45 protein-coding genes and 1 pseudogene (1 of these 46 running past the window's edge) are annotated in these 57,671 nt (G+C 49.8%); 21 read left to right on the top strand and 25 right to left on the bottom strand.

Annotated elements, in window-relative coordinates; genetic code table 11:
* The 3 genes in view from KQI79_RS18050 to KQI79_RS18040 are tightly spaced (at most 18 nt apart) and all read right to left on the bottom strand, a layout consistent with a single transcriptional unit that may run on beyond the window.
* On the bottom strand, window positions 1-939 hold the 5' portion of the coding sequence (locus tag KQI79_RS18050; protein WP_216539690.1) for a GNAT family N-acetyltransferase. 15 nt of this gene lie to the left of the window's left edge; only the first 939 of its 954 coding nucleotides appear in the window; its start codon is at window positions 937-939; its stop codon lies off the left edge, out of view.
* Window positions 940-957: 18 nt separating this feature from the next.
* Entirely contained in the window at window positions 958-2,073 is a 1,116-nt protein-coding gene (locus tag KQI79_RS18045; protein WP_216539689.1) for a serine hydrolase domain-containing protein, read from the bottom strand.
* A 16-nt stretch (window positions 2,074-2,089) separates the two neighbouring features.
* Window positions 2,090-3,268: an exo-beta-N-acetylmuramidase NamZ family protein gene (locus KQI79_RS18040; RefSeq protein ID WP_216539688.1), complete on the bottom strand. Its 1,179-nt coding sequence runs from the start codon at window positions 3,266-3,268 to the stop codon at window positions 2,090-2,092.
* Window positions 3,269-3,545: 277 nt separating this feature from the next.
* On the opposite strand from KQI79_RS18040, the gene KQI79_RS18035 reads away from it, so the two are divergent.
* Both KQI79_RS18035 and KQI79_RS18030 read left to right on the top strand, forming a co-directional pair.
* The gene (locus KQI79_RS18035) at window positions 3,546-4,499 is read left to right on the top strand and encodes an N-acetylglucosamine kinase (RefSeq protein WP_216539687.1); all 954 of its coding nucleotides are present in this window, start codon (window positions 3,546-3,548) and stop codon (window positions 4,497-4,499) included.
* 855 nt (window positions 4,500-5,354) lie between these two features.
* On the top strand, window positions 5,355-5,513 hold the full coding sequence (locus tag KQI79_RS18030) for a hypothetical protein (protein WP_216539686.1): 159 nt from the start codon (window positions 5,355-5,357) through the stop codon (window positions 5,511-5,513).
* Window position 5,514: 1 nt separating this feature from the next.
* On the opposite strand, the gene KQI79_RS18025 is transcribed toward KQI79_RS18030, so the two are convergent.
* Window positions 5,515-5,619: an IS66 family transposase gene (locus tag KQI79_RS18025; protein WP_253298242.1), complete on the bottom strand. Its 105-nt coding sequence runs from the start codon at window positions 5,617-5,619 to the stop codon at window positions 5,515-5,517.
* Between the two features lie 70 nt (window positions 5,620-5,689).
* Window positions 5,690-6,043, bottom strand: a complete 354-nt coding sequence (locus KQI79_RS18020; RefSeq protein ID WP_216539685.1) for a DoxX family protein — start codon at window positions 6,041-6,043, stop codon at window positions 5,690-5,692.
* Between the two features lie 145 nt (window positions 6,044-6,188).
* Here KQI79_RS18020 and KQI79_RS18015 point away from each other — a divergent pair, with 145 nt between their 5' ends.
* Both KQI79_RS18015 and KQI79_RS18010 read left to right on the top strand, forming a co-directional pair.
* Window positions 6,189-6,554, top strand: a complete 366-nt coding sequence (locus KQI79_RS18015) for a winged helix-turn-helix transcriptional regulator (protein WP_216539684.1) — start codon at window positions 6,189-6,191, stop codon at window positions 6,552-6,554.
* 81 nt (window positions 6,555-6,635) lie between these two features.
* Window positions 6,636-8,570 (top strand): FAD-dependent oxidoreductase, encoded by a 1,935-nt coding sequence (locus KQI79_RS18010; RefSeq protein ID WP_253298241.1) that lies wholly within the window; start codon window positions 6,636-6,638, stop codon window positions 8,568-8,570.
* Between the two features lie 564 nt (window positions 8,571-9,134).
* Here KQI79_RS18010 and KQI79_RS18005 read toward each other — a convergent pair.
* The 3 genes from KQI79_RS18005 to KQI79_RS17995 form a co-directional block, all read right to left on the bottom strand.
* Window positions 9,135-10,445 carry an ABC transporter substrate-binding protein gene (locus KQI79_RS18005; protein ID WP_216539708.1) on the bottom strand — a complete coding sequence of 437 codons (1,311 nt, stop codon included), beginning with the start codon at window positions 10,443-10,445 and terminating at the stop codon, window positions 9,135-9,137.
* 110 nt (window positions 10,446-10,555) lie between these two features.
* Window positions 10,556-11,392 (bottom strand): carbohydrate ABC transporter permease, encoded by an 837-nt coding sequence (locus tag KQI79_RS18000; RefSeq protein WP_216539683.1) that lies wholly within the window; start codon window positions 11,390-11,392, stop codon window positions 10,556-10,558.
* Window positions 11,392-12,279: a carbohydrate ABC transporter permease gene (locus KQI79_RS17995; protein WP_216539682.1), complete on the bottom strand. Its 888-nt coding sequence runs from the start codon at window positions 12,277-12,279 to the stop codon at window positions 11,392-11,394. The genes KQI79_RS18000 and KQI79_RS17995 overlap by 1 nt, the downstream gene beginning before the upstream one ends.
* A 204-nt stretch (window positions 12,280-12,483) precedes the next feature.
* On the opposite strand from KQI79_RS17995, the gene KQI79_RS17990 reads away from it, so the two are divergent.
* The 5 genes from KQI79_RS17990 to KQI79_RS17970 all read left to right on the top strand — a co-directional run bounded on the left by KQI79_RS17990 (window position 12,484) and on the right by KQI79_RS17970 (window position 20,024).
* Entirely contained in the window at window positions 12,484-14,301 is a 1,818-nt protein-coding gene (locus KQI79_RS17990) for a sensor histidine kinase (protein ID WP_216539681.1), read from the top strand.
* A gap of 3 nt (window positions 14,302-14,304) precedes the next feature.
* Window positions 14,305-15,936, top strand: coding sequence for a response regulator (locus KQI79_RS17985; protein ID WP_216539680.1), 1,632 nt, complete (start codon window positions 14,305-14,307; stop codon window positions 15,934-15,936).
* A 1,052-nt stretch (window positions 15,937-16,988) separates the two neighbouring features.
* Complete coding sequence (locus tag KQI79_RS17980; RefSeq protein ID WP_216539679.1) at window positions 16,989-18,356, top strand: GntP family permease; 1,368 nt, start codon at window positions 16,989-16,991, stop codon at window positions 18,354-18,356.
* 36 nt (window positions 18,357-18,392) lie between these two features.
* Window positions 18,393-19,223: an alpha/beta hydrolase gene (locus KQI79_RS17975; RefSeq protein WP_216539678.1), complete on the top strand. Its 831-nt coding sequence runs from the start codon at window positions 18,393-18,395 to the stop codon at window positions 19,221-19,223.
* Window positions 19,224-19,301: 78 nt separating this feature from the next.
* The gene (locus KQI79_RS17970) at window positions 19,302-20,024 is read left to right on the top strand and encodes a FadR/GntR family transcriptional regulator (RefSeq protein WP_216539677.1); all 723 of its coding nucleotides are present in this window, start codon (window positions 19,302-19,304) and stop codon (window positions 20,022-20,024) included.
* 79 nt (window positions 20,025-20,103) lie between these two features.
* Here the strand turns inward: KQI79_RS17970 and KQI79_RS17965 are convergent, their stop codons facing one another.
* Together KQI79_RS17965 and KQI79_RS17960 are read right to left on the bottom strand one after the other, a co-directional pair.
* Window positions 20,104-20,895, bottom strand: a complete 792-nt coding sequence (locus KQI79_RS17965; RefSeq protein ID WP_216539676.1) for an SDR family oxidoreductase — start codon at window positions 20,893-20,895, stop codon at window positions 20,104-20,106.
* Window positions 20,896-20,987: 92 nt separating this feature from the next.
* Window positions 20,988-21,887, bottom strand: coding sequence for a CPBP family intramembrane glutamic endopeptidase (locus KQI79_RS17960; RefSeq protein ID WP_216539675.1), 900 nt, complete (start codon window positions 21,885-21,887; stop codon window positions 20,988-20,990).
* A gap of 143 nt (window positions 21,888-22,030) precedes the next feature.
* Between KQI79_RS17960 and KQI79_RS17955 the strand changes: the two genes are divergently transcribed.
* Genes KQI79_RS17955 through KQI79_RS17935 form a run of 5 tightly spaced genes read left to right on the top strand, consistent with a single transcriptional unit; the run spans window position 22,031 to window position 27,579 of the window.
* Window positions 22,031-22,684, top strand: a complete 654-nt coding sequence (locus tag KQI79_RS17955; RefSeq protein WP_216539674.1) for a TetR/AcrR family transcriptional regulator — start codon at window positions 22,031-22,033, stop codon at window positions 22,682-22,684.
* Between the two features lie 5 nt (window positions 22,685-22,689).
* Window positions 22,690-23,604, top strand: a complete 915-nt coding sequence (locus KQI79_RS17950; protein WP_216539673.1) for an ABC transporter ATP-binding protein — start codon at window positions 22,690-22,692, stop codon at window positions 23,602-23,604.
* 4 nt (window positions 23,605-23,608) lie between these two features.
* Window positions 23,609-24,445, top strand: coding sequence for an ABC transporter permease (locus KQI79_RS17945; protein WP_216539672.1), 837 nt, complete (start codon window positions 23,609-23,611; stop codon window positions 24,443-24,445).
* A 20-nt stretch (window positions 24,446-24,465) separates the two neighbouring features.
* On the top strand, window positions 24,466-26,799 hold the full coding sequence (locus KQI79_RS17940) for an ABC transporter permease (RefSeq protein ID WP_216539671.1): 2,334 nt from the start codon (window positions 24,466-24,468) through the stop codon (window positions 26,797-26,799).
* A gap of 12 nt (window positions 26,800-26,811) precedes the next feature.
* Window positions 26,812-27,579, top strand: a complete 768-nt coding sequence (locus KQI79_RS17935) for an ABC transporter ATP-binding protein (protein WP_216539670.1) — start codon at window positions 26,812-26,814, stop codon at window positions 27,577-27,579.
* Window positions 27,580-27,675: 96 nt separating this feature from the next.
* Here KQI79_RS17935 and KQI79_RS17930 read toward each other — a convergent pair whose 3' ends face one another.
* The 9 genes and pseudogenes from KQI79_RS17930 to KQI79_RS17895 form a co-directional block, all read right to left on the bottom strand.
* Window positions 27,676-28,860: an aminotransferase class I/II-fold pyridoxal phosphate-dependent enzyme gene (locus tag KQI79_RS17930; RefSeq protein ID WP_216539669.1), complete on the bottom strand. Its 1,185-nt coding sequence runs from the start codon at window positions 28,858-28,860 to the stop codon at window positions 27,676-27,678.
* Window positions 28,853-29,791, bottom strand: a complete 939-nt coding sequence (locus tag KQI79_RS17925) for a D-alanine--D-alanine ligase (RefSeq protein ID WP_216539668.1) — start codon at window positions 29,789-29,791, stop codon at window positions 28,853-28,855. The genes KQI79_RS17930 and KQI79_RS17925 overlap by 8 nt, the downstream gene beginning before the upstream one ends.
* A gap of 61 nt (window positions 29,792-29,852) precedes the next feature.
* Window positions 29,853-31,343 (bottom strand): aminotransferase-like domain-containing protein, encoded by a 1,491-nt coding sequence (locus tag KQI79_RS17920; RefSeq protein ID WP_216539667.1) that lies wholly within the window; start codon window positions 31,341-31,343, stop codon window positions 29,853-29,855.
* 644 nt (window positions 31,344-31,987) lie between these two features.
* Window positions 31,988-32,287: pseudogene (locus tag KQI79_RS27715) on the bottom strand (phosphorylase family protein); the annotation flags it as partial.
* Window positions 32,288-32,302: 15 nt separating this feature from the next.
* On the bottom strand, window positions 32,303-32,746 hold the full coding sequence (locus KQI79_RS27710; RefSeq protein WP_253298240.1) for a nucleoside phosphorylase-I family protein: 444 nt from the start codon (window positions 32,744-32,746) through the stop codon (window positions 32,303-32,305).
* Window positions 32,747-33,018: 272 nt separating this feature from the next.
* On the bottom strand, window positions 33,019-33,999 hold the full coding sequence (locus tag KQI79_RS17910) for a hypothetical protein (protein ID WP_216539666.1): 981 nt from the start codon (window positions 33,997-33,999) through the stop codon (window positions 33,019-33,021).
* Window positions 34,000-34,048: 49 nt separating this feature from the next.
* Entirely contained in the window at window positions 34,049-34,768 is a 720-nt protein-coding gene (locus tag KQI79_RS17905; protein ID WP_216539665.1) for a hypothetical protein, read from the bottom strand.
* A gap of 73 nt (window positions 34,769-34,841) precedes the next feature.
* Complete coding sequence (locus KQI79_RS17900; RefSeq protein WP_216539664.1) at window positions 34,842-36,461, bottom strand: recombinase family protein; 1,620 nt, start codon at window positions 36,459-36,461, stop codon at window positions 34,842-34,844.
* Between the two features lie 222 nt (window positions 36,462-36,683).
* Window positions 36,684-36,920 (bottom strand): hypothetical protein, encoded by a 237-nt coding sequence (locus tag KQI79_RS17895; protein ID WP_216539663.1) that lies wholly within the window; start codon window positions 36,918-36,920, stop codon window positions 36,684-36,686.
* A 204-nt stretch (window positions 36,921-37,124) separates the two neighbouring features.
* Here KQI79_RS17895 and KQI79_RS17890 point away from each other — a divergent pair, with 204 nt between their 5' ends.
* Window positions 37,125-38,078: a DUF6076 domain-containing protein gene (locus KQI79_RS17890; RefSeq protein ID WP_216539662.1), complete on the top strand. Its 954-nt coding sequence runs from the start codon at window positions 37,125-37,127 to the stop codon at window positions 38,076-38,078.
* A 242-nt stretch (window positions 38,079-38,320) separates the two neighbouring features.
* Here KQI79_RS17890 and KQI79_RS17885 read toward each other — a convergent pair whose 3' ends face one another.
* The 3 genes from KQI79_RS17885 to KQI79_RS17875 all read right to left on the bottom strand — a co-directional run bounded on the left by KQI79_RS17885 (window position 38,321) and on the right by KQI79_RS17875 (window position 39,253).
* The gene (locus KQI79_RS17885; protein WP_216539661.1) at window positions 38,321-38,653 is read right to left on the bottom strand and encodes a DUF6061 family protein; all 333 of its coding nucleotides are present in this window, start codon (window positions 38,651-38,653) and stop codon (window positions 38,321-38,323) included.
* Window positions 38,628-38,936, bottom strand: a complete 309-nt coding sequence (locus KQI79_RS17880) for a DUF6809 family protein (protein ID WP_216539660.1) — start codon at window positions 38,934-38,936, stop codon at window positions 38,628-38,630. Before KQI79_RS17880 ends, KQI79_RS17885 begins: the two co-directional genes overlap by 26 nt.
* Window positions 38,937-39,073: 137 nt before the next feature.
* Window positions 39,074-39,253: a ribbon-helix-helix protein, CopG family gene (locus KQI79_RS17875; RefSeq protein WP_216539659.1), complete on the bottom strand. Its 180-nt coding sequence runs from the start codon at window positions 39,251-39,253 to the stop codon at window positions 39,074-39,076.
* A gap of 218 nt (window positions 39,254-39,471) precedes the next feature.
* Here KQI79_RS17875 and KQI79_RS17870 point away from each other — a divergent pair, with 218 nt between their 5' ends.
* From KQI79_RS17870 to KQI79_RS17850, 5 genes are all read left to right on the top strand, one after another.
* Complete coding sequence (locus KQI79_RS17870) at window positions 39,472-40,173, top strand: Fic family protein (RefSeq protein ID WP_216539658.1); 702 nt, start codon at window positions 39,472-39,474, stop codon at window positions 40,171-40,173.
* Between the two features lie 619 nt (window positions 40,174-40,792).
* Complete coding sequence (locus KQI79_RS17865) at window positions 40,793-43,801, top strand: type I restriction endonuclease subunit R (protein ID WP_216539657.1); 3,009 nt, start codon at window positions 40,793-40,795, stop codon at window positions 43,799-43,801.
* The gene (locus KQI79_RS17860) at window positions 43,794-45,062 is read left to right on the top strand and encodes a restriction endonuclease subunit S (protein ID WP_216539656.1); all 1,269 of its coding nucleotides are present in this window, start codon (window positions 43,794-43,796) and stop codon (window positions 45,060-45,062) included. The genes KQI79_RS17865 and KQI79_RS17860 overlap by 8 nt, the downstream gene beginning before the upstream one ends.
* Window positions 45,059-46,171, top strand: a complete 1,113-nt coding sequence (locus KQI79_RS17855; protein ID WP_216539655.1) for an AAA family ATPase — start codon at window positions 45,059-45,061, stop codon at window positions 46,169-46,171. Before KQI79_RS17860 ends, KQI79_RS17855 begins: the two co-directional genes overlap by 4 nt.
* The gene (locus tag KQI79_RS17850; protein ID WP_216539654.1) at window positions 46,164-47,918 is read left to right on the top strand and encodes a type I restriction-modification system subunit M; all 1,755 of its coding nucleotides are present in this window, start codon (window positions 46,164-46,166) and stop codon (window positions 47,916-47,918) included. Before KQI79_RS17855 ends, KQI79_RS17850 begins: the two co-directional genes overlap by 8 nt.
* 148 nt (window positions 47,919-48,066) lie before the next feature.
* On the opposite strand, the gene KQI79_RS28045 is transcribed toward KQI79_RS17850, so the two are convergent.
* Both KQI79_RS28045 and melA read right to left on the bottom strand, forming a co-directional pair.
* Window positions 48,067-54,177: a carbohydrate-binding protein gene (locus KQI79_RS28045; RefSeq protein ID WP_216539653.1), complete on the bottom strand. Its 6,111-nt coding sequence runs from the start codon at window positions 54,175-54,177 to the stop codon at window positions 48,067-48,069.
* Between the two features lie 313 nt (window positions 54,178-54,490).
* Window positions 54,491-55,789: an alpha-glucosidase/alpha-galactosidase gene (melA, locus tag KQI79_RS17840; RefSeq protein ID WP_216539652.1), complete on the bottom strand. Its 1,299-nt coding sequence runs from the start codon at window positions 55,787-55,789 to the stop codon at window positions 54,491-54,493.
* Window positions 55,790-55,995: 206 nt separating this feature from the next.
* Here melA and KQI79_RS17835 point away from each other — a divergent pair, with 206 nt between their 5' ends.
* Complete coding sequence (locus tag KQI79_RS17835; RefSeq protein ID WP_216539651.1) at window positions 55,996-56,871, top strand: AraC family transcriptional regulator; 876 nt, start codon at window positions 55,996-55,998, stop codon at window positions 56,869-56,871.
* Window positions 56,872-56,900: 29 nt separating this feature from the next.
* On the opposite strand, the gene KQI79_RS17830 is transcribed toward KQI79_RS17835, so the two are convergent.
* A complete protein-coding gene (locus tag KQI79_RS17830; protein WP_216539650.1) occupies window positions 56,901-57,464 on the bottom strand; it encodes a DoxX family membrane protein in 564 nt (187 codons plus the stop codon).
* Window positions 57,465-57,671: the final 207 nt, after the last annotated feature.

Genomic DNA, 57,671 nt, shown 5'->3' with positions numbered 1-57,671 from the left:
TACAATATCGAAGCGACGGGTCGTACGAAAGCCGACCTTCTTGTAAAGGCGGCCGGCGGCGCTTTCTTCGCCGGTCCATAGAAACCAGGCGCCGTGCAAAGCTTGCGCCCGCATATTCGCCAAACAGTCGTACAGCAGAATTTTGCCGAGTCCTTTGCCTTGTTCTTGCGGATCGACGCCGAACGGCCCGAATCGTTCGCGGACCAATTCGTATCCCCCATGCATACAGAAGCCGACAAGCGTTTGTTGCCGCCTTGCGATCAAAATTTGTTCCAACGGCAAACCTTGCAAAATGCCTTCGCGAATCGCTCTCCCCCAATCCGGATTAAAGACGTCCGAGGCGAACCGGATCAATTCGTACAGGTCGCGGTCCTCCGCCTGCCGGAACGTATAGCCTTCCGCTATGCGAGTTCGCTTCAGTTCCGCCGCTTCGTCCGGAATTTCGAAATCCACGAGCGACATATCCATGGCGACGGCGGAATATTGCCGGGCAAATCCGTTCTTTTCCAAAAAAAGCTTGCCTTCGGGATAATGCTCGGCATCGATCCCGGGAACGACGTAATTGGGAGCGTAAGAGGAGAAGAATACTTTGGTTCGGCCGCATTCCCGTAAAAATTCAATAGCCTCCTGCAGCAGCCTGCCGGCAATCCCCTGTCTTTCGCGATGTTTCGCCGTGAAAAAGAACGGGATCCACCCGTGAGCCGGCTCGAGCTCCGTGCCGACCATCGGCAGCAATCGGCGGACGGCATAAAGGCAGCCGACCAGTTCCTCTCCCTCAAATGCAAGCCGCAGCCCTTGCGGATCGAAGTTCGGATCGAGCAGAACAAGGTTGCGGAATCTTCGGCGCGTCATCAAATCTTTCGTCAAACGCCGGTTCCATAAGGCGACAATCGCCGGCTCGTCGCCCGGTTGATACGTTCTAAAGCTTATTGCCTGCATGATGATTCCTCCTCGTAGTTACGCTTCCATCGCGGCTGCGATGGAGGCCGCCGCGTCGTGGAAATTTTGGCGAAGCTCGGCAATGGAGACATGCCTGCCGAAATGAACGCGGTTCGTTAACAATACGGCGGTAAACCGCTTGGCGGGATCGATCCATAGGCTCGTTCCCGTAAATCCGGTATGCCCGTAGCAGCTATCCGACATCGAACCGCCAGAGGCGTCCCACCGGTCGCCTTTGAGCACCCATCCGAGCCCGCGGTTGGCGCCCTCGATCGCTTGCGTCCACGATGCGGTTGCCAGCTTCACGGTTTCGCCCGAGAGAAGGCGCCCGCCTTCGCCTACTCCGCCGTTCAGCCACATGTCGGCATAGCGGCTCAGATCGAACGCCGTGGAGAACAGCCCGGCGTGCCCGCTGACGCCGCCGAGCGCCGCGGCATTGTCGTCGTGCACAACCCCTTGACGGTACGCGCCAGCCCGCTCGTCGAATTCGGTTGCGGCAACGTCTCCCCATCGCTCCGCCGCAGGGCAGTAGCAACTGTCCTTCATGCCGAGCGGTTCGAATATATACCGACTTGCCGCTTCCCGCAGCGGCAAGTCGAATAGGCGGGACGCGATTTCCCCGAGCAGAATGAAGCCGAGATCGCTGTAAATCATTGAGCGGTCAGGCTCTTCGTCCGGCGGCAAACCGCAAATATAAGCGATCGTTTCGTCCCGTGAAAGGCCGAGCGAATGGAGATCGCGGTGCGCTGGCAGTCCGGACGTATGGGTGAGCAGTTGCCGGATCGTAATTCGCCCTTTGCCGTGCGCCGCCAACTCGGGGATATAATCCGCCGCAGGTTGCTCCAGGCGGGCCATCCCCCGCTCGATCGCAATGAGAATAAGCGGCAGCGTCACGACGACTTTCGTTAATGAGGCGCAATCGTACAACGTATGATGCTGTGCGGGCACCGCCCCGGCTCCCGTCCGGGCATATCCGGCCGCGAATTCGACCCGGCCGCCGCGGCAGGATACCGCTGCGGTCGCGCCGGGAATGTGGCCGGATTCGATCGCCAGCTTGAGGACGTTCCATGCTTCCCGCAGCTTGCCAGAGTTCGTCGCTTTCGTCCCGTTTGCTTCGTATGGCGGATTCGTCATAGCATTCGATCCTTCCTTAATAGATAAGGAACGGTTTGCGCAGCTCGCTCCACCCGGCGCAATCCCGCTTCCAGCTTTCGACGATTTGCGCAAGTCCTGCTGCGGTATGCACTGTCGTGCGGACCGCATCGCTGCCTGACAATAAATCGATGAAGTATCGCGCGGCCGAGCGATCCGCCGGTTGGTTCGGCGCAAGCCATTCGAAACGATCTCCATGCAAATTGATCGTATGATGCAATAAGTGCAGCGCGGTAACGGCGGATTCATACGTTCCGGGATCGGTAACGAACGTCATCACTCCGTTGCACAGGTCTCCCTGATGTTTCGAGAACATCGGGGTGAACGTAACCGGGTGGAAACGTACGCCCGGCAACTCGAGCCCGTTCATCGTGCGGCATAGCTGCACGCTGTCCAGCCATGGCGCGCCGATCATCTCGAACGGCTTCGTCGTTCCGCGCCCTTCCGACAAATTCGTGCCTTCGAACAGGCAGTTGCCCGTATAGACCCGAACCGTCTCCATTGTCGGAATGTTGGGGGACGGCATCAGCCACGGAAGCCCCGTATCGGGATATTCCATATCCCGGTTCCAGTTTTGCAGCGGCACGATGTGCAAGTCGCAAGGAGTATCGGATTGACCGTTCACAAGCCGCGCGAATTCGCCAATCGTCAGCCCCGTGCTCGCCGGAATACGCCATGCGCCTACCATGGAACGGTATCCGTCCTCCAACAATCCTCCTTCGATGCGGTTGCCGCCGAGCGGATTGGGACGGTCAAGCACAATGAAGCTTTTGCCGTATTGCGCGCAGGCCTCCATCGTATAGACCAACGTCGAGAGATATGTATAGAAGCGGACGCCCAAGTCCTGTATATCGAATACGATGGCGTCGATATCCGCAAGCATCTCCTCCGTCGGTTTGCGATGTTTGCCGTACAGGCTGTACACCTTGATTCCGGTCTGCGGATCAATTTCGTCCTCGAACAACAAACCGGCCTGCCTCTCGCCGCGGATGCCGTGCTCGCAAGCGAACATCGCGGCAAATTCGGCTTGCTTCAAATGGGAACAAACGTCGATCGTCGACTCGAACCGGGAATTGAAACCCGTCGGACTGGTCAACAGCCCGAACCGCTTGCCTGCAAGCAGTTGTTCCCCGATATCTTGCCACTGATCCGCCCCGGTCAGAACGGTCCTTGTCACGGCGATCCCCTCCAAAATCGTAGTAGTCAAGCTATTTGTTTGCGCTTTCACCAAGATTATAATCGCTATAAAATAATATTTCAATAATTAATTTTGTTTTGAAATTTTATTTAATTATAAATATTTATTTTACAATTACTTATATTAGCGGGAACAGGCTATTATTACACGAAATTTTATTTCATAGATTTATTGAATATATAAAATTTTCATTTTACATCTTGGCGGAGTTTCGCGTATACTCAAGTCAACACATTGCGTTTACGGGGGGAAATCAATGCGGTATGTGATCGGAATCGACGGCGGAGGGACGAAAACGGAAGCCGTCATCATGAATTTGTCCGGAGAAATCGCCGGCAGCTTCGAAGTCGGCGCCACGAATCCGAACGCGGTTTCTTATGACGTTGCCAGAGACAATTTATATCGTCTGCTAGATTGCTGCTTCAACGACGCAGGCATGGCCGCGGCCGACTGTTTGGCGGTAAGTCTCGGCCTTTCCGGCGTCGACCGCGCGGAAGAACGGGAGAAGATAGCGGCAAGCTTGCGCGAATACGGCGATCGGCATGGATGCTCCTGCGACATCCTGATTCATAACGATGCGGAAATCGCGTTAATGGCCGCTTTGGGCCATGCTCGGGGAATTATTGCCATCAGCGGAACCGGCGCGATCGTCTTCGGCGTTGCACCGGACGGCATGCGCTACCGCACGGGCGGCTGGGGTCATATTCTCGGGGACCAGGGGAGCGGTTACGATATCGGCCTTTCCGTGCTGCAGGCGGTGATGCGAAGCTATGACGGCGTATGCCCCGAGACGGCGTTAACCGGACTCGTGCTCGAGAAGCACGGATTCTCCAGTCCGGAACAACTGCGCACCTATATTTACCAACCGCATATTCAAAAAGCGAATATCGCCGAATACGCCCATCTATGCATTCGAGCGGCAGAGACGATGCAGGACGCCGCCGCCCGGCAAATCGTCGAGAAGGCGGCCCGGGAATTGGCGGCGTTAACCAACGCTTTGCGCGGCAAGCATCCGTACTTCGCAGACGCTCCGGTCGCGGCGACGGGTTCGATTTTCAAGCATTCCGAACTGTTCCGCGACACATATCGGCGCTGCTTGAACGAATGGAACGAGCAGCGCCGGCTCGACCGCCGCACCGACGTCGCGATCTCCGAGCGCAAACCCGCGCACGGCGCCGCCTTGCTGGCCTTGCAAGCGGCCGCGCGCTAGGGCTGGCGGCGGTGACGCTTGGCTGGCCCCGCAGGCGGGCGAGCCCTAGGGCGGCAGGCGCCACCGCTTGGACGGCCCCGCAGGCGGGCGAGCCCTAGGGCGGCAGGCGCCACCGCTTGGACGGCCCCGCAGGCGGGCGAGCGCTAGGGCTGGCGGCGCCACCGCTTGGACGGTCCCGCAGGCGGGTGCGCGCTGGGGCGGCCGCTGTCGCTCTGCCGTCTTGCACGTTGGCCGCACGCTAATGCCAGCCAGTGCCGAACGAGGCATGTTGTACGGAATACAACATACTAGAGCGAACGGCGCCGGATCCGCCCTCTATGTTGTATAAAGTGCAGCATAACCACGAATTTTCCGCCATTTTCCCTAAACGAAGCTTATTATGCTGTATTTTGTGCAACATGATCGCCGATCCGTTCGAAAAGAGCAGCTTATGTTGTACAAAGTACAACATAAGCCACCGCAATCGCATAATTCGGCCCTGTTCGATTCGGCATGCAAGTCGTTTGTTTCGGCAAGCACCTATATTTCTATATCATTCCTTCTCCTCCTCGCTTCCATTCTCGCTCCACTTTGGCTTCATTGCTTCATCTTCACACCCTAATCGCCATTTCCCCTCTCCACTTCCGCTACTTTCATCACCCATTTTTTTACACTAACTTCAACTTCGCTTCATCTTCGGTTCTGTTTCGGCCCCTTTTCCGTTCCACTTCCGCTCCATTCCCTTTCTTATATCACTTCTTTTCTACTCCTTATCCACTTATTATCGCGCAAGCGTCAAAGTGCCCCCATCTTGAATTCAAGATGAGAGCTAAAATAAACTTCGACTATGATTTGAACACGCGGCAGGTCTGTGGAATGGAAGGCGACTATGACAAGAACCTCCAGCGCCCCCAGATATTTCAGATCCTCAAGTTGCGTCACCTGCTCGAGCAGGTCGCCAACTATGTTTCGGAAGACTTCCCCGGCTCGCGCAGCACCTGCAGCATCGTCTCGCCAGCATACAGGAAGTCATGATTCAACAGCTATTCAGCGCGTGCGATCGGTTATCGGCGACAGCAAACGTGTTCGTTTCGTACATCATCCAGTTCGCCAATGTTTGACGCGAGATCGCCAGTCCCATGTGGGCGAAATGCTCCTCTTGCCGGTAAAGCGGCTAGATAATCCTAACATAACGTAGATATAATGCCGGCTTAAAAACGACCGATCGCAACGAATACTGTTAACGCGAAGAAGACAAGATTCACGCCGATCTCCCGGTATTCCTTACGTCTAACATGGAACAAGGCGCCGAATAGAACGACTGCGGCAAGTCCGGTTGCGGCAATTGGCGTCAACACAGGCGCGATATTCACCGCTTGGGGCAGAATGATTCCGAGTGCCCCCAACAATTCCGCTAACCCGATAAAGACGACGAACGCTTTTGAAACATCTTTTACCCATCCCCAAGACTCCTTGGCTTTTTCATGCCGAAACGCCTTCATCCAACCTGAGTAGAGAAAACCTAGTGCTACAAGCCCTTGAACGATCCAAATTGCGATATTCATGAACGGTGCCAACCTCCTGACTGTTTTTTCGACATTCCCTAAAGGTATAATAGTCTGTAGCATTTGATTTAAGGAAGTAGGCACTTTATTTAAACCTGGTAAACAAAAAGTTACCTAACAGAGCAATGGGATGCAGGAGGTCTCAATGAAAGAATATTGTAAATTTGAATCGGCACTGGATATTCTAATTGGAAAATGGAAGCCTGTCATTCTGCTTCAGCTTATTTCAAACGGTACAATGAGATTCAACGAGCTTCAAAAGGCAATACCGAATATAAACAAAAGGATGCTCACCCAACAATTAAGAGAACTTGAGCATCACGATATCGTACATCGCGAGGTTTATAAACAAATCCCTCCGAAAGTAGAATATTCGATTTCGGATTACGGCAAAGGTTTAAGCACGGTGTTGCAGGCATTGAACGATTGGGGAGCGGCTCATGCGGAGCATATGAATGCGCTATACGGGGCAGATCGGCCGGCGCTCTCCAAGTCATCCGAGGAAAAATAAACTAATAGTCTAATTTCCTATAGACTGCCATTACAAAGTCGCCTATAATGTGAGTATACTGGTGTGAAGGAGCGTGAACGCTTGAGCAAGCCGATGCGAAAAGCAACGCTGAAAAAGCGGGAATTCGTGACCGAAATCGCTTTGAACCTGTTCATCGAGAAAGGTTATGAAAACGTATCCGTCGACGAAATCATCGCTGCCACGAACACATCAAAAGGTACATTTTACCACTATTTTGACAGCAAAGAAGACATATTGCGGGAGGTATTCCGTAAGCAGAATGCCGTAGTCGAAGCATGGCTGCATGAACCGCCGTCCAAAGTTCAGTCGCTGGAAAGCCATATTAACCGGCTATTCCTCAACTTGGCGCATAACATCGGCCAGTATCCGAAGTTAATTCGCAGCATGACGACGCTGACGTTGCAGCATCCTGAAAGCGATTCCGGCGAGCGGGATCCTTACCGCTACTTGTACAACAGCATTTTGCACTGGCTCCCCGATCCGCGCAAAGCCAATTTGCTCGTTGCCGCCTATGTGGGAACGCTAACGTTATGGTGTACCCGGAACGGCGCCGACTTAACGTCGCTGATCCGCGACAACTTGGCGATCGTTTGGGCAGGGCTAAGGTCGGAAGAACCGGTAGCGCCAATTTACATCGAGGAGAACGCGAAGGGAGATTGTAAAATGAAAGTTGCAATCATCGGCGGAGGATTGGCTGGATTAACGGCTGCCGCTTATTTATCAGACTGCGAGTCTATTGAAGGTGTATTATTCGAGCGCAGCCCTCATCTAGGCGGGCGCGCCTTTACTTACGAAAAATCCGGATTTACGTTAAACTACGGCGCCCATGCCATTTACGGCATCGACCGGCATACGATTTCCGCGCTGGAAAAGGAATTGGGCTTATCCTTCAGCAGCAAGCAAGTCGACAAACGGAAAGTCATGTATGCGAAAATGAACAAAATTACGCCGGCGCCGCTCGATTTCGTCAACATCATGAAGACCGAAATTTTAAATCCGATGGAAAAAATGCGTTTCGTCGGCGAAATTGCGGCGATTATCGGACATATCCATCAATTGAAAAATTACGAGACGCTCGGCGATTACTTGGCGGAATCGAATGCCAGCGAAGAAGTGAAGGAACTGTGGGAACATCTTGTTTGTTCGAATTTTTTCATTGCGCCGGAAGACGCCCGCAAAGTGCCGGGCCCGGTGATTAGCGAATACTACCATAACCTGTTTCTATCGCAGCGTCCCGTCAACTACATTCTCGGAAGCTGGGCCGTCATTACGAACCAGTTAAAGCAAAAAATCGAAAGCTCCGGGCGCTTCGAAATCGCCCTGCAGGAAAGCGTCGACAATATTCGCTACGAGAACAAGCAATATATTTTGAAGACGAAAAACCGGGAGCTTACATTCGATCGCGTCATCTTCGCCATGCCGGTGCAGCAAGTTACGAAATTGTTGAAAAACACGCCGTGGGAACCGTTCCTCGCGCCATACGAGAACAATACGGCAACCGAAGTCATGGTGTACGATATCGGGCTGTCGCGCGTCGTCGCCAAGCCGTTCCATTATATTAGCGACATGAACAACAAAATGTTCATCAGCGACGTGTCGGCTACCGACCATACGCTCGTTCCGGAAAACGGCCAATTGCTGCAAGGCATCGCGTATTTGAACGATAACTTCGAAGATGAGAACGAACGCAAAGCGTATTTGGAAGAAAAAGTCCAGTTGATGGAAAGTTTATTCGACCAGCATTATCCGGGCTGGCGCGAAGCGATCGCCGTCAAACGGATGTCGAAAAAGGCGATGGTTGCCAGCGTCAAAAATATCGCGACAAACCGGCTGCTGCCTACTCGTCTCGAGAGCGTTCCTTTCTACTTCTGCGGCGACGGCTGCAACGGGAAAGGCGAACTGGCCGAACGCGCGTTTTTCACCGCCCGCGAAGTCGGCCGGACGCTCGTCAAGGAAGCCGAGCAGATGAATCAAGAACCTGTACTATCGCGATAAAATGGATTCAAGAAGAGCCTTTCGGGGCTCTTCTTTTGCGTCGTCCGGGCAACAGTCCCACTGACCTTTCGAATCCTCCTTATGCCCCCTTCTGTCGATATCCCGGTCATTCAGAACGAGTCGGACGCGCGTAATCCGACGGCTTCGGCACGCTCCATCGCTGTATCTGCAAGTTCAAAATGAAGGTTTAAAGGTCCGGAGCATCCGTCTTCTGATCAAAGGGGATATCGACAAAAGGGAAGAATGAGAAGAATTTCTCGAAACCGTGGGCCAATCTTGCAAGCCTCGGTAGCCGCTTATTGGAAAACGTACAGTAGAAATTGGAAATCTGTTGCGTAAATCAAGCTTTGGTTGGAAAATATCCAATGAAATTCGCGCAGTTTTCCGATTTTCGCCTTTGTTCTATAGATTTCGTTGGATCATTTCCAATGAAAGGCGAATTCCTCGTCCCAAACGAAGAAAACATTGGATAAATTCCAACACAGGCACTATTTCATGACCGATTGAGATCGCTCAAAGAAACCAAGCGACCCCCTCGTTTTTCCCGAAGGGGCCGCATACCCGTTATTTCAAACTCTCCCAAGTTTTCTGGAATTCGTCCAGCATTTGATCTTTCGTTAGTTGTTTGCCGATATAGCCTTGCATAATATCCCCGAATTTTTTGCTCGACGCTTCGCCGCCCGGGAATTTGAACCAGTTCCAGGTCAACGTTTTATCCTCGGCCACATATTTCATAATATCCGCGGCGAGCGGCCCTACTACGTTCGCATCGACCGGAATCGATTTGAATGCCGGAATAAATTTGAATTCGTCGGTGATGAACTTTTTGCCGGTTTCGGATGTGACCATCCAGTTCAGGAACGCTTTCGCTTCTTCCTTGACCGGCGAATCTTTGTAAATGACCCAGTTGTTCGGCACGCCGACTTGAAGCTTATCGGAAGCCGCCGCATCGTCATTGATCGGCATCGGCAGGAAACCGATGTTAATATCCGGATTCGTGTTGGAGATTTGCACTTGCGTCCAGTTTCCTTGCTGCGTCATCGCCGTTTTGCCTGTGGCGAAATCGGTCACCTGCGTGTTGTAATCCGTTTGCAGCGGGTTTTTATTGCCGAATTTCAACGTCAAATCGAACAGCTTCACCCAATTTTCGAATACCGGATTGCCCGGAATTTTTTCCGTACCGTCATACAAGCCTTGTATAAATTTATCCGGGTCCGGCTGGTTGGAGAACGGAACGTTCACGAAATGGTTCCCGAGCACCCACCACTCGCCGTATCCGTTTTCGAACGGCGTAATTCCATTGTCCTGCAGCTTTTGCGCAACCGCTTCAAGCTCGCTGAACGTCTTCGGAAGCTCTGTAATGCCGGCTTTGGCGAATAAATCTTTATTGTAAATATAGCCGTATCCTTCCAAGCCGACAGGCATGCCGTACAGTTTGCCGTCCTTCGTCATGCCGTCTCCCGAGCCTTGCGCCAAGTCGCCGATCCACGGCTGGTCGGACAAATCTTCCAAATGCTCGAGCCACAAATCGAGATCGGAAAATCCTCCGTTATTGAAAATATCCGGCCGGTCCCCAGAGTTAAACTTCGCTTTCAACGCCGCGCCGTAATCCGCGCCTCCGCCGACCGTTTCGACTTCAATTTTGACGCCGGTTTCTTTCTCGTATTCGGCCACTAAGCGGGATAACTGTTCGGCAATTTCCACCTTGAATTGGAACATTCTAATTTTGACGTCTTTTTTCTCGCCGCCGCCTTCCGTCCCAACGGTTTCAGGTTCCTTGGCACCGCCGCCGGTCTCGGGCGCGCCTCCGTTGCTCGCGCCTTTGCCGCCGCAAGCCGCAAGCAAAGCAACCACCATCGTCAAAACGAGCAGCATCAACGATGTCTTTTTCACTGATGAAAACCTCCCTTTATTCTTGACTATATTATATCGTTAACCCCAAAACGACTGGAGGATTAACCCAAACCTTAATCTTAATCTTAACCTTATCCTTTCACCGAACCGGCCGTAATGCCGGCGATAATATGCTTTTGCAAGGACAGAAAGAACACGATGATCGGTAAAATACCGAGCGTTAACGCCGCCATAGCCAAATCCCATTGCTTCGTATATTGGCCGAAGAATGCGTATGTCGCCAGCGGGATCGTCCGCAGGCTCGGACTATGCATCATCAGCGACGGGAGCAGATAGTCGTTCCAAATCCAAAGCGTGTTCAAAATAATGACCGTAATCGTAATCGGCTTCAGCAGCGGGAAGACGATTTTCCAGTACAAGCCGTATTTGCTGCATCCGTCCACGACGGCCGCCTCCTCGACTTCCAGCGGAATGCTTTTCATAAATCCGTGGTATAGGAACAGATTGAGCGAGACCCCGAATCCAAAATAACAAATGATCAGTCCGTACATGCTATCCATCAGTCCGGCGATGTTTGCCACGCGCACAAGCGGGATCATAATCGATTGAAACGGGATGACCATGGCGGCTACGAACAGCAGAAATGCGATACGGTTGAACCGCGACGGATAGCGCAATATCCGGTAAGCGGCCATCGAGCTAATTACCGCCAGGCCAATGTTGCTAAGTACGGTAATAAGCAAGGAGTTGGTAAATACTTTCGGAAAGTCGATAATGCTCCAAACTCGCGTATAGTTATCCAATGTGAAGTTGGTCGGCAAACTGGCCGTATTGACCTGCAAATCCGCAAACGTCTTAAACGAGTTGACGATCAGAAAGTAGAACGGAACCAAAAAAATGAGAGCCAGCAATACGCCCGCGATTTCTAGAATGAACTTGTTTACCGTATATTTGCCTTCCCCCAGCATTACACCTCAACCTCCTTTTTCTTCGTGTACGCGACTTGGATCAAGCTGATCAGCGCCACGGCGACGAAGAAAATTAAGGATTTGGCGGTGCCCAAACCGTACTTGTCGTTGCGGAACGCTTCCTGGTAAATATTAAGCGCCACCGACTCGGTCGAATTGAACGGGCCGCCTTTCGTGAGCGAGAGGTTCAGGTCGAACATTTTGAACGCCCACGAAATCGTTAGAAACAAGCAAATGGTAAACGCCGGCATAATGAGCGGAATCGTTATGCGCCGCAATACTTGCCAGCGGTTCGCCCCGTCGATCGTGGCCGCTTCCAGCATATCTTTCGGAACGTTGCCGAGCGCCGCGATATAGATGATCATCAAATACCCGGCTCCTTGCCATACGGCTACGATGACAATGCCCCAGAACGCCGTCGGCGCGTCGCCCAACCAAGGCAGTTCGAAGAATCCCCAACCCGTCGCTTCGCCGATCGCCGAGAATCCTTTGACGAAAATAAATTGCCAAATAAATCCGAGCAGCAAGCCGCCGATGACATTCGGCATAAAGAAGACGGTGCGCAGCACATTTTTCGATTTCAACGCTTGCGTCAGCAGCAGCGCCAGGGCGAAGCCGACGACGTTGGTCAGCACGATCTCCGCGACGGAGAACCGGATCGTAAACCAGAAGGCGTTGCGGAAATCGGTATCGTTCATAATGATGTGCTTGTAATTGTCGAATCCGATGAAGTTCATATTCGAGCTGATGCCGTTCCACTCCGTAAACGAATAGTAAATATTCATCAGGAAGGGGATGATGACGATGACCGCAAAAAACAACAACGCCGGACCGACAAACACCCATTGATGCATAAGATTTCCTATTCCAGGCTTCCCTCTATTCATTAGAAGCGCCTCCTTATCGAGAATTGGGAGGTATCGAGTATGTTCATTGTAAAATGTTTCTTGCCGGTAAAACACCTCCTCCTTTGCGCATATGGTGCACTATTTTGTTATAATGTAAGCGATTGCTATACATGGAGGAGCCTGTAGTGTTTAATAGAGGTTGCATTAATAAGAAATAAGGCGAACTTAGACGGAGGGGATCCCATGTTTACGGGTAGTCTGCGCAACAAATTGATGCTCTTGATGCTGATCGCCACCGTAGTGCCGCTTGCCACCTCGATCCTCATTACCCACTTGTTTACGCAGGAGCGACTGTCGGAGAAAGCGGTGAAAGACAACTCCAACTTGCTCTATCAAGGTAAAACGAATCTGGTCAATTATTTGCAAACGATGCAGCTCATGCCCAAATCCATATACAACAACGAGCCTTTAATGGAAATTTTGAAAAACCGCACCAAAAATTTTTTCTCCGAACTGGAATTGTATAATACGGAACGCGAAATCTTGATGGCGCTGCATGCGATCGAGTTTTCGCTTGCGGACGTAAGGCAAATCTATCTCTATTCGGCTCAGGCGGACCGTTCGTATCTATATAACAAGCGATTGATTATTCCCGATGCCAATGGTTCTCCTTACCGGCAGCCCTTTGTGACCGAGCGGCAAAGCGAAGTAATTCCGCCGCATCCGATGCATACGTATGGCAAAAGCTATCTGCAAACGAGCAAGCCGCAAGTCATTACGTTTCATCACGCCTTGTACGATCTGTTTCCGAAGACGGCGCTCGGCACGCTGTCGATCGATATTAGCACCGATACGATCAAACGAATCTCCGAGGAACTGTATACCCGCGGCGAAGAGGAACTGTACATTATCGACGCGGCCGGTTCCGTCATTTACGCCCCCGATGCGGGCATCTTCGGCCGGCAGTTGACCGATCCATGGGTTCGGCGGCTGCAGCAGGAAACGAAAGCGGGCGTCAGCAATTCGTTCCGCATGGAGGACGGCTCTTATGCCGGCATCTATATTTTCGAGAATATCCATCTTCCCTACTTGGATTGGACGATCGTCAAGCGCATACCCGACTCGATACTGTATAAAACGGAGCGGCAGCTCTCCAGCATCAACCTCGTCATCGGCCTGATCTTTCTCATCGTCGCCATGATCGTGACGGTCTTCATTTCGATTAAAATGACGGCTCCGATCGGGCAATTGATCGGCTATATTAATAAAATCAAGCTTGGGAATATGAATGTGGACATTCAGATGAACCGCAACGACGAACTGGGCACGCTCGCCTTGCGCTTCAAATCGATGATGCATACAATCAACGAGTTGGTGCTGAAAGAATATAAATTGGAAGTCGCCAACAAAACAAATGAACTAAAGGCGCTGCAGGCGCAAATTAACCCGCATTTTTTGAACAATGCGCTGCAATCGATCGGCGCGCTCGCTTTACAGCAGCAAAACCGCGAGGTGTATTCCCTCATCTCCTCGCTCGGCAGAATGATGCGGTACAGCATGAATACCGACGAGACGATGGTGCCGCTCAAGAGCGAGATCGATTACGTGAAAGCGTACTTGAAATTGCAAAAGCAAAGGTTCCGCGATCAATTCGCCGAACAGCTCGAGGTCGAACCGGAGACGGAACAGCTTCTTATTCCGAAGATGATTATCCAGCCGCTCGCCGAAAATTATTTTAAACACGGTTTTATGGGCGGCAATGAAGAAAACCGCATAAGAATTCGTTGCTTTATTTCACCCGAGACCGGCAGGCTGCATATTGAAGTTTGCGACAACGGCTTCGGCATCGGCGAAGAGGAATTGAAGGCGATGCGGCGGCGATTGGAGGACTTCAAACGGGAAGCATCCGATCCGTCCGAACATATCGGGCTAGTCAACGTATTGTCGCGGCTCAATCTCTATTACCGTGAATACGCGCAGATGACGGTCGAGCGCGCGGAGCCGCAAGGATTCCGCGTCGTGCTTATCATTCCCGTCTCGCATACGGAAGGAGGAGTCTAACCTATGAAAATTTTGATCATCGACGACGAGCCTCCCGTTCGGGAGTCCATCCGGCTTCTGATACCGTGGGATCGGTATGGAGTGCAGGAAGTCATGGAAGCTTGCAGCGGCATGGAAGCGATTGAAATCATGCAAAGGGAAAAACCGCAAATCGTCTTCACCGATATCCGCATGCCGGGGATGGACGGCATTGAAGTGTTGAAGTGGATTCACGAACACGACGAACGGATGAAAGTCGTCATTATTAGCGGCTACAACGATTTTCATTATGTACGCAGCGCGCTGAAATTCGGCAGTTTCGATTATATTCTGAAACCGATTGACGAAGAGGAGTTAACGGAAGTATTCGAGAAGGCGCTCGCCTGCTGGAACCGGGAAGAGCAGACGAGAACGAAGACCCAGGAGATCCATATGCGGGCGAATCAATATAAGCCCGTATTAGCCGACAATTTGTTCTCGCGGCTCATTCAAGATCCCGACCAGTATAGCGCGGTCTCCCGCACGCTGCAGGAAGAATACAATATCGGGCGCGAGACGCGCCAATGCCGCGCGGCCGTCATTACGCTCGATGTGCTCGATTTCGGGTTGCGCCGCAAATTCGCCTTTGCGCTTGATCTGCTCATCTTTTCGATTGCGAATATTTGCAATGAACTGATGCAGAAAGACAATACGGGGCTCGCTTTTCAAAATTGGAACGACAAAAACGAAATCGTGCTGCTGTTTTTCAAACGTTTACCCGATGTGCCGCAGTTCGTCGCGCAAATTCAGGAAGCGTTGTATACGGCGCTGCGCGGCCGTTTCTATATCGGCATCGGACGAACGTCGCCATTTCCGCAAGGCTTGCCCAGAGCGTATTCCGATGCGCGAACCGCATTGAAACAGCGCAATTTGCTGGAACGGTTCCAGTACGAGCATTATTACAACGACCAGCAGTTCGTTCCGCATCAGGTTCCTTTATCCGATTATGCCGATCGGCTGCTGTTCGCAATCCGGCGCAACGACGCCGATTCCGTCCGGGCATTGCTAATGGAGTGGGCGCGGAAAGCGGGCGAACTGCCTTCGATCACCGTGCGGCAGCTCGAATTGTGGTGGCAGGAGTTCGTATTGCTGCAGTCGAAATGGGCCAAAGAGATCGATACGATGCCGGATCCGACGGACCCGTCGGTCGGGTCGGACCTGCCGATGCTGATTGAGGCCGATCTGTCCTTTGCCCTTCCGTTAAACGAATGGGAGGAGCTGTCGCTGGAAGTATGGGTCGACAAAATGGCAGAGATGTTAAGCGAAACGGGCCGTCTCTTCGAACGGCGCCAGCAGGCGAATACGATCCACGAAATTAAACAATATATTCGCGCGCACTACTGCGAGGAATTGAATTTGCAAAAGTTGGCGGAACAATTTTATTTAAGCCCAAGCCATATTTCGCGCACGTTCAAGCAACAATTCGGCGAAAATTTGACTGATTTCGTCTCCCGCCTGCGGATCGACCGCGCCAAGGTGCTGCTCGCCGATTCGGAACTGAAAATATCGTCGATCGCCAGCAGCGTCGGCTACCAGGACGAGAAATATTTCAGCAAGGCGTTCAAACGTTTCGAGGGGATGTCGCCGAAGCAATTCCGCAAGCTGCATTTGAAGTAGCGGCGCGCGTGGGGGGCGAGAGCGCGTGGCTCGCGCGGGGCTGCTGCGCAGAGCGCACGGGGCGCTGCGCGGTAGGGGCGCTGGGCCGGCGGGGGGCGCATGAGGCACTGCAAGCCCACGCGATGCGGACGCCGGGCGGCTCGAGCGCGCAGGGCGAGCGTGTGCCGCGCTCGGGCGGCGACGGGCGCACGAGGCGCGGCGCGCGTGGGGGGCGAGAGCGCGTGGCTCGTGCGGGGCTGCTGCGCAGAGCGCACGGGGCGCGGCAGGAGCGCTGGGCCGGCGGGGGGCGCACGAGGCGCGGCACGGCAGGGGCGCTGGGCCGGCGGGGGCGCGGGGCGAGCGTTTGAACTTGCGCCGGCAACGGGCGACGCCATGCGCCCTGCCCGCGAGCCCAGAATCGCCGGTCGAGCAATGTGAACGGAAGCGAGCGCCCTTATTTTCGTTTTTTTAGCACAATTGAAATTTTAACGGAAGCAGGAGACGCTATTTGCTTGTAAATGGGTCAAAAAGACGTTCTATCCGCACAATAACGTCCCCTAGATCCGTTACATGTTGCAAACCCCCTATTGAGCTGAAATAACGGCTGTGAGTTCCGCTAGAAGTTCAACGACATCGAACAAGCCGTGCGAAAAGCGAAACGGGCCCAAGCGCCGTTGGATTTGATCCAACGGTTTTTCCGTCTGAATTGAAATGTCCGTCCTTTCGTTGGATTTTGTCCAACGAAAACCGCATAATCGCACCCAAATAGCAAAACTAAGCCTCATACGTTGGACATTTTCCAACAGAGACCCGCTTCAATCGAAAAATCCGCGTTTTTGACTGGACGATTTCCAACAGACGATAAACACTCGGTGCAAAATCCCCATGTGGAAAATCCCCAGTTGACAATCGTATCGAATGGGCATATACTGGAACAACACATTAGTTGTGTTATATGAAATGAATACAAAAACGCCGTAATCACTGCGAATAAAACTTACAACACATTAGTTAAGTTATATCAAATTCATTTCGTTCACACAGCTACTATTTTCTACAGGGGGGAATCACAAATGGACACGACTTTCGTCGCGGACCCAACCAGACTGGTCATTGTTGCATTACTGGGGCTTGCATTGCTTTTGTTTCTAATTATCAAGCTCAAACTTCACTCTTTAATTTCCATCTTGATCGCCGCGGCATTTATCGGTTTCGGCTCCGGCATGCCAATCGGCACGGTTTTGAAAGCGTTCTCAACCGGAATCAGCAACACGCTCGGCTCCATCGCGCTGATCGTCGGGCTCGGTTCCATGTTTGGCGGATTGCTTGCGGCTACGGGAGCCGCCGAGGTGCTGGCCAACACCTTGATCGGCAAATTCGGCGACAAAAGAGCGGTTTTCGCCATCGGCATTACTTCGCTGCTCGTCGGTATCCCGGTCTTTTACGACGCCGCATTCATCATCCTGCTGCCTCTTGTCTTTCAAGTCGCCAAGCAAACGGGCAAATCGGTCTTGGCATTCACCATACCGATGATTGCCGGCATCGGCTTGTCCCAGATGATCGCCCCGACTCCCGGCCCCATTCTTATTTCCGGGCAGCTCGGCGCGAACCTCGGCATTATGACGCTTATCGCCGTTATTGTCGTTATCCCTTCCTGGGTAGTATCGGGTTATTTTTTGGGGAAAATCGTCGGCAATAAAATGTTCGTCCCGGTACCGGAGACGTTCCTTTCCAGCGAGAAAGACAGCAACGTCAAAGAGGTTTCGTTCGGCACCGTACTGTTTATTATTATCGCTCCGATTTTGCTCATTTTGCTTAATACAGGTTCGGCCATGATTCAATCCGAATCGGACGCCATCGTTGCTATCAAAGCGATTTGCAAATTTATCGGGCAGCCTTTCGCAGCGTTGACGATCGCCAACATTCTCGCCATTTACTTCTTGGGGATTCGGCGCGGTTTCAAAGCCGAGCAGATCGAGAAGATGATGACAAAAGCGCTGAACCCCGTTGCGGTCATTATTCTCGTTACGGCCGGCGGCGGCGTCCTCAGATATATGCTCGAATATTCCGGAACGGGAAAGTTGATCGGCGACTTCGTCTCAGGCTTGAACATGCCGATGATCGTCGTGGCGTTCGTCATCGCGGTTGCGCTGCGAATCTCCGTCGGCTCCGCAATCGTGTCCATGACGATGACTGCGGGCATTTTGGCGGCTATGCCGCAAACGGCGGCGCTTTCCCCGACATATCTTGCGCTCGTAGGCCTGGTTATCGCCAATGGCGCTTCGTCGTTCTCGATCGTCAACGATTCCGGGTTCTGGATGTTCAAGGAATATTTAAATCTCGATATTAAATCTACCTTTAAATCCTGGACCGTCTTTACAGGCGTTTCGGCCCTTGTTACTTTTTTCATTCTACTGATTATCAGCTTCTTCGTTTCATAATTTCATTTTCATAAAAATAAAAGGATGGTTTTAAGCATGGCACTTATCAATTGCAACTTTTTTTCGTACACATTAGGAATGGACAGCTCCATGACAGTGCTTCTTCCGGAGAAGAGACAGCAGCCTCATGTCCCGAACCCGGACAAAAAATATCCCGTGCTCTATCTGCTGCACGGCCATTCCGACGACCATACTTCCTGGCTCCGCAAAAGTCTGATCGAACTGCTGGTGAGAGATTACGATATTATCGTCGTAATGCCGAACGCTCATCGAAGCTTTTATACGGATAGCAAACACGGCCACCGCTATTTCGAGTTTTTCTCGCAGGAACTGCCGATCGTGGTAAGCAATTTCTTCCCGGCCTCCGATAAGCGGGAAGACAACTATGTCGCCGGCCTGTCCATGGGAGGTTACGGAGCTTTGAAATTGGCGCTGAATTGTCCCGATCGTTTCGTCGCGGCCGGCTGCCTTTCCGGCGCAATCTCTCCATCGGAAGCTTTGGAGGCGGCAAGTCGGAGCTCGATGTTTACCGTTTCGGATTTTGAGGATAATTTCTATAACGTTTTCGGCGGAAAAGAAGAATTGGCCCATACGGTAAACGACCTGTTCCACATCGCCGGCGAACTGGATACAAAGGACGTTCCCAAACCTATCATTTATCATAGCTGCGGAAAAAGCGACCCGCTATATCAAACGAATATCGCCTTCCGCGATTTTATGCTGAAACGCACTTCCTTCGACTATACTTTCGAGGAAAGCGACGGCGGGCATGATTGGGCATTTTGGAATCGCGAACTGCCGGTAATGCTTCGAAAATTCGGCATCGTTAACGACGCTAAGGGGTTGGAGGATCCCTCTTTCCTATAGCCTTCCCTTTCATTGACTAGCTCCGGCTTTAATAGTATACTTCGGGTAAAGTTTCGGGGCGAGTCAGGTGAATGCAAGTTGGAAAATAAACGTCAAAGCATCGTTGACAAAGTCTACCATTATTGTTTGAATAAAATCGAAACGGGCGAATGGAAAGCCGGAACCAAAATTCCGTCGGAAAGCGAATTGCATGCCGAGCTTGGCATCAGCAAAGTCAGCATTCGCGCGGCTCTACAAATGCTCCGCACCATGGGACTGATTACGACGCATCAAGGGAAAGGCTCTTTTGTATCCAATTATATCAACCAAGCCGATTCGACGCCCAATCGCATTATTGTCAATTTTACCGACAAGGAACTGCTCGACATGACCGAGTTTCGGGAAGCGATCGAGGTCAAAGCTGTGGAGCTTTGCATTCGCAACGCTACAAGGGAGGATATGGAAGAAATTGAAGCCGCCCTCGCCGACATGGAGAAAAATACCCATGATTATAAAAAGTACTCCAAAGCGGACGTGCGATTCCATCTGGCTATTTTAAAAGGAGCCCACAATAAGGTCTTGTCTCATTCCGTCATGTCCATCCAAAGCGATTACGTCCATTATCTCGACGAGTTGAACAGGGTGTTCGCGGAGCATAATTTGAAAGACAGCTATAAACTGCATAAACAAATTTACGAATCGATCCGGATGAAGGACGAAAAACTTGCGGTTAGTCTGGTCATGTTAAACTTGAGACGAAACGTTCTGCGAATAAAAAGGAAATTATCCGGGGAAGATCTGAACGATTATCTCCATCTTTAAAAGAAAAGGAAGATGCTTGCCGGCCAGCAAACATCTTCCTCTTTGACCTTTCACGCACATCGCGCCGCCCCGCCCGCGCTTACATCGCCTTCACGACTCCGCCGTCAATCAAGAGCGCTTGCCCGGTCATATAGCTGTTGGCCGGGGAGGCGAGAAACGCCGCCAGCCGCCCGAATTCCTCCGGCTCGCCGTAACGGCCGAGCGGGATGCGGGCCGCTTCTTGCGCCTGAATCTGCGCGAGCGGCATGCCGGCCGCCTCGGCTTGAATGCCGTCCAAGTGCAATACCCGATCCGTCGCAAACCGGCCCGGACCGAGCGTATTAATCAAGATGCCGCTCGGCGCCAGCTCGGACGCGAGCGATTTGGCCAGGCCCATGACGCCGACGCGAAACGTTGTGGACAGCAGCAAATTGTCGATCGGCTGCTTCATGGACGTCGACGTGAAATTGACGATGCGCCCGAAACGCTGCTTGCGCATATAAGGCAGCGCCTCGCGAATCGAACGAACGAAACTGAGCAGCGTCAATTCGAAGCCTTGCTGCCACTGTTCGTCCGTCAACCGGTCGAACGTGCCCGGCGCCGGGCCGCCCGCATTGTTGATCAGAATGTCCACGGCGCCGAAACGTTCCGCCGTCTCCCGCACGATCCGCGCGATATCGTCCGCCTTCGTTACGTCGGCTTGTACCGCAAGCGGTTTCCGCCCGCCGGCCGCCGCTTCCAGCTCCTCCGCCGCCAGCCGCAGCGTCTCCTCGCTCCTGCCCGATAGCGTCACATTCGCGCCTTCCTTGGCCAATTGCAGCGCCGTCGCCTTGCCCAATCCTTTCGACGAAGCGAGCACGATCGCCGTCCGGCCTTGCAACTGCAAATCCATCGCTTTCACTCCTTGTCTGCTGAGTCGTTCATACATGTATTGTACTACGATTCCCGGAGCGCCGGAAATATATCTAATCCGAACCGGCATCCTTACGGAAACCGTCTCAAGGATGCCGTTTGCGAACGAGACAGTTTCGGCATCCACAACACGACGGCCATAATCGTCCATAACAGCAGCGAGACGAGACCCGCTTCGCCCGCCACATAGTTCCACCCTTCCTGTTTCTCGTAAAAGACGCTCTCCCAAAACGTACGTTGATGATTGATGACCGCGTGAAACAGCACTAACGGCCAAATGCTGCCGCTCCGGATTCGAATCCAGCCCATAACGGCGGACAAAGGCAGCAGCGTCAACGTAAACAGGGCCATGTTGATTCCGACGTCGCCCGCATCGTTATACCCCGCGGCATAGAAGGGATAATGGTAGAACGCCCAGATCGCACCGGTAACAAAAACGGCCCCTCGCTCCCCGAAGATATCCGTTAGCCGCGGCTGCAAATATCCCCGCCATCCAACCTCTTCGGTCAAAGCGAATACTAGCGGCATGAGCAGGAACAACGGCGCGCTCGTCGCACGCAAAATCATCATAAAACGGTCCCCTTGCGTGATGCCTTCCGGCAACGAAGCGAGGGCGGGCAAATCCGCCAAGCCAAGCAGCCATGCCGTCAAAAAGCTGAACATAACGGGGATGCCGGCCAATAGAGCAAAAAGATGCCAGCGAATTCCCCCCAATTTCTTCAAGCCTAACGGCTGCGGCTTTTCTTCCCGCATGCGGAACAGCAGCCGCACCAGAACGACTCCGAGCAACGGCGTAGCCTGGCCGATCGCCTGAATCAACTCGATGCCGGAGAAAATGCACACTGTCGTCGCAATATATACAAAAGCGATAAAGACATACAAATCGCTGTACGATTTTTTGAACATATCCAACTTCCCCCGATTCCGAAACGGATTGTCTTCCTTCATCATAGCCGCCGTTCGCCGCTTCATGTATCGATTTCCCTTACATTCGAACATTCGAAGCTTACATTATTGAAAGACGGCCTTTGTCTCCCCGTTGATTTTACGCCTTCCATAATGTTACAATCACGTTAACCGACCGACGGTCGGTCTATAGAGTGGGAGGAATACGAATGAGAATTACGAAAAAACCTGACGAACGAAGAAACGAAATATTGGACGCGGCCGAGTCGCTTTTTACCGCAAAAGGATATTCCGCCACGACCATTCAAGATATTTTGCAAAAGGTGGGAATTGCCAAAGGGACGTTCTATTACTATTTCCAATCCAAGGAGGAAGTGATGGATGCCATCGTCATGCGTTTCATCGACATGGGGGTCCACGCAGCCAAATCGATCGCCTCCGATCCCGAATGGAATGCGCCCGAGAAACTGTTCCGGATTCTAATGGCGCAGAAACCGGATACCGGACGGAAGGAACCGATGATCGAGCAATTGCACCGGATTAATAATGCGGAAATGCACCAGAAAAGCTTGGTGGAAACGATTCTTCAACTGACTCCGGTATTGACGGAGGTGATCGAGCAAGGCGTCGCGGAAGGCGCGTTTCAGACTCCTTATCCGAAAGAGACGGTGGAATTTTTGCTCGTATCTTCCCAGTTTTTATTTGATGAAGGAATTTTCAAGTGGGAGCCTCATGAGTTGATGCAAAAAGCAACGGCCTTTGCGTATCTGGTTGAAACGACATTGGGGGCAAAGAAAGGCAGCTTTCTTTATTTGCTTGACATGCTGGCGCAAGGTCCGAAGAATCCTACGGAAAGCGGGTAATCGGAATGGATCCTATGATTGTGGTCAAGGATTTTGTGAAACGGTACGGCGATTTCACGGCGGTCGACCGGGTTTCCTTCGAAGTGGAGCGCGGGAGCGTCTTTGCTTTTCTGGGACCGAACGGCGCGGGCAAAAGCACTACTATCAACGCCTTATGCACGATGATCGACAAAACTTCCGGCACATTGCTGATCGACGGCAAAGATGTCGGCCGGGAGCAAGACGCGGTCCGAAGCGTCATCGGCGTGGTGTTTCAAGACTCCACCCTGGACAACAAAATGACGGTGGAAGAAAATTTAAACATGCATGGCCATTTTTACGGCATACCCAAATCGATCATGCGCGAGCGGATTCATTCCGTCCTGCGAATCGTCGACTTGACGGAACGGAAGAAAGCGATGGTCGGCAACTTGTCGGGGGGCATGAAGAGACGGGTCGAAATTGCCAGAAGCTTGCTGCATTCGCCAAAAGTATTGTTTCTGGACGAACCTACGACGGGGCTCGATCCCCAGACGAGAGCGAATATTTGGGAGTATATTCTCAAGCTGCAGCAGAAAAACAATGTCACGATTTTTCTCACGACTCACTACATGGATGAAGCCGAAATTTGCGATAAGGTCGCGGTGATGGATCATGGCCGAATCATTGCGTTTGACGAGCCGCAAGTTTTAAAAAAGCGATACACCAAAGATAAAGCGCATATCGTCACTGGAGATGAGCAAGCCTTAGAAGCCTTGCTGCGGGACTACCGGTTCGCCTTCCATCGCAATTCCGCCGCTTATGAAGTCGAGTTGAGCGATTTGTCGGATTTCATGGACATCATCGAACGGCATCGGCCGGCGCTTCAAGACTTGGAGATTCGCAAAGGAACCTTAAACGATGTGTTCCTGGAATTGACGGGCAAGGATATAAGGGGGTAGGAGCATGCGCGTTATTGCGGCATTATGGTTGCGAAACGTGAAGCTGTTTGTCAGAAATCGGGTACAGCTTGTGTTGATTTTGATCATGCCTTTTTTCTATTTATATTTGTTGAGCAATATCTTTCAAAGCACCGCGATTGACAACCCCGTTCCTTATGTGTTGGCCGGCATTGTCATCATCGTCGTGTTTCAGACGTCGCTCAATATCGCCTCTTCAACGATCGACGATATCGTTTCCGGTTATATGAAAGAAGTGTTGGTCAGCCCTGTCAAGAGAATCCAGATCGCGGTCGGCCAGATGCTGTCCTCGACAACGATCGCCACATTCCAAGGGATTATGATTTTGATCGCAGGTTATTTTATCGGCTTGAAATATTCGTCCGTCCTTACCCCATTGGCCGCCGTCGGCTTCATGATCGTCGCGGGGCTTGTCTTTTCGGCATTCGGATTGTTTCTCGCAGCATCCGTGAAACAATCGCAAACGTTCCAGATCGTGTCGATGGCCGTGACGACGCCGATTACGTTTCTATGCGGCGTGTATGTCCCCTTAAGCCTGCTGCCTCAAGGCCTGCAAATTCTCGCCCTATTGAATCCGATGACCTATGCGGCGGCCTTTTTCAGAGCGCTTAGTTTGGAAAAGATGTCATTGCCCGCAGACGACTTAATCGCGGAACAGTTGGCGTTCCAGATCGACCGTTTCGTCATTACGCCGCAGGTAAGCGCCGTCATCGTATTGACATTCGGCATATTATTCGTGCTGCTCTCGACGATTGCCTTCTCCAGGGCGGACTTCACCAGCATCAACCGCACCAAAGGGAGCAAAGATATTTTCCAGCAGTAGGAAGGAGCCAAGATCGCCGCATGCTAATCAACCTATTGAGAAAAGACACGCTCAGACAAAAAGGCGTCACTTTCGCCTTGCTTGTCTTTATTTCGTTATCCGCTTGTCTCGTTGCGAGCGGCTCGACCATGATTGCGGAATTATCCCGTTCGTTGAACGCGTTGTTCGCGAAGGCCGACGCCCCGCATTTTGTCCAGATGCATGCCGGAACCATCGATGAGGCCGATTTCGACGATTTCGCCTCCGGCAACCCCCTTGTAAAAAAGAAACAGATCGCGGAGATGCTCCTCGTCGACGGATCGAATATAACGATCGGCAGCGGCGCCGCGACGGAAAAAACGAGCGTTATGGACCATTACTTTGTCAAACAGAATCGTTCCTTCGATCTTTTGCTCAATCTGGACAACGAACCCGTCCGGGTTTCGCCGGGAAGCATTGCGGTTCCGGTCTACTACATGCAGCGGAAAAACTTGAATGTCGGCGATAAAGTCGCCCTCGCGGGCGCTTCGTTTCGCATGGATCTCACCGTTTCCGACTTCGTCCGGGACGTTCAGATGAACCCTTCGATCGTTCATTCCAAACGCTTTGTCGTCCATGAAGCCGACTTGGATACGCTCGCAAAGAATCTGGGCGAAACGGAATACTTGATTGAGTTCCAGCTTACGGATCCAGGCAAATTAAGCGAATTCAGGCAGGCGTACGAATCGTCCGGGTTACCCGGAAAGGGGCCGAATGTCGATGATCGATTGTTCAAAATGCTGCATGCGATTACCGACGGTATGGTCGCTGCCGTAATCATATTGGTCAGCTTGCTGCTGAATATCATCGCGCTTCTCTGTATCCGGTTTACGATTCTCGCGGTCGTTGAAGAAGATTATCGGGAAATCGGGGTCATGAAAGCGATCGGAATCGGGCAACGCGACATCAAGAAGATGTATCTGCTGAAATATGTCGCGCTCGCCGCTTTCGGTTGTGCGATCGGCTATGCGGCATCCTTGTTTCTAAAGCCGTTATTTACATCCAATATGATGCTGTACCTCGGCACCGCTCCGGGCAGCTTTCTCCCGCAACTCATTCCATTCGTTGCCGCGGCCGTGATCTTCTTCATTGTCGTATCGTTCTGCAGATTTATCTTGAGGAAGTTCGATCGCATCTCGGCCGTCGAAGCGTTGCGGTCGGGAAACGTCGGCGAGAGCCGGATTCATGCCGCATTCCTGCCTTTGCATCGAACGAAACGGGTGCATGTCCCTCTTTTTCTCGGGATAAGGGATGTTCTTCAGCGCTTCAAAATGTACCGACTATTGCTCCTTATTTTTTGCATATGTTCCTTTATGGCGATCGTTCCGCTCCATTTCCTGAATACGGTTCAATCCCCCGATTTTATCAAGTATATGGGAATCGAACGAAGCGATCTGCGAATCGATATGCAGCAAGCGGACATTGGAGCGTTTCACAGCATTGTCGACTATATAAAGAACGATCCGGATATCGAGCGTTTCTCGCCGAAAGTCACCAGCCGGTTCGAGGTCGTCCGCGAGGACGGCATCCGGGAAAATATGACGGTGGAGACCGGAGATTTCTCGATGTTCCCGCTGGAATATGTGCAAGGGGGCCCTCCCCTCCGCGACGAAGAAATCGCGCTCTCCTACCTGAACGGCAAGGAATTGGGGAAACAGGTGGGCGATCGCCTCCGGCTCGTTGTTCATGGGCAAGAGAAGGAAGCGGTCGTGAGCGGGATTTATCAGGATGTGACGCACGGCGGACGAACGGCCAAAGCGATATGGCCTTTCCGGCCCGAAACGGCGCTTCGATGTGAAATCAGCTTGGATGTGAAACCGCATATCAATGTCGGCGCCAAAACGGACGAATACGCCAAAGCCTTCTACCCGGCCAGAGTAACGGATTTGAAAGGATATTTAACGCAAACTTTCGGCGGTACGATACGACAGCTCAAACTGTTTACGATGATCGCTTTTGCGGTCGCCCTGTTCGTCGCCATTCTCATTACCTCCTTGTTTCTAAGGATGATACTGGCCAAGGACGAGACCCAAATCGCGATTATGCGAAGCATCGGCTTTTCGTTCAACCATATTCGGAAACAGTATTTGGCCAGGACGATGCTGCCGCTCGGGATCGGGATCATTCTCGGAACCGTCGTCGCCAATACGCTCGGGGAACGAATGGCTAGCGCACTCATGTCGTTCATGGGCGCCGCCCGAATCGAGTTTGCTATCGATCCGGTTCAAGCTTATCTTGTTTGCCCGCTCATTTTCACGCTGGTTGTGGCCATTGCCGCGTTACTGAGCCTATTATCGATCGAAAAAACCAGCATCGCGAGAATCATTGCAAGTTAGGAGAGGGATTGTATGGGGATTGTATTGGAGGCGAGAGCGTTGCATAAAACGTATGCCGTCGGCAAGCAGAACGAACAGCATATCCTGAAAAACGTGAACTTGCAGATGAAGAAAGGAGAGTTTGTCGCGGTCATGGGGCCGTCCGGGTCCGGAAAGTCGACGTTGCTGTACAACGTCGGCGGCATGGATCGAATGACCTCGGGAAGCGTTGCGTTGAACGGGCAAGAAATTGCCGGGCTGTCCGAACGGGAGTTGTCCGAACTTCGTTTGCATTCCATGGGATTTATTTTTCAACATCATTATCTATTAAAAAACTTAACTCTTCTCGACAATATCATTCTGTCCGCGTATATGGCGAAAAAAGGCGGCCGACGCCAAATCAACCAACGAGCGATGGAGCTCATGCGCAAGACCGGCATTGCCGAGCTGGCCGATCGCGATATCACGCAAGCTTCCGGCGGTCAGCTTCAGCGGGCGGCCATCTGTCGGGCGCTGATCAATCAACCTGATATCGTCTTCGGCGACGAGCCTACGGGCGCACTCAATTCCAAAGCCGCCGGCGAAGTCATGGACATATTGGCCGATTTGAACCGAACCGGAACGGCGATTCTATTGGTGACTCATGACGTCAAAGTCGCAGCCAGAACGGAACGGGTTCTTTATATGCTGGACGGAAGCCTTGTCGGCGAACTGCCGCTGGGGAAATGCGGCGCAGGAAACCGCGATTTGAAGGCGCGGGAAGAGAAGCTGTCGCGCTGGTTGATGAAGATGGACGAGTAGAGTCGTATACCACACGTATGTGAATCATAACGCTGGTGCAAAAAATGGGAACCGCAAGCGAGAGGCTAATCTCGTTTGCGGTCCTGTTTCGTTCCATCAAACCGGCTGCATCGCCTGCATAAACTTTCCCATCCGCTCCAGCGCCTTCTCCAAATCGACGAGCGAGGTCGCATAGGAGCAGCGAATAAATCCCTCTCCGCCCGATCCGAATACATGTCCCGGCACGACCGCCACCTTCGCTTCCTTAAGCAGCCCAAGAGCGAACTGCTCGGATGACATGCCGGTAGAAGCAATGGAGGGAAAGGCATAGAAAGCCCCTTCAGGCTCATGGCAAGCCAGCCCGATTGCATTCAAGCCGGCCACAAACAGCTTGCGGCGTTCATTGTAGCTCGCCATCATCTCATCTTTGGCAGCCAAGCCATAACGCAACGATTCCAGCGCGGCGATCTGTGCAATAGTAGGGGCGCACATGATCGTGTACTGGTGAATTTTCAGCATGCCGGCGATCAACTCGTGCGGGCCGCAAGCATAGCCTACCCGCCAGCCTGTCATCGCAAACGCTTTGGAAAAACCGCTTATAACGATCGTACGCTCTTTCATGCCCGGCAAGGAGGCGATGCTGACATGCTTCCTCCCATAAGTCAGTTCGGCATAAACTTCATCCGAAATGACAACCAAATTATGTTTGATAATGACGTCGACAATCGGCAGCCAATCCTGCTCTGTCATCACTGTTCCGGTCGGATTACACGGATAATTGACCATCAAAGCCTTCGAATAGGGAGTAATCGCCGCTTCCAGCGCTTGCGGAGTCAGCTTGAACCGGTCCGCTGCCGTTGCCGCCACTTCCACGATTTTACCGCCATGCAGATGGGCAATCGGTTCATAGGCAATATAGCCCGGCGCCGGAATCAGCACCTCATCGCCCGGATCGATCACCGCCCGCAGCGCCAGGTCGACGGCTTCGCTGCTCCCCACCGTCACGATGATTTCCTGCTCAGGATCGTAGGAAAGCGCGAAGCTGCCGGCATAATAAGCCGAAAGCTCCTCCCGCAGCTCCATCAAGCCGGCATTTGAAGTATATTTCGTGCGCCCTTCGCGCAATGCCTGAATGCAAGCTTCGCGCACCTTTTCCGGGGTAACGAAATCCGGCTCTCCGACTCCAAGGGCGATTGTATCTCCGCCTGCCGCATTCAGATCGAAAAACGCGCGAATGCCCGATGGCCGAATATCCTGTACACGCGAGGATAAAAACCGCCCTGAACCCTCTTCGTTACGCATATTGCACCATCCCCCATTCCTGTGTCCGCTCATGGAGCGAGGCGGCGATAATGCGGTCCAGCAGTTGTGCAAAGGTCATACCCGCTGCGGCTGCGCTCTTCGGAAGCAGGCTGCCTGCGGTCATTCCCGGCAAGGTGTTTACTTCCAGCACGTAAGGAACATCCTGATACAAAATCATATCGACCCTTGCGTAGACCTTGCACTGCAACAACCGGAAGCTGACAAGCGCTGTCTCGCGCACGCGCCGCTCTATAACGGGAGGAAGCTGGATTACCTTCTCCTCGGCGCCGTCGATTTCATATTTCGCTTTGTAGTCGAACCACTCCGAATGCGCGGGGCGAATGCCGATCATCGGCAATACCTCGCCATCCACAATCGAGCAGGTCAGCTCCGTACCTTTCATATAGGGCTCAATCAAGATCGCCTGATCCAAACTGCAAGCCTCCCGAACAGCCGGCAGCAGTTCCATCTCATGATGCACAAGCCGGATGCCGATGCTGGATCCCCCCGCATTCGGCTTCACAATAACCGGGTAACCCAGTTGCTCCACCGCCTGCGGATCATAATCGTCCATCCCCTGCCAGCAAAGTCCTGCAGGCGTATGCACGCCCGCTGCTCTCAGCAACATCTTGGATAGCTGCTTATTCATGCATAAGCTGCTTGCAAGAACACCGCTTCCTGTATACGGAATGCCCAGCGTCTCCAGCGCTCCCTGCACCGTACCGTCCTCGCCATATCGTCCATGCAGCGCCAATAGCGCAAGATCGATGCCTGCCTGTTGAACTTGCGCGATGAGTTCCGCTCGCCGATCGATCACAATGGGAATCGCCTCATAACGGCTGCGATCCAAATGATTGATCATCTCTTGGCCTGTCTTCAGCGAAACCTCGCGCTCGGAGGAAATACCGCCCATAATCACGCCAACTTTCATCACGACACCTCTTCTTCTTTAAAAATCGTTACACGCTTACGGATTGTTCTTCCGACTGCTGTTATGCCTTAAGTAAATGACGCGCCTGTTCGCCGATGATTCGAATGCCCCGCTCGATATTTTCATCCGATACTCGTGAAAAACCAAGCCGCAAAGTATTCGTCCCTTCGCCTTCTTGAATAAAAAACTTGTCTCCCGGCGTAAAAATAACGCCCTGTTCTACGCAAGCTTCCAGCAGTTGGCGTGTACTTACGCCTGACGGGAAGGTAAGGAACAAATGCAAGCCCCCGTCGCCGGACAGCTTCGCCTCAGAGAGATACGTTTCGCAGCATGCCTTCGTAAGCTCATATTTGCGTTTATATTCCATGCGGGCTTTTTTTACATATTTATCGAAATTCCCATTGAGCAAATATTGATATAATATCGATTGATCGATTGTTGACGTATGAATGGTGCGAGCACGCTTAATGCTTTCCAGAGAGTCGATCAACGCCCGGTCTCCAAGCACCCAGCCCACTCGCAAGCCAGGAAACAGCACCTTGGAGAGGCTGCCGATATAGATGACTCCGTTCCCTCGCCCTGCTGTCGCGATTAACGGCGCAACATGCGCTCCCGAGTAGCGCAGTTCCTCGTTGAATCCGTCCTCGATCACCGGAATCCGATAGCGCGTCATTAATTTCATAACGGCGCTGCGCTTCGCCGGCGACATGACGATGCCCGTAGGATTGTGATAGGAAGGGGTCAAATAGGCCAGATCGAAGCTGTTTGTCTGTTTCCGCAATACCGCCTCAAGATGCTCTACATCAATACCGTCAGGCTCCATCGGAATGCCGGTAACCGCGAATCCTTGCAGCTTCAAATTTTTGATCGCCGTATGGTGGGTCGGATTTTCACAAATTGCCGCTCCGCGGCGCGCAGAAGGGCGCAGCGCCGACAGCACAATGTCAAAGCCTTCCGTAAACCCGCTTGTAATCAGCATATCCTTGCCGCTTATATCGACGCCCTTATTCTCCATGTAACGCATCAAGTAATCGATCAGCGGCTTGTAGCCTTTGGCGTAGCCGTAGTTAAGCAGCACCTGCCCTTCGATAGCCATCCGATCCATAAAGGCTCGCCTTACAGCCCCCAGATCAAACAGTCGCTCATCCGGAGCGATGCTTGTGAACGAGATCGTTCCTTTTGGGGCGCGAATGCCCTGCTTCATCATATCCAACTCTACGGCCGATACGGCATACTCGTTCATTCTCGCCTTCCAGTCGATCTGCCAGGCGGCGGAGCCGTTAGCTCCTCCGTTATCTGTTGCCAAATGGCCCGCCATCGCGGCCACATAGCTGCCTTTGCCGGGAATCGCATACGCGAATCCGTCATCCTCCAACCCTTCATAGGCGGCAATGACCGTATTGCGGCTCACCTTAAGCAAACCGCTCATTTCTCGTGTAGAGGGCAGCTTCTGATCCGCCTGAAGCGCCCCTTTTATAATTAAACGTTTGACGTATTCTTTCACTTGTATCGCAACCGGACGGTCGCCGCCGAGCTTAAAATCCTGGAACATTCTTCATCGCCCCCATTTATAATGATGGCATAGGAAATGAGAGAAAAAAAGAACCACCGTACTGGATTTTTCATCCTTTGGCGGTTCTTCCGCATAAAAAACCACAAGCGATAGTTAGCCGCCTGTGGTTTCATTCTATTACTTTGATAAACTAATTGCAGACCTGATTGCTCGGGCTAAATCCCCCGCATGGAGTTTTTTTCCGATGCTTATGGCCTCTTCCTCTAAATGAACAAATCCCTTCTTGCCAGAGTTGATAGTTGGGACAATATTGTAGCCTTCATCAATACCCCATTCAATACTAACATATCTCATTTGTTTGACTGCTTTTAAATATCCCTTAATTTTAAAGATTTTTTCTATTGCTGTAGGTTTTTAATGCAACTCGAGATCGATTACTGCCCCACCCCACTTTTTAGATACACCTCTTGGAAGTATAAATAAATCATCATTAGTTGTTACATAAATGCTTACTGATTTAAAATCTATATTCATATGTCCTCCGGTAGTATTTACTGAACAATTTTCACAACAATTGTGAGGTATTTCCCGTCTGCCTGAGTATTCTCCGTTCTCTTTGAGATATTGTAGAATATCATCTACGCCCATCCTTTGATTTGTTGGCGTCGATACTTTTTTTGTTTTTATTTCAACTTATTTGAGATTAAAGATAAATAAAGGGCAACATCCCTTATTTTTTCGTCTGTTTCTGCTTCGATTAACTCTCGTTCTTTTGTATAAGAGTAAAGCGTATCTCCTACCATTAAATGGTCTGATAGATTTAACAAGCCAATCGCCTTTTTACCAAACCTTTTCGCTACTGCCAATGTTGTTGCTGTTTCCATATCCACTCCCAAATGGCCGTTCAAACCCCATTCGCTAATCAATTCTTGTGTTTCAAGCAGTATTGCACTTGTAGAAAGAACACTTCCTACCGCATATGAGTATCCCTTTTTTTCTCAATAATCTATGGTTGCATTTAGTAATTGTTCGTCTGATTTCACTGTCTTACGATTTGGAAGATACCAATGTGATGCTCCATCTTTCATTTCCGCTTCTGAAACAATAAGAATATCGCCATATGTAACATCAAAAGACAAACCTCCAAAATATCCGGTTTGGATAAATTGATTGGTGCCCGCCGAAGCAAATTGATGTGTAATCATAGCTGCAATAGGGCTGCCATATACATTCGCAAAACCAATATTCTTTCCTTCGTATTTCCCGATTACAGTGTTCCATTTTGGCAGCCACAATTCTTCTTTCAGGGTATCTTTCCATAGGTTTAGATTTTCTTCGTGGTTCCACTCGCCATGAATGATACACGATAATGGAATTTGATTTTCTTCTACACCAAAAACATCCAACCAATCTTTCTTTGTAAAATCACCATAAAGTTTCAACTTGCCCACTCCCTTCGCCAATACAACTTATAAAAAATATATTAATTTACTATATTGTAGTAATTATTTAAGAAATAGGTTATATCTTGATGTCAAAACCCTTCACTAATAATGTCGAGTAATGCCGAGTCGTTGGATCGGGTTAGTTTCTTTCCATCGGCAGACTTGTAAGGTAAGCAAAATTCGCCGTACGCGAATCAAATCGCGGCACGGCATAAAAAAGAACCGCAAGCAAGAAATCTGTCTCGTCTGCGGTCCTCCATCTCGTATAATTATTCCTCTATCACCTTTCCATTTAAGGCTTTATATGTTATAAACCTATCTTTCCGAAAGAAAATTCTGCCCGAAACGAGAACTCCCGGATTCAGTTGGCTAAGTTCAAGCACTTGTCCATTCTTCAGATTGGAGATATGAAGTTCCTTCAATTTGGGGAAATGGCGTTTCAGTTCTGTTGTATCGACTTGAACCTTGGAATGAATCAGCGAAAGACTTTCCAATTGCTTGAATGTTCCCATTTCGGTCAGACCAATTTCGTTAGGAATACTATTTACGATTAATGTTTCAAGTCCTTGAAATGTTTGAACAGTACGCAAATCGAGTTTTTTACAATCATCAATCAATAATCTAATTATTTTACTATTGTCTCCTGTGAACCGTTCTAGGCTGCGGCAACCTAACACCCACAACCATTTTAGACTTCTGACATCCGCAGTGTTCCCCAGTTCTATGAATTTGCCTTGTTTAAGTCTAAGCGATTCCAGAGGAACCCGACTCCACTTCGAAAATTCCAGATCGCTGCTGCGAAACAGTTCAAGTTCGTTCAACGTTAAGCATTCGCCAACAGCGTCTAAATCTTCCGGCTGAGCAAATTGAAGAGACATTTGCTTGATGGGGGCCCGTGATATTTGAGCAATCTTCCGACGACGATTTTTCGATTCCGTACTGATCTTAATAGACTCGCCACGTTGAAACCATTCCAGTCCGTCCAGCGAATCGATCCGATATCCGTATACAGCGATGTAACGTAAATTAGGAAACGCTCTAACGACCTGGAGATCTTTTAATTGAGAATTGAAGCTTATGCTAAGTTTTTCTATTTTTCCTCTTCCTTCAAGCTTGCTCATAAAATCCACAAGCTCAGACGAATCGACTTCCATCCCCACACTATTCATGAATGCAATGGAGTCATAATCCGACTCTATTCGTCGCAAATCACGAAAATTAGGTTCTTCTAAGATTAGTTCCAGTCCCATACGATATCTTGATTCCTCCGGATTCGTTGTTTATTGAATACCATTCAATCTATATTTCGAGTTTGGCCGTAGGTAATTCTGGATTAAGCAATCCCGGCACGAAGTTCCCCCAAAAATCGAGCCTTCCCCATAGAGCTTCTGCCTCTTTTTTCCAAAAATTGAATTCATCTTTCTCTATATATACTTTCTGCCCCTCATTTGGACCTGATTGATAAGTTTTCCAATATTTCATACTAGAAAACCAGCCGTTTTTTCCATAACCTATTGTAAATATACCGTCTAGATCCTGCAAAATATAAGGTGCCCACTCATATTGGGATTCCTTTAAGTCTCGGTACAAGATAAACGCATCCAATAAAGCGAAACCGGCAAAACTATTCACTCGAAGACCACCTTTTAAAGACAGTTTGGGGGAATTCACGTCAATTTCGACATTGTGTCTTTTAGTCCAATTTATCCTCTTTGCTTCTATCGCCGCATTCCTTTTATTTAGAAGTTTATCTTTACCACCAAATTTATCAATAATTAATTGTTCGGCTGCACGAAGAGCTTCATTAATTGCACTTCTTAGTGTTCCTTTCCCAGATCCCGCTACATCCAACTCAGCCTTCACTTCGTATGTCGTCACTATAGTAGATTTAGCTGTAATAAATTCGTTCCATTTGTGTTTTCCCATACGTTCGAGGAGTTCCTGTGCAGTGGATCCCACATATCTTTCAAATTTCCCCTTATAAGTTCCTTCAACTACATAAACATGTCCAATCGGCACAGGGGCAAATCCGTCAGGATCAATCCATAAGAGCGGAGTAATCTATTTTTAACGAGGTAAGAACCTCTGTTGTTTACGAAATTAAGCCGACGAATCGGTAGTAAATATCAATACGCTGCACTCGCTTGCCGTTTACCTTCTCGGCATCAAACACAACAACCTTGTCAATCAATTCATTCAATATCGGTTTCGTTAGTTCCTTCATATCAGTGTACGCTCGTACCAGTTCCAAAAATCGGGTCGTGTTCTCCCGTTTGCTTTCTACCTGGTTAAGCTGTTCTTCCAGCAGCTTCAACCGTTCTTTCAATTGTGCTTGCTCTGCTGTAAAATCTCGTGATAGCGCCACATATTGCTCATCCGTAATTCGTCCTAATGCATTGTCTTCATAGAGCTTCCGCTGAATGGTTTGCAGTTCGTCCTCCCGTTTCTTCAGCTTGTCTCGCTCTTTCATTGCGGCTCCCCATTGCTTCCTCTGTTGGCTGTGGCTCATCGCGGCAACCATCTCGACAAAGGCGCTTTCCTGCTCCTTGGCCGTCCTCGCATGACGCTGAATATCCGCCAATATAATCTCGTACACATCCACATAGCTGATATAATGAAAACTGCAATAGGCTTTGCCGCGTGTCCGCGACTGATTGCATGCGAAGCTGCCACGCCCTCCTTTGCCGCCGCTGGTCTTGCTGCTGCCGCCGCGAGCGAAGGATAATCCTTGTCCGCAGGTGGAGCATTTCAAAAGTCCCGCAAAGATTTGATGCTCGCCTGTCTTGGTCGGGCGTTTTTTCACGCGAACCACCTTTTGCGCCAAGGCAAAGGTTTCCTCGTCAACCAGCGGCTCGTGTGTATTTGGAACCTCAATCCATTCGTCCTCTGGGACTGCAACCAATCCTTTTCTCTTGAAGGAAGGCTTGGTCGTCTTGTGACTCACCATATGTCCCAGATGCACCTTGTTCTGGAGTATGACCTTGACTGTCGTTGCTCCCCAATCATACGGATGCCTGGCATTGACTACTTTCAGGTAACGTTGATGCTGCTCGGCCAGGTAAGCGCGCGGGGTCAGAATGCGATCTGCTCGGAGCAATCTGCCGATTTTGTAGGGGCTATGCCCTTCGACCGCCAATCGAAAAATACGCTGTACGACAGGGGCGGTGTTCTCATCCGGAATCAGCTTATGCTTGTTCTGCTCATCCTTGCGGTAGCCGTAGGGAGCAAAGGCTCCGGTGTAATCGCCGTTCAACGCCCGTTGGCGGTAGCCGCTCTTTACCTTCCGGCTTGTATCGCGGACGAACCATTCATTGAACAGATTGCGCAGTTCCATGAAGTCGTCTTCGCCTTTGGCGGTGTCAATGTTTTCGCTGACGGCAATAAAACGCACCTGGTATTCGGGAAAGAACACCTGAATGCACAGGCTTGTTTCAATCTGGTTGCGCCCTAATCGGCTCAAGTCCTTTACCAATACGATATCAATGCCGCCGCTCTCAATATCGCGTTTCATCCGCTGAAAATCGGGGCGATCAAAGTTCGTACCGCTCCAGCCATCGTCAATGTAGACGTCCGTCACTTCAAAGCCGTTGTCTTTCGCATAACGCTGGAGCAAAATTCGCTGATTTTCAATACTCATGCTTTCGCCGCTCTGCTCATCGTCCCGACTCAGACGACAGTAAATAGCGGTTCGGGTCCGCTGCTGTTTTTTCATCCTCCATCCTTTCCCAGCAACATGTCGGCTGATTTCAGTATAATGGATCTTTGAACGATGTTCCTGTTCATTCCATGAAATAGCGTAGCGAGGGAGGCGGTCTACGGTTCCACACAGGGGCTTGTTCATTGTACAGCTTTTTTCTGAACGGGAATGATATCTCTTCATGAAGCGGCATAACCGAAAAAAGCTGGGAATCTTGTGGATTCCCGGTATTGGTCCTCATTCGCTCCGATGCTGCTCGTCTTCCCATTTTCTCAGAACAAGCCGCCTGATTTTGTCGCTGAGCGTGTCTTTGCCGATGTAGCAGCTTTGCACTATGTATATCGTTTTACCGATTTGCACTTCGCGTCGATGCAAACTTTCTGCCGAATGATTGCGATAGCCCGTCACCTGCTTGCCTGCCCCTTTTGGAACAGACAGGGTAGGTGACGGAAATCGCTGTTGATCGTCATTCATACACGCTCCTCCTCGCTACAGCTATTCAATTATCAAGGAACAGATTTCTTGCCTGCTTCTCCTTCCCTCGTTACTACATAGATAACCATAAATAATATATTACAATTGTCTATGTAATTTATATGCTACACTTCACTTGACCTATTGTCAACAAAAATATATAATCACTTTAATTAACATTCGATTGTCTATTCGAGGTGCGACATGAGCTATACCTTTCAGTCTTATATTGCCGATGGGCAGGAACACTTTCTGCACGGACCTTCCGGACATGTTCAGCATACGCAATATCCTTTCTCCCAAACTGTTCTGGAATGGATGGAACTGGACGCAGAACCGATTCGGGATGTAACAGAGCGCTTGCAAACCGATCTTCATCAGCTAATAACCGGGAAAGAGGAGCGACTGGAAAAGCCGATTGCGGAGGGGCTGGCCTTACTCAACAGCTATCATATGTATTTCGCCTGCTTGCGTTTACAATGGCTGGAACGCCTGAAACAAGCGCGGCAGCAGTCGTACAAGGACGTAGACAGACTGTTGCCTGTCGAAGAACTGGTACGGATTCCCGCTATGCTCGAAACGACACAGCAACAGCTTCGGGTGCTTTGGCATGACGTTCTGGACGTGGATGTATCCGAAGCGCCGATTCAAGCCAAGCTTATAAATCTCTATACAGAGAGCCCCAACAGCTCTCGATGCTTTACGTTTCAGCCGCTGCAACTCCGGTATGAATTCGTTAAAGAAGGCATTTTTACAGATATACTTGAGGCACAGAGCGTATTCGACATACCTGACTTTTTCGTGCGCGAATGTATTCGTCGTGAACTGCGTTTTCGAATATGTAAAAATTGCGGTCGCTACTTTGCGCTGAGCCGAAACAAAAATGCCGAATATTGTGAACGACCGTTTGCCACTCCCTCCAAAACCTGCAAGGAGATCGGAGCACTCAACCAATGGGAGCGCAAGAAAGCCGATTCGCCTGCGCTTAAAGCCTACACTCGGGAATACAAAAGACGCTTTGCATGGATTCGGTACGGGAAGACAACGGAAGAAACGTTCTATCAATGGGCAGAGCTGGCCAAGCTAAATCGGGACGCTTGTTTGCGCGGGGAAATCACCCTTGAAGCTTTTTTGGATTGGCTGAAACTGGACATGTAATCGAAGAAAAAGTCGGTGGAAACGTAAGGGGAATCAGGGGAGCGCCCCTGCCAAGCGAATTTGGGAGACCAAATTCAGTGCTTGCTGCAACGTAAGACAGCATTTCCATGTTGTATAAACCTGCCGGGAAAAAGAATGAAGGAAGCGTCGGGGGCGGCAATGCTTTCAAGCGTCATCCGTCCTTTCGGTTAGGTGATCTGAAAGCTACCTCTGCCTTATGCGCTTCCCTCGATAAAACGAAGTTAATCTCCATGCATCATGATTTCTCTCGCAATAGCTTGCGCATATGCCTTATCTTGATAGTGATCGGCAAGCTGCTCTGCCAGTTCGTTCTGCTGCTTCATGTATTCCCGGCTGTATTCCTCGGCATAGCGCTTCAAATCGTGTTGAAGAACCAACTCAGCATAGGCAAACGGCTCTTTTTCCTTTAGCCAGATCAGACGGAAACGCGCCGCTGTATGCGTATCCAGAGTTGCTTCGATCTCGCAGCAATTAAGGCGGCATGTTGTCCCATCCGCAAATACAACCGTCATGACGTCGTGATCTTTATCATAATGACACGCCCGAAGTTGCATTCGGAACCAACTCCTCGCGTTTGCTCATAACCTCAATGATCATGTTGGCACCGAGCCTGAATCCATGGATAAAGGCGGCTTCGACATGCAAGCTGTTCACGCTCACACAAAGATCAGAATACTCCTCAAGCTCACGAAACATCTCGTCGCTCAGTTCTTTTCTCCATTTTTCCGTCATAGCGCCGATTTGTCGGCTTAACGGCCGATATTCAGGATGAGACGGTACAATTATCTCTTCGGGATGAAGCTGCCCACGGTACAGGGCTTCAAGAATCGATTCCATATTCATCCTCCCACAAATGTCATCGCATCGCTTGAATGAGATTCCTGCACATGGTAGGATATTTATGCAGTCTGCTCACGTAGCGATTGCGGGATAGGAAGTGGCTGTGTTCTTCGTCGGACGCGCCGCTTCCTTCTTTATTTCTGGAGCTCGTCATACACCTTCTCAATCCCTTTGCGAACGACGTCTGAACGTGTCGTATTCAGCTTCTCGGCGGAAGCGTCGAGCTTGTTCATAATTTCCTGATCGACACGTATCTCAATCGTTTTGCTTTTGGGTTTGTCTGATGGAGGACGCCCCATCTTTTTGGAGGACATCGCTTCACCTCGCTTTTTGTCCTGACAATAATATATTATTGTCTGGACAAAAAGTCAAACCCAATGTAAATAAGCTCTTTCTTTTTCTCGGCAGGTTGAAGACTAACAACACAAGAGATACGGGAATGTGCGTTTCCCTCCTAACATTTTATGTGCAGGTAAAAGGTGATTTTGCTTTCAAAACCGGATATAATGACAACAGGCAGGAGGGATACGAAATGAAACCATTTTCGGATAAATATGTGCTAACCAAACAACAGAGTTTGTTTCTAGCCAAGAAAAAATGGGACGAAAATATATACTGCGGAATGAAGATGGAGAATCGGAATATTACCTTTCCGCAAACCCAAACGATACTGAACGGCGTCAATGTTCCCGGTGTCGCGCTGGACGACATACAAGCCGTCCTTAATATGAGGGATGCCTGGCGTTATTTGCTGAACGCGATTGATGAGCCGATTACGCTTTCCCTTATTTGCAAGCTCAATGAATACGTCGCGAGGAATGAAGCGCTGGAATGGGGTGTTTTTAGAACCGGGCGTGTCGGAATTTCAGGCACGGATTATGTACCGCCGCTCCCGGTACAGAGCGAGATCGAACAGGAATTGGCGGACTTGCTGGCCGCGGACATAACCACAACGGAGAAAGCCATTACGGCTTTTCTATGGGGAGCGCGGCGGCAAATGTTTTGGGATGGAAACAAGCGTACCTCCCTTCTACTTGCAAACAAACTTCTTGTCGAGAGCGGACATGGCATGCTGACCATTACAGAGAAAAATATGGAACGATTTAACGAATTATTATCTGCCTACTATACCTCGAACGATATGAGCGAGATCAAGCTGTTTTTGTATGAACATGCGATCAGCGGCATTGACTTCGAGCCGGAAAAACGCCGTGAATCGGAACAATCACGATAAAGTGAATACGGTATGCAAGCCTGTGTCCTAAATTGGTACCAGGCTTTTTATTTTGTGACAGGAGCGAGAAATTTACTTTGAACTGTGAATGACCTTGATGGGCAACACGAGACAATTGTCTCGTGTTGCAGCAAGCACTGAATATGGATAGCCATATTCTCTTGTTAGGGGCTTTGCCCCTAAGACCCCTCATTAGCCGCGCCGCATCCATTCAGTTCCCAGTGCTTAAATCGGTTTCAAATATCACCAACCACAGTGCAATAAGAACAATTCGTGAAAAGCAAAATGAATACGGCCCCCCTTTGGTTTACCAGCTTAAAACGTGCTCTTACTGTAATTTATAGGATATGATACAATGTACTATAGTTATTTATAAATGGTCCTTCACGGAATAATTAAGACTGCGCGTTTGGATTTAGGTTTTTCTCAAGAGATATTTGCTCGCGAACTTCATGTTGTATCTATACCGGTGAATTGATGGGAGAATAACCTTACAAAACCAAATCGGATTGTTCTTCATGCTTTAATTGAGCTTTGAAAAATATGTTCTTAACACAGATTGAGTTGATTTTTGAACAAAATAGACATGCAGTCCTTGAGAAATATGAGGAGATTAAATATGAAATCTGAAAAGCAAATTGAAGTAGACTTCATTCAAAAACTACAAGATTTAAAGTACACATATCGAGAAGACATTCGAGATAAAGTGTCTCTTGAGGCTAATTTCAGAGAACATTTTGAGAGATTGAATCGTGTTAAGTTAAGCGATTCTGAATTTGCACGTCTCAAGGACAGCATTATCACTGCAGATGTATTTGTGGCCGCTAAAACGTTACGAGAAATTAATACTTTCAAACGCGATGATGGCATACCTCTACAATACACTCTAGTAAACATCAAAGATTGGTGCAAAAATGAATTTGAAGTGATAAATCAGTTGCGTATCAATACAGACAACAGTAACCACCGTTATGATGTTATTATTCTCATTAACGGTATTCCTGTTGTTCAAATTGAATTAAAGTCTCTACAAATTACACCCAAAAAAGCAATGGAGCAGATTGTAGATTATAAAAATGATCAAGGCAATGGGTACACCAATTCGCTTCTTTGTTTTATGCAGTTATTTATCGTAAGCAATGAAACCAAAACATACTATTTTGCCAATAACCATAATGAACACTTTTGCTTTGATGCAGATGAAAGATTTTTGCCAATTTATGAGTTTGCAGATGAGAAAAATAAAAAGATAACGAACCTATATGACTTTGCGGATAGATTTTTACCCAAATGCACCCTTGGGCAATTAATTAACCGATATATGGTTCTTGTTGTAAGTGAACAAAAACTGATGATTATGCGTCCTTATCAGATTTATGCTGTTAAGGCGATTATGGATTGCATTGAACAAAATCGTGGCAACGGCTACATTTGGCATACTACTGGGAGTGGAAAAACGCTCACTTCTTTTAAAGCATCTACACTTTTGAAAGACAATCCTGAAATTGAAAAATGTTTATTTGTTGTGGACAGAAAAGATCTTGATAGACAAACGCGCTTAGAATTTAATAAGTTTCAAGAGGGCTGCGTTGAGGAAAACACAAATACCGAAAGTTTGGTTAGGCGCCTTACTTCTGACGACTATAAAGACAAGGTGATTGTTACCACCATCCAAAAGCTTGGATTAGCCCTTGATGAGGACAGCAGACGTAACCAAGAGAAAAAGAAAAAAGGTGAACTCACCTTTAAAGAAAGATTAGAGAAACTCAGGGATAAGCGAATGGCGATTATTTTTGATGAATGCCACCGTTCCCAGTTTGGAGAAAATCACGATGCAATAAAGACTTTTTTTCCAAAAGCACAGCTTTTCGGCTTTACCGGAACACCAATTTTTGAAGAAAACTCCACATATAAGAAAATTGATGGCACCGTGGGCTCTTACAGAACAACAAAAGATGTTTTTCAGCAGGAACTTCATGCCTACACCATAACAAATGCAATTGACGATGGTAATGTATTGCGTTTTCATATCGATTATTTCAAACCAGAAGATGATAAGAAGGCTGCAAAAGTTTCCTCTAAGGAATATAAGCAAGCAGTTGTCGAAGCAATCTTATCAAAGCATGATGCAGCAACATATAACAGACGGTATAATGCACTCTTTGCAACATCTTCGATTAATGACGCAATCGAGTACTTTGAACTGTTTAAAACACTGCAAGAGGAACTAAAAAATAGTGGAGATGAGAAATTTTATCCACTAAATATTGCTTGCGTCTTTTCTCCACCAGCTGAGGGCAATAAAGATGTGAAACAGCTTCAAGAAGACCTTGTACAAGAAAAAGCCGACAATGAGCAGGAGCCCGATAAGAAAAAAGCAGCTCTTAAAGCTATTATTGATGATTACAACGCCCAATTTGGCACGAACCACAGCATAAGCGAATTTGATTTGTATTATCAGGACGTGCAAAAACGTATTAAAGACCAACAATATCCGAATGCAGATTATCCGCACAAAAACAAAATTGATATCACTATTGTTGTGGACATGCTGTTAACTGGCTTTGATTCTAAGTATTTAAATACTCTGTATGTTGATAAAAACTTGAAGCAGCACGGCTTAATTCAGGCTTTCTCAAGAACAAATCGTGTTCTAAATCCCACAAAGCCATATGGTAACATTATTGACTTTAGAGGGCTCGAAAATGAGGTCGATGATGCGATCAAACTCTTTTCCGGCACGGAAAGCAGCGAGAAGGTAAAAGAAATTTGGCTTGTTGATCCGGCTCCTGCCGTGGTTAAAAAGTTGGATAATGCTGTTGCCGAGCTGGAAAAATTCATGATATCACATGGGTTGGAGTGTAAACCGGAAGAAGTAAGCAACCTGAAGGGTGATATAGCACGCGCGGAGTTTATTGATAAATTCAAAGAGATACAGCGCCTTAAAACGCAGCTAGACCAATATACAGATATAAAAGAAGATCAGACAGCAATTATTGAGAAGTTGCTGCCTGAGGACACCTTGCGTGCATTCCGTGGAGCATATATTGAAACGGCTCAAAGGTTAAAGGCGCAGCAGGGCAAGGATATTGCGAATAAAGCGCCGGAAATCGAACAAGTCGACTTTGAGTTTGTTTTGTTCTCCTCTGCCATTATTGACTATGATTATATCATGTCGCTGATTTCAAAATTCACACAGCCTGATGTTCCCAAAAAAGAAAAAATGACCAAGAAAGAGTTGATTGACCTTATATCATCAACCTCCAATTTGATGGATGAACGAGAAGATATAGGAGAATATATCAACACTTTGGAAGCTGGAAAGGGATTGGATGAAAAATCCATAAGGGCAGGCTATCAAAAATTCAAGGCAGAAAAATCGGCTAAAGAATTGGATGCAGTTGCAAATAAACATGACATAGAGTCAGCCTCATTGCAAGAATTTGTTGATAAAATTATGGAGCGTATGATTTTTGATGGTGAGAAGTTAAGCGACCTTTTAGAGCCTCTTGGCCTTGGCTGGAGAGACAGAACAAAGAAAGAATTGGAACTGATGGAAGATTTAATTCCGCTACTGAAAAAGTTGGCAGATGGACGTGAGATTGTGGGGTTAAAGGCATATGAGTAAGAAAGAAAAGACGGTTTTAGTGCCAAAATTGAGGTTTCCGGAGTTTAACTCAAGTGGGGAATGGAAAGTATCTACTCTCAATTCACTTGCTATCAAAATAACAAATAAAAATAAAGATCGTTCTTTAACTCGAATTCTAACAAATTCCGCCACTGATGGCGTTGTAGATCAAAGTGAGTATTTTGAAAGAGAAATTGTAACACAAAGCAATATCGACAACTATTTTATAGTTGATGAGGGGGATTATGTTTATAACCCTCGCATTTCAACTTCTGCACCGGTAGGCCCTATTTCCAAAAATAAATTAGGAAAAGGTATAATGTCTCCGTTGTATACAGTATTTCGATTCAATAACCCTCGAAATGAATTTTACGAGCAATATTTTAAAACCAATCTTTGGAATAGTTATTTAAAAACCGTTTCAAATACTGGAGCGAGGCACGATAGAATCAGTATATCAACAGAAAACTTTATGAAGATGCCGCTTCCTTATCCTTCTGACGAAGAACAACAAAAAATTGCCGACTGCCTATCTTCCCTTGACGACCTCATCACCGCCGAGGATAAAAAGCTGTCAGCTCTTAGGGCACACAAAAAGGGGTTAATGCAGAAGCTGTTCCCTTCTGAGGGAAAAACTCTACCCGAGTGGAGATTCCCAGAGTTTAAAGATAGTGGAGAATGGACTAAGAAGACTCTTGGTCAATTGGGTAAACTTGTCTCAGGGTTAACTTATAGTCCAGATGATGTAAGAGAAACAGGGTTGCTAGTATTGAGATCTTCGAATATTAAAAATAGTGTAATTATATTGGATGACAATGTTTATGTAAGGACAGATATTAGTGGTGCAAATCTGTCTTTAGAAGGCGATATATTAATTTGCGTACGTAATGGTTCAAAAACTTTGATAGGAAAAAATGCGATTATACCAAAGGATATGCCTTTGTGTACACATGGTGCGTTTATGACAGTCTTAAGAGCACAAAACCCACAATTTGTCTTTCAACTTCTTCAAACAACAGCCTATGAAAGGCAAGTAAAGGCTGATTTGGGTGCGACTATAAATTCAATTAATGGAACCCAATTGGAAAAATATGTTTTTTTTATTCCGAAAGAACAAAAAGAACAACAAAAAATTGCTGACTGCCTCTCTACCTTAGATGAACTTATTACCGCACAGGCAAAGAAAATTGAAGCTTTGAACACTCATAAAAAAGGATTAATGCAAGGACTGTTCCCTTCCATTAAGGAGGTGGGAGAATGAGTATTATCTCAGATGAAAATGTACAGACTTTGGCAAAGCAACTTGTTGAATCGAGAAAAAACATTATTTTAGTGTTTGCCTTTAATGGAACCGGCAAAACACGACTTTCTGTTGAATACAAAAATATTACCAAAGAATTGAACGGCGGTAATCATTCCGGTGTTTATTATAATGCTTATAGTGAAGATTTGTTTGTTTGGGATAATGATACGGAAAACACTGGTTCTCCAATAAAGCTGAATGTCATGCATTCCAGCCTGAATCAATATCATTCGTCAATGGATGAAGAAAAGCTTCGTGAAAAGCTAACTGCATACAAGCCAAAGTTTGATTTTAAGTTTAATTATCATACTGATACATCGCTTGGAATTAGCTCCATTAGTTTTTATCCGCAATCAGAAAGCGAAGAACAACCTGAAGCTATAAAAATTTCTCGTGGTGAGCAACAAATTTTTATTTGGTGCCTGTTTCTCACAATGTTTGATGTTCAAGGCTGGACAGGTGAACAAAATAGTCATTTCTTTATTGATGATCCTGTTTCAAGCTTAGATGACCATAACATCTTTATTACTGCATCAACAATAATGGATTTGATTGATGATCATTATGAGAATAGGAAGATCATTATTACAACTCACCACGTTGGACTTTTTTCTATTCTTTCAGACTGGCTGACAAAAGGCGAAAAAGCATCTTCGTATAAGAGATTTACCCAAATGCATACCTTAAAAAACTCGTCCAATGAATTATTTTTGTTGGATTGTAAAAAAGATGTTTTTCTTTATCATCTTGAGTTACTGCAAATGTTACAGCATGCGATAAACGACAATCTGTTATATGCTTATCATTTCGCAATACTAAGACAAGTATTAGAAAACGTTTCCTCCTTTCTCGGCGTTGGACGAATATCGTATGTGCTTGAACAAATCGGAGTGGATGACACTGATGATGTAGCTCGAATAGTAAATACATTGTCGCATAAAACTGTTTTCCGGTACGAGGCAAAAGAATTAGTTCCTGATAACGCAGAACTTTTATCAAATGTATTTAACAAGCTTCAAAATAAATATAATTTTGTATTACACATAGGTGGTGGTAACGATGCATGATTTACAACAAAAACAATTAGGTGCAACCCTGTGGGCCATAGCAGATAAACTTCGCGGAGCGATGAATGCCGACGACTTTCGTGATTACATGTTGTCTTTTCTCTTCTTGCGCTATCTTTCAGATAACTATGAACAGGCAGCAAAAAAAGAACTTGGTAGCGATTATCTTTATTGTGAGAATGAAATTAAAAATATCTATGCTGCGAGTAAGCAGGATGAGACTATTAGTGTGATGAAAGAGCAGGCAGCAGATTATTTTAGCAAACAAAAATTAGAAGAAAATGAAAAAAAGATGGTGCTCGATGATCATTTCACATTGTTTGAAAGTAAAAAGTTGACCCCGCTTATTATGTGGTATAATAACAACTTGGATCAAGTAGCCATGTTTGAAAAGCAAATGCGACGTAAGCTTCATTACGTAATCAAGCCGCAGTATCTCTGGAGTAATATATACGAATTAGCTCGCACGCAAAACAAATACCTCTTGAAGACATTACAAGCTGGTTTTAAATTTATAGAAAATGAGTCTTTCGACAGTACGTTTCGTGGGTTGTTCTCAGAGGTGAATCTTGACTCTGATAAGCTTGGAAGAAATTACAACTCTCGCAATGCAATGCTGTGTTCGATTATAACCGAAATTTCTGAGGGGCTAGATGAATTTTCTAACGAAAGTGATCTACTGGGCAATGCCTACGAATACTTAATAAGTCAATTTGCTGCAGGATCAGGTAAAAAAGCTGGAGAGTTTTATACCCCCCAGCAGATTTCGACCATCCTTTCTCGAATCGTTATACTTGATAGCCAAAAACCAAGTGAAGGGAAAAAAAAGTATATTAATAACCTGCTGGACTTTGCTTGCGGCTCTGGTTCTCTTCTAATTAACGTTAAAAAGCAACTTGAGCCAAACAGCATTGGGCAGATATATGGACAAGAAAAGAATATCACGACTTACAATCTTGCGCGTATGAACATGCTCCTTCATGGATTCAAAGACTCTGAATTTCAAATATTTCACGGAGATTCATTATTGAATGATTGGGACATTTTCAATGAAATGAACCCAGCCAAGAAATTGGAGTGTGACGCAGTTGTAGCAAATCCACCTTTCAGTTACCGTTGGGAGCCGAACGATACACTTGCTGAAGATTTTCGTTTTAAAAACTATGGATTGGCACCGAAATCAGCAGCAGATTTTGCTTTTCTACTTCATGGTTTCCACTTTTTAAGCGATAGTGGCACAATGGCAATCATTCTGCCACATGGTGTTTTATTCCGTGGTGGTGCAGAAGAAAAAATAAGGACTAAATTGCTTAAGGACAATAATATCGACACGATAATAGGATTACCCGCAAACCTCTTTTTCTCTACTGGTATTCCGGTCTGTATTCTTGTGCTAAAAAAGTGCAAGAAATTTGATGATGTGCTGTTTATTAACGCAAGTGAGTACTACGAAAAGGGGAAACGTCAAAATATCTTATTGCCAGAGCATATTGACAGAATAGTTGACACATATCAATATCGAAAAGAAGATGACAAAAAATATTCTCGCCGTGTCTCCATGGAAGAAATTGAAAAGAACGGCTACAACCTGAATATATCAAGGTATGTAAGCACAGCTCCGGAAGAAGAAATTATTAATCTTGCGAAAGTAAAAGAGGACTTAGACTGCATTGAAAAAGATATAAATGAAGCCAAGGAAAAACACAATCGGTTTTTAAGAGAGCTTGGGTTGCCGGAGTTGAAGTAAGCTAGATTTCGCTATTAGGTGTTTGTCGGTCCAATAAATCATCCAAAGGTGATCTACAATAATAATTTAGAGATGCCACCTTCACTTTGAAGAAACACTTTCATTTCTGCGTCTTAATACTTTTCAAGAAATTTATTAATTCTTCTAACTATATTGGCTGAATGCGAAAGACCACCTTCAACGAATGCGAAGGTGGCTTCTCATGCCAATTTATTGCTGACTCCCTGTTTTTTAATCCACCTCGTAAAAAACAGAATACCGGATTGTTCCAAACATACCCATAAAGGTTATGACTCTGCGGAACCCATATGCTTCCCTCATACGCATCCTCGCTCACAAACCGCCCGATCTCCGCCTTATAATACCGCGCTTGCGCAAAATAGAGACCATTGCCCTCGTACGGATACCCCGTATAGGCAAAGTTCACGGCGCGGTCGCGCTGGGGCGGGTTTTGCAGAACGCCGAACTCGTCATAGCGGTAGGTCTCGGTCAGGTTGCCTTGGCTGTCCTGCAAGCCGACGATGCTGCCCAGATGGTCGTAGGAATACGTCTCGCTTTCGCCGTCCGGGAGCAGGGCATGCAGCCGATTGATCCCGTAGCTGTAGCTGGCTTGCAGCGATTCCCCTTCGTACACCGCCAGCAGGTCGTTATAGGCCGAGGTCAGGTCGGTGACAAAGTCCTGGGTCTTATCGGCCGTTTTGCTTTGGATGCGTACGCCTTGGGCGTTGTAGCGGTAGTCGTACGTTTTTCCGTCCTTTACCGCTTGCACGAGCCGGTTCGTTTCGTCGAAGGAATAACGCTCCAGCAGTTGGCCCGTGCTATCCTTCACGCCGGTTAGGTTGCCGCGCAAGTCGTACTCATATTTCTTCTGCACGCCGGCCGCTTTTTCCTCTAGCAGTTGGTTTGCACCGTTGTAAGTGTACGCGGTTGAGCCGTTACCGTCCGTTTTCTCGATCCGGTTGCCGAAGGCGTCGTACCGGTATGTGCGGGCTTGTCCGTTATCGATCGCTTGAATCAATTGGTTCAATTCGTCGTAGGTGTACGATTTCTCGCGCCGCTCGCCGCCGATCGTTTCGATCCAGTTCAAGATGTTGCCTGCGGCGTCATAGCGGTATTCATGCCGGTTGATCGCTTCGCCCGCCTGGTTTTGTTCGCTCAGTTGCTGCAGTTGGCCGCGCGGAGTGTAGGCATAACGGGTGATGCTGCCGCCCGCCGCGGTTTTCTCCGTTACTTGTCCGATCGCGTTGTACGCATAAGTCGTGGTGCCCGCTTGATCCTTGACGGCGATTAACCGGTTTAAAGCGTCGTATTGATACGTCGTTTCCCGACCGTCCGGCGTCGTTAGGCTCGCTTTCTGGCCGGTTGGCGTCCAAGTATAGTGTACGCTGCGGCCTTTCGGGTCGGTGACGCCGGAGATTTGCCCCAGCGTGTCGCGTTCGATCTGCGTGACCCCGTTCCAATCTTCCATGCGGATCAGTTCGCCGCGCTTATTGTAAGCGAAGCTCGCTTGCTTCCGATCGCTATAGGCGATCTGCGTGACACGATCGTTAGCGTCATAGGTTTGCCGCGTCGTGACGCCCGCGGGATCGACCGTTTCCGTCAGGTTGCTGTTGGCATCATAGCGATAATGCGTTTGCAGGCCCAACGGATTCGTTTCTGCGATACGGCGCCCTAATTGATCATAGGCGTATTGGGTGACTTGTTCTTCGCCGCCCTGGCCCATCCGGATTTGCTTGATCAGATTGCCGACCGCATCGTATTGGTAAAGCGTCCGATAGCCGAGCGCATCTTGCACTTCCGTCAGTTGGCCGAGCGCATCGTAAGCATAGGCTGTCGTGCGGCCCAACGGATCGGTGATGCCGGCGATTTGGCCGTGTGGCGTATACGAATAGCGGGTCGTATTGCCGCCCGGGTCGGTCACGCTCAGCCGTTGCCCGAGCGCATCGTACGTATAGGCCGTCGTTTGGCCAAGCGCGTTGGTCTCTGCGGTCAAGCGGCCGCTGGCATCGTACGTATAGACCGTCTGCTGGCCGAGCGCGTCGCGGATCGCAGTCAGGTTGCCGGTTGCGTCGTACTCATATTGAGTCGTGTTGCCGTTCGGGTCGGTCAGGCCGGCTAACAGACCGGTCGGCGTATAGCTGTACTTGATGGTATGACCGAGCGCATCGGTTTCGCCGATCAGTTGCCCCGCGCCGTCATAGGCGTAACGGGTCATTCCGCCTTCGGAGTCCACGCTCTCGATCAACTGGCCTGCGGCATCGTAACGCAGGATGCGAACCGCGCCGTCCGGTTGGATCGTTTCGACCAATTGGTTTAACAGATCGTAGCGATATTCCGTCACGCCGCCGCGGGCGTCCGTTTCGCGAATCCGGTTGCCGTTTGCGTCATATTGGTAGCGGATCGTCTGCCCCTCGGCATCGGTGACGGCGGCAACGCGATTCCACAGATCGTATTCATAGCTCGTTTGGCCGCCGTCCGCCGCGATCATATGCTGCAGTCGCCCTTGGTCATCGTAGCTGTAACTTGTGACATGACCGAGCGGATCGACAAGTTCGCTGACCAATCCCTGTTCGTTATAGCGGTACACGGTTATGCCGCCGGCTTCGTCGATGAGATCGGTCAGTTGCCCGAACCCGTTATAGCGAAGCTGCCGCGTTTGGCCCAAGGGGTCGATGGTTTGCTCGATGCGGCCGCCGGCGTCGTACGCGAAACGATACGCCGACCCTTGCGGATCGATCTGTTCCACCAAACGGTTCAAGTCGTCATAACGCTGTTCGTAGATGTTGCCCTTGCCGTCTATGATGCGGACCGCGTTGCCGCGGTCGTCGTACTCCGCCTTCACTTGCGTGCCGTCGGCCAAAGCAATCTCCGTCCGCAGTCCTTTGTCGTTATAGGCGTAGCGCGTCGTCCGGCCTGCGCCGTCAGTCGCCGCCAGCAGGTTGCCGCGGTCGTCGTACACATAGGTCGACGTCCGCCCGAGCGCATCCGTCAGCGAAGTGAGCCGGTTTTGTTCGTTATACGTATAAGCGGTCGTGTTGCCGAGCGCATCGGTTAACTGCAGCAGGTTGCCGCGGTCGTCATACACATAGTGCGTCTTGCCGCCGCGCGCATCGCCGCTCTCCACAAATGTCTTCTTGGAATGGTAATCCGGAATCGTCAATTCGGGCTCGGCAGCCGGCGGCTCCACTTCGAGGGCTGCCGCGATCGGCATGCTGCCCCATACCCACTCGCCGCGTACAAAGACAGCGATCCGGTTCCAATCGTCAAAGTCGGTATCGTCCGGGTTGAACGAATAATCGTTGGATTGGGCAAAGTCGGCCCAACGCTCTTTGGAAATTCGGGTATGCATTTCGACGTATTGTCCCGGCTGCAATACGCCGGAACCGGGTTCGAAGCTCATTTCCAGCACAGTGTCGACGCTGACGCCCGGCGCTTGCAGCGGAATGAACCGCCCGCGAAAACGCTGCTTGCCGTCGATATGAATGCTGCCGATGCTGGCCCAATCGCCCCAGAAGAGCAGTTTGTCCTTGCTGTCGGCGGTAAAGAAGTAACGAATGCGAATGTCGGACAAAGCGATCGGCCGGTCGGACACGTTATGGAGCCGGTACCATGGATACAGCGTGTTGTACGGATCGCTGCGGTCGAAGTTGAACATTTCGGCGCGCAGGATCGGGATGCCGTTATCCGGGGCCCAAATGGCTTCGTCCAGTTGCGGATCGGGCTCAGCGGGTTCGCCGGGCTCGCCTCCGTTGCCGGGTTCGCCAGGTCCCCCAGGTTCGCCGCCGCAATCGCTCCGCTCCTGCCAGACGCCCCATTCGCTATCGCGTCCGGGTTCTTCGCCGAGCGTCCACCACTTCGCTTGCCATAAGCGGCCGCGATAGGTAACCAGATCGCCGTTATTATAGACTTTCTGCGCATCCCAAGCCGGGGCGCCGCACGGTCCGGGCGTCGGTTCGGGCGCTTCTCCGCCGCAAGCGCCGCCGTCTTTCCAAGCGCCGATGATGCCGGGCTCTTCGCCCTGCGTCCACCATTGCGCCTGCCATGTGCGACCGTTATGAGTCACAAGGTCGCCGCTCACATACACTTTCTGCTTGTCCCAAGCGGCGGCGCCGCACGGATTGGGCTGCGTTTCAGGAGCGGATCCCTCGTTGTTGCTGCCTTCGTTGCTCTTATCGTCCTTATTGCTGTCGTCCTGATTGTTTCCGCTCTCGCCGCTGCCATCGTCTTCGCTGCCGATCCCGCACGCACCTCGGTCTTCCCAAGGCCCCCACTCGCCGGCGGTACCGGGTTCTTCGCCTTGCGTCCACCATTTCGCCTGCCACATGCGGCCGTTATGGCTAACAAGGTCGCCGCTCACATAGGCTTTCTCCTTGTCCCAAGCCGCAGCAGCGCATGCGGACGCCGCCGCGGCGCTTAATGCCCGGACTTGGCCCGAAGCGTAGACCGCATCGGTAGCAGACTCGTTCGTCCACTCTTCGTCAGACGACACGGTAAATTCATTGGCGCGGGTGCGCACGTCATCGTAACGGAACGTCCGCTCGCCGGCCGCATCGACGATTTTCGTCAAGCGCAAGTCGGCATCGTAGAAATAGCGCGTTTCAAGGCCCGCACCTTCCTTCATCGTCACGATTCGCGCCGCTTCGTCGTACGCATACGCACGGCTGCTGCCGTCGGCAAACCGGATCTGCGTCAGCCGCCCTTGGCCGTCATACTCCATATGCCGCATGACCGTCCCGTCGGAACGGATCACGTCCGTCAGCCGCCTTGCATCGTCATAACGGTAATCGTAACGGGTGCCGTCCACGTCGGTAAAGCTTGCGGTCTCCCGGCCTTCGTTCACGTAAGCGACGCTGCGCCCCGTCTGATCGCCGATCCGTACGAGCCAGCCTTCGTCGTTATAATGGAACTGCAGTTTGTTGCCTTCCCGCTCGACGCTCTCCAGCCGGGTACCGTCATAGGTAAGCCGCAGCTCGACGCCGCCGGCCGTCACATGCCGTACCGGCAACCCTTCCTGGCTAAACAACAATTTCGCTTGTTCCGGGGTAGTCAATTCGAAGCCGCCGCCATCCAGCCGCGTCAAGCGGTTGTAAATGCCGTCCCCGGCGCGGTATGAGCCGTCGCTTTGTTTGTCGTACCGCTCGATATGGCCGTCCTCAAAGCGAACGAGCACCGCCTTGTCCAGATCCCGCAGCCGTTCGCCGAACGTATGGCTCCAGCGGCTGCCAAGTTCGGAGAAATACTCGTCGCGCGAGTTGTACGTCCGGGTGAAGAACAGCGGAAAGCTGCCGCCGATGTATAAATCGCTAGCGATGCCGACATTATTGCCCATGCCCATATGGGCCGGCGTGTTCGTGTTCATGCCGGAAAACAGGTCGATGATGCCCATATTGCCGCCCAGCACCGGATCTTGCGAATCGATGCGCACCGGATAGGCTTGGTTGATCATCAGTATATTTTGACCGACGAGGCGGGAGGCTTCCGTGGACGCGGATAGCTGGTTGTCCAGCGCAATCGCGTCCTGAAAACGCGCATCGCCGTAATATTGCAGCGCCAAATGCGATAATTCGTCGAAGAAGCGGAACGGATGATTCGTCACGTTCAGGCTGGCCTGACCGGGCCGCGCGCCGCGGATGTCCGCCTGGATCGACGTTTGCGTGTACGGCGTCAGCGCGACGTTAGCGAGCCAGCGTCCGTCTTCGACGGTCGCTTCCACTTGCCGCGAAGACCCGTCGCCGGCGACGGTCAAGGTAACGCCGGTTACGCCCTGCGCTCCGCCAGGCTGCCCGTAGACGACAAAGCGGTCGCCGCTAGGGTTCGGAATAATGGCGATATCTTTGGCTTCCTCACCGAGAATCGTGACCGGATGGACGGAAGCATACGGCTTAAACCGGTCCTGCGGTTCGACGAGGATGTCGTACGTCCCTTCGGGGACCAGGTTCCCGTGCTCGTCTTGGCCGTTCCACACGAACTCATGCGGCACGTAACCGCCGGCATATTCCGTCTCCCCCTGGATAATCGCGACGGTCCGCTCGCCGCTGATCAATTTGATGACGGTGAGATGGTCGATCTCCCAGTTCCAGCGGATGGTCGTCGTCTCGCCGCGACTCGGTTGGAACACGGTCGGCTCCACGCGGATATACCGCTTCTGGTCGACTGTCTCCGCCGCAAGCGCCTGCCCCTGCAACGGCAACGCCTGCACGACGAGCAACAGCGTGAGCACCATCGCGCACAAGCGCCTCCAACGAATGAAATGCTTCATAAAAAATCCCTCACTCTCCAAAAATAGATATAAGAGAGTCGAGTCTAGCTGTGGAATAAATGGCGTTTCGACCCTTATATCCCAAGATTCTACAGATTGTATCATTTTTCCTTTTGCAAATATGGAAGAAAAAGGGGGAATTTTCTCGATTTTGGGGGGATAAATCTCTAATACGACAAATTTCCTCTTCGATGCGATGAACAAGATTTGGGAAAAAGCAAAAAACCCCGTTCAAGACAGGGCTAGCGAATCGCGGAGGCACAAGGCGCGCAACACGAAAGCCGCCCCTCTCGGGACGGCTTCAAACACACGTTTATTGAAATTTCGGCAGCCAGTCGCCATGCGCTGCGATCAAATCGTCGCACATGGATATAATGTCATCCATCGACAACTCCGCCGACGTATGCGGGTCGAGCATCGCCGCATGATAGATATGCTCCTTCTTGCCGGTGACGGCCGCTTCGATCGTCAATAGCTGCGTATTGATGTTCGTGCGGTTCAAGGCGGCGCATTGCGGCGGCAAATCGCCGACGAATGTCGGAGTAATGCCGCTCTGATCGACCAGACACGGCACTTCCACGCACGCCTCTTTCGGCAAGTTCGTAATGAGGCCGGTGTTCATCACATTGCCTCCGATTTTGTACGGACGGTTCGTTTCCATCGCTTCGAAAATATAGCTGGCATACTCATGCGACCGTTCATGCGTCAAGTTTTGATTACCCACGAGTTCGTCACGCATCTTCTTCCAGTTTTCGATTTGCTCGACGCAACGGCGCGGATACTCGTCCAGCGGAATATTGAACCGTTCGATCAGTTCGGGGTAATTGCGCTTGATGAAATACGGATGGTACTCGGCGTTATGCTCGGAAGATTCCGTAATGTAATAGCCGAATTTCAACATCATTTCATAGCGTACCATATCGTGATGGATTTCCTTCTGCTTCTCCGCCGCGCGGCGTTTAATTTCCGGATACAGATCTTTGCCGTCTTTGGTTGCTTCGAGCAGCCAGGCCATATGGTTGATGCCCGCGATTTTCCATTGCACGCCCTCATCGTCCATGCCGAGGTCCTTAAATAGATGCGGCACGCACACTTGCACGCTATGGCACAGGCCGACCGTTTTGACGCCGCCGTACGTATTCATTACGTTCGTCAACACCGCCATCGGGTTCGTATAATTGAAAAACCATGCATCGGGACATACTTCGCGCATATCTTTGGCAAAATCGAGCATGACCGGGATCGTGCGCAAATTGCGGAAAATGCCGCCGATTCCAACCGTGTCGGCTATCGTTTGCCGCAAGCCGTATTTTTTCGGAATTTCAAAGTCGGTAATCGTGCAAGGATCGTATCCTCCCACTTGAATGGCGTTGACGACATATTTCGCTCCGCGCAGCGCCTCCTTGCGGTCCGCATACGCTTTGACGGTACAAGTGCTTCCCGTTGTCTTTTTCAAGTTGTTCAACATATTTTCCGAATCCCGCAAACGTTCCGCGTCGATATCGTACAAAGCCAATTCGAATCCTTGCAGCGCCGGCGTCAGCATACAGTCGCCCAGCACGTTTCTCGCAAATACGGTGCTTCCCGCTCCTAGAAATGTAATTTTGGACATCGTTATTCGCCTCCATCGTTTCCATGAAATGATTGTTTCGCTTACGTTCAATATACATGGCGGCGGGAATAAAGCGTATGGCGGGAAACAACTTGAATATGGAGAAATGCAAGATAAATCCGGGAACCGGCTTGAACCGGGCAGTAGGCAATGATACCCTAATCTTGAGAGAAAACAGCCGATATCGTACAAGGAGGCGGGTCGCCATGCAGGAACCGTTAAAATTTCATCGCGTTGCCATTAATCCCTATCCGTCCAAAGACGATTTCATCGTCTTGTTCGGCGGCGAATCGCAGACGGAGCCCGGCCATCGGGCAGGGCCGGCCGTGCTGGACTACTTGCTGGTGCATTACGTCATTTCCGGCAGCGGCATCTTCAAAATCATGGGCAAGGAGTATGCGCTCGGGGCCGGAGACAGCTTCTTCATTTTTCCCGGCGAGTTATATATGTATGAAGCGGATCAGGCGGAGCCGTGGCGCTATTGCTGGATCGGCTGCAAAGGCCAGGGAGCGGAGACGTTGCTTAGCTCGCTTAACATATCCGCGCATCGGCCGGTCGTTCGCACGCAGCCCCGCAAACGAATCCCGACGCTGTTCCGGCTGGTCCAACAAGTGTTCCGTAACGGCGGCGCTTTCAGCAATTTGCAGGCCAGAGGATATATAGACCTGTTGCTGGCGGAATTCGCCCGCCACAACCGGGCGGCGGGGGAAAACGACGCGCACGAGAACGAACCGGAAATTACCCGGCAGATCAAACAGGCGATCCGTTGGATGACGCTGCAGTACTCGCAGCCGATTTCAATCGAGGATATGTCGCAATCGCTGGGGTACCACCGGATCTATTTCTCGAAAATGTTCAAAGAATATACCGGCATGGCGCCAACGCAATTTTTGCTCAAAATCCGGATGGAACGGGCGAAGCAGTTGCTCGCCGGCCGCCTGACGATCGATCAGATCGCCACTTCCGTCGGATTTGCGGACGCGCTCTATTTCTCCAAGCAATACAAGAAATGGTTCGGCGTGCCGCCGACAGAGCATCGCAAATCGATGCAAGGCAAATCGCCATTCGATTGCAAAGTATGAAGGTGGAAGCTTAAGCTTCCACCTCCAGTTTAAACTTCCACCTTGGGATCCGTTTTTTTGTTTCTGGACCACGGCGTGCCGAGAAATGGCAGCGCCCAACGATCCAGGCCGTACCAGCCTGCGACTTTCCATGCCAATACAAGCCAAGTGGCCAAAATAAAGAGCAGCGGATTCGTGCTTACCGTTCCCGCGAACAGAAAGCTGGCGTTCATCACTCCGCCGAAAAACGCGGCGATCCCCGTCAACAAGCCGAGAATTAAGCCAAGCCCGACCAACACTTCGCCGATCGCGACCATATACGCGAATACTTTGGCGTTCGGCAATACCGCATTCTCCAGAAACCAGGCGTACCAGCCCGTCACGTCCTTTCCTTCCTCCGCTTTGGCCAAAGCGCCTTTGACAAAGCCTTCGATGGCCGCCCCGGCTTTCGCTCCCGTCCAGGCTTCCGACGTCAGCTTGCCGTATCCCGCGGTAATCCAGGCATACCCGACATATAAACGGATAATGAGCCAAATCCACGCCGAACTCGTGCTGCTGAACAAAAAGCGGGATACCGGATTTTCGGGAATAATGATTTCCTTCGTCCTTGCCATGTTTTCATCCTCCTTTTTTGTAAAATAAGCTTCTCGGAATTCACATTCCGTTGTAGGCTCTAGCCTCCTAGCTAGGGTCTTTATTGTTTCACCCCCAAACATGGGGTGCGAACAAACATTCCTCTTGACTTTTCAAAATCACCCCAATAATCGCCGAGAAGGCTTTTTTTATTGCCTATCTCTAATGAATTGGGTGATTTTCATGAA

The organism is Paenibacillus sp. MSJ-34 (assembly GCF_018918005.1).
GTDB lineage: Bacteria > Bacillota > Bacilli > Paenibacillales > Paenibacillaceae > MSJ-34.
This window is presented reverse-complemented; position numbering and strand designations above follow the sequence as displayed.

Bases quoted from the DNA above. Each gene is read 5' to 3' on its own strand.
- KQI79_RS18045 (WP_216539689.1), bottom strand. From the start codon at position 2,073: ATGACGAATCCGCCATACGAAGCAAACGGGACGAAAGCGACGAACTCT.
- KQI79_RS18035 (WP_216539687.1), top strand. From the start codon at position 3,546: ATGCGGTATGTGATCGGAATCGACGGCGGAGGGACGAAAACGGAAGCC.
- KQI79_RS18030 (WP_216539686.1), top strand. From the start codon at position 5,355: ATGGAAGGCGACTATGACAAGAACCTCCAGCGCCCCCAGATATTTCAG.
- KQI79_RS18025 (WP_253298242.1), bottom strand. From the start codon at position 5,619: ATGGGACTGGCGATCTCGCGTCAAACATTGGCGAACTGGATGATGTAC.
- KQI79_RS18020 (WP_216539685.1), bottom strand. From the start codon at position 6,043: ATGAATATCGCAATTTGGATCGTTCAAGGGCTTGTAGCACTAGGTTTT.
- KQI79_RS18015 (WP_216539684.1), top strand. From the start codon at position 6,189: ATGAAAGAATATTGTAAATTTGAATCGGCACTGGATATTCTAATTGGA.
- KQI79_RS18005 (WP_216539708.1), bottom strand. From the start codon at position 10,445: ATGCTGCTCGTTTTGACGATGGTGGTTGCTTTGCTTGCGGCTTGCGGC.
- KQI79_RS18000 (WP_216539683.1), bottom strand. From the start codon at position 11,392: ATGCTGGGGGAAGGCAAATATACGGTAAACAAGTTCATTCTAGAAATC.
- KQI79_RS17995 (WP_216539682.1), bottom strand. From the start codon at position 12,279: ATGAATAGAGGGAAGCCTGGAATAGGAAATCTTATGCATCAATGGGTG.
- KQI79_RS17990 (WP_216539681.1), top strand. From the start codon at position 12,484: ATGTTTACGGGTAGTCTGCGCAACAAATTGATGCTCTTGATGCTGATC.
- KQI79_RS17985 (WP_216539680.1), top strand. From the start codon at position 14,305: ATGAAAATTTTGATCATCGACGACGAGCCTCCCGTTCGGGAGTCCATC.
- KQI79_RS17980 (WP_216539679.1), top strand. From the start codon at position 16,989: ATGGACACGACTTTCGTCGCGGACCCAACCAGACTGGTCATTGTTGCA.
- KQI79_RS17975 (WP_216539678.1), top strand. From the start codon at position 18,393: ATGGCACTTATCAATTGCAACTTTTTTTCGTACACATTAGGAATGGAC.
- KQI79_RS17965 (WP_216539676.1), bottom strand. From the start codon at position 20,895: ATGGATTTGCAGTTGCAAGGCCGGACGGCGATCGTGCTCGCTTCGTCG.
- KQI79_RS17960 (WP_216539675.1), bottom strand. From the start codon at position 21,887: ATGAAGCGGCGAACGGCGGCTATGATGAAGGAAGACAATCCGTTTCGG.
- KQI79_RS17955 (WP_216539674.1), top strand. From the start codon at position 22,031: ATGAGAATTACGAAAAAACCTGACGAACGAAGAAACGAAATATTGGAC.
- KQI79_RS17950 (WP_216539673.1), top strand. From the start codon at position 22,690: ATGGATCCTATGATTGTGGTCAAGGATTTTGTGAAACGGTACGGCGAT.
- KQI79_RS17945 (WP_216539672.1), top strand. From the start codon at position 23,609: ATGCGCGTTATTGCGGCATTATGGTTGCGAAACGTGAAGCTGTTTGTC.
- KQI79_RS17940 (WP_216539671.1), top strand. From the start codon at position 24,466: ATGCTAATCAACCTATTGAGAAAAGACACGCTCAGACAAAAAGGCGTC.
- KQI79_RS17935 (WP_216539670.1), top strand. From the start codon at position 26,812: ATGGGGATTGTATTGGAGGCGAGAGCGTTGCATAAAACGTATGCCGTC.
- KQI79_RS17930 (WP_216539669.1), bottom strand. From the start codon at position 28,860: ATGCGTAACGAAGAGGGTTCAGGGCGGTTTTTATCCTCGCGTGTACAG.
- KQI79_RS17925 (WP_216539668.1), bottom strand. From the start codon at position 29,791: ATGAAAGTTGGCGTGATTATGGGCGGTATTTCCTCCGAGCGCGAGGTT.
- KQI79_RS17920 (WP_216539667.1), bottom strand. From the start codon at position 31,343: ATGTTCCAGGATTTTAAGCTCGGCGGCGACCGTCCGGTTGCGATACAA.
- KQI79_RS17910 (WP_216539666.1), bottom strand. From the start codon at position 33,999: ATGGGACTGGAACTAATCTTAGAAGAACCTAATTTTCGTGATTTGCGA.
- KQI79_RS17900 (WP_216539664.1), bottom strand. From the start codon at position 36,461: ATGAAAAAACAGCAGCGGACCCGAACCGCTATTTACTGTCGTCTGAGT.
- KQI79_RS17895 (WP_216539663.1), bottom strand. From the start codon at position 36,920: ATGAATGACGATCAACAGCGATTTCCGTCACCTACCCTGTCTGTTCCA.
- KQI79_RS17890 (WP_216539662.1), top strand. From the start codon at position 37,125: ATGAGCTATACCTTTCAGTCTTATATTGCCGATGGGCAGGAACACTTT.
- KQI79_RS17885 (WP_216539661.1), bottom strand. From the start codon at position 38,653: ATGCAACTTCGGGCGTGTCATTATGATAAAGATCACGACGTCATGACG.
- KQI79_RS17880 (WP_216539660.1), bottom strand. From the start codon at position 38,936: ATGGAATCGATTCTTGAAGCCCTGTACCGTGGGCAGCTTCATCCCGAA.
- KQI79_RS17875 (WP_216539659.1), bottom strand. From the start codon at position 39,253: ATGTCCTCCAAAAAGATGGGGCGTCCTCCATCAGACAAACCCAAAAGC.
- KQI79_RS17870 (WP_216539658.1), top strand. From the start codon at position 39,472: ATGAAACCATTTTCGGATAAATATGTGCTAACCAAACAACAGAGTTTG.
- KQI79_RS17865 (WP_216539657.1), top strand. From the start codon at position 40,793: ATGAAATCTGAAAAGCAAATTGAAGTAGACTTCATTCAAAAACTACAA.
- KQI79_RS17860 (WP_216539656.1), top strand. From the start codon at position 43,794: ATGAGTAAGAAAGAAAAGACGGTTTTAGTGCCAAAATTGAGGTTTCCG.
- KQI79_RS17855 (WP_216539655.1), top strand. From the start codon at position 45,059: ATGAGTATTATCTCAGATGAAAATGTACAGACTTTGGCAAAGCAACTT.
- KQI79_RS17850 (WP_216539654.1), top strand. From the start codon at position 46,164: ATGCATGATTTACAACAAAAACAATTAGGTGCAACCCTGTGGGCCATA.
- KQI79_RS28045 (WP_216539653.1), bottom strand. From the start codon at position 54,177: ATGAAGCATTTCATTCGTTGGAGGCGCTTGTGCGCGATGGTGCTCACG.
- melA (WP_216539652.1), bottom strand. From the start codon at position 55,789: ATGTCCAAAATTACATTTCTAGGAGCGGGAAGCACCGTATTTGCGAGA.
- KQI79_RS17835 (WP_216539651.1), top strand. From the start codon at position 55,996: ATGCAGGAACCGTTAAAATTTCATCGCGTTGCCATTAATCCCTATCCG.
- KQI79_RS17830 (WP_216539650.1), bottom strand. From the start codon at position 57,464: ATGGCAAGGACGAAGGAAATCATTATTCCCGAAAATCCGGTATCCCGC.